Annotated in this window: 57 protein-coding genes and 6 tRNA genes (2 of these 63 running past the window's edge); 57 read left to right on the top strand and 6 right to left on the bottom strand. The window is 45.1% G+C overall.

What is annotated here, in order from left to right:
• Positions 1-240, top strand: partial view of a ribosome silencing factor gene (rsfS, locus tag SFC25_RS05565; protein ID WP_411214321.1) — the 3' portion only. 117 nt of this gene lie to the left of the window's left edge; 240 of the gene's 357 nt are visible here — the last part of the coding sequence; its start codon lies off the left edge, out of view; the stop codon is at positions 238-240.
• Positions 240-998, top strand: a complete 759-nt coding sequence (locus SFC25_RS05560) for a class I SAM-dependent DNA methyltransferase (RefSeq protein WP_411214320.1) — start codon at positions 240-242, stop codon at positions 996-998. The genes rsfS and SFC25_RS05560 overlap by 1 nt, the downstream gene beginning before the upstream one ends.
• 48 nt (positions 999-1046) lie before the next feature.
• Here SFC25_RS05560 and comER read toward each other — a convergent pair whose 3' ends face one another.
• Positions 1047-1871, bottom strand: a complete 825-nt coding sequence (gene comER / locus SFC25_RS05555; protein WP_411214319.1) for a late competence protein ComER — start codon at positions 1869-1871, stop codon at positions 1047-1049.
• A 93-nt stretch (positions 1872-1964) separates the two neighbouring features.
• Between comER and SFC25_RS05550 the strand changes: the two genes are divergently transcribed.
• The 4 genes from SFC25_RS05550 to holA all read left to right on the top strand — a co-directional run bounded on the left by SFC25_RS05550 (position 1965) and on the right by holA (position 6781).
• Positions 1965-2585, top strand: coding sequence for a helix-hairpin-helix domain-containing protein (locus tag SFC25_RS05550; RefSeq protein ID WP_411214318.1), 621 nt, complete (start codon positions 1965-1967; stop codon positions 2583-2585).
• A 66-nt stretch (positions 2586-2651) separates the two neighbouring features.
• Entirely contained in the window at positions 2652-3227 is a 576-nt protein-coding gene (locus SFC25_RS05545) for a ComE operon protein 2 (protein ID WP_411214317.1), read from the top strand.
• Positions 3224-5476: a DNA internalization-related competence protein ComEC/Rec2 gene (locus tag SFC25_RS05540; RefSeq protein ID WP_411214316.1), complete on the top strand. Its 2253-nt coding sequence runs from the start codon at positions 3224-3226 to the stop codon at positions 5474-5476. The genes SFC25_RS05545 and SFC25_RS05540 overlap by 4 nt, the downstream gene beginning before the upstream one ends.
• 267 nt (positions 5477-5743) lie before the next feature.
• Positions 5744-6781: a DNA polymerase III subunit delta gene (holA, locus tag SFC25_RS05535; protein ID WP_411214315.1), complete on the top strand. Its 1038-nt coding sequence runs from the start codon at positions 5744-5746 to the stop codon at positions 6779-6781.
• Positions 6782-6844: 63 nt separating this feature from the next.
• Here holA and rpsT read toward each other — a convergent pair whose 3' ends face one another.
• The gene (gene rpsT, locus SFC25_RS05530; RefSeq protein ID WP_411214314.1) at positions 6845-7111 is read right to left on the bottom strand and encodes a 30S ribosomal protein S20; all 267 of its coding nucleotides are present in this window, start codon (positions 7109-7111) and stop codon (positions 6845-6847) included.
• A gap of 164 nt (positions 7112-7275) precedes the next feature.
• Here rpsT and gpr point away from each other — a divergent pair, with 164 nt between their 5' ends.
• From gpr to SFC25_RS05345, 37 genes are all read left to right on the top strand, one after another.
• Complete coding sequence (gpr, locus tag SFC25_RS05525) at positions 7276-8361, top strand: GPR endopeptidase (protein WP_411214313.1); 1086 nt, start codon at positions 7276-7278, stop codon at positions 8359-8361.
• An 87-nt stretch (positions 8362-8448) separates the two neighbouring features.
• Complete coding sequence (gene spoIIP / locus SFC25_RS05520) at positions 8449-9678, top strand: stage II sporulation protein P (RefSeq protein WP_411214312.1); 1230 nt, start codon at positions 8449-8451, stop codon at positions 9676-9678.
• Positions 9675-9992, top strand: coding sequence for a hypothetical protein (locus SFC25_RS05515; RefSeq protein ID WP_411214311.1), 318 nt, complete (start codon positions 9675-9677; stop codon positions 9990-9992). Before spoIIP ends, SFC25_RS05515 begins: the two co-directional genes overlap by 4 nt.
• Before the next feature lie 115 nt (positions 9993-10107).
• On the top strand, positions 10108-11928 hold the full coding sequence (lepA, locus tag SFC25_RS05510) for a translation elongation factor 4 (protein ID WP_411214310.1): 1821 nt from the start codon (positions 10108-10110) through the stop codon (positions 11926-11928).
• 63 nt (positions 11929-11991) lie between these two features.
• Entirely contained in the window at positions 11992-13152 is a 1161-nt protein-coding gene (hemW, locus tag SFC25_RS05505) for a radical SAM family heme chaperone HemW (protein ID WP_411214309.1), read from the top strand.
• Between the two features lie 76 nt (positions 13153-13228).
• Positions 13229-14257 carry a heat-inducible transcriptional repressor HrcA gene (gene hrcA / locus SFC25_RS05500; protein ID WP_411214308.1) on the top strand — a complete coding sequence of 343 codons (1029 nt, stop codon included), beginning with the start codon at positions 13229-13231 and terminating at the stop codon, positions 14255-14257.
• Between the two features lie 65 nt (positions 14258-14322).
• On the top strand, positions 14323-14883 hold the full coding sequence (grpE, locus tag SFC25_RS05495) for a nucleotide exchange factor GrpE (RefSeq protein WP_411214307.1): 561 nt from the start codon (positions 14323-14325) through the stop codon (positions 14881-14883).
• 36 nt (positions 14884-14919) lie between these two features.
• Entirely contained in the window at positions 14920-16737 is a 1818-nt protein-coding gene (gene dnaK / locus SFC25_RS05490) for a molecular chaperone DnaK (RefSeq protein ID WP_411214306.1), read from the top strand.
• A 150-nt stretch (positions 16738-16887) separates the two neighbouring features.
• On the top strand, positions 16888-18012 hold the full coding sequence (gene dnaJ, locus SFC25_RS05485) for a molecular chaperone DnaJ (RefSeq protein WP_411214305.1): 1125 nt from the start codon (positions 16888-16890) through the stop codon (positions 18010-18012).
• A gap of 18 nt (positions 18013-18030) precedes the next feature.
• On the top strand, positions 18031-18969 hold the full coding sequence (gene prmA, locus SFC25_RS05480; protein ID WP_411214304.1) for a 50S ribosomal protein L11 methyltransferase: 939 nt from the start codon (positions 18031-18033) through the stop codon (positions 18967-18969).
• A gap of 15 nt (positions 18970-18984) precedes the next feature.
• A complete protein-coding gene (locus SFC25_RS05475; RefSeq protein WP_411214303.1) occupies positions 18985-19731 on the top strand; it encodes a 16S rRNA (uracil(1498)-N(3))-methyltransferase in 747 nt (248 codons plus the stop codon).
• 11 nt (positions 19732-19742) lie between these two features.
• Complete coding sequence (gene mtaB / locus SFC25_RS05470; protein ID WP_411214302.1) at positions 19743-21089, top strand: tRNA (N(6)-L-threonylcarbamoyladenosine(37)-C(2))-methylthiotransferase MtaB; 1347 nt, start codon at positions 19743-19745, stop codon at positions 21087-21089.
• Positions 21090-21114: 25 nt separating this feature from the next.
• Complete coding sequence (deoC, locus tag SFC25_RS05465) at positions 21115-21780, top strand: deoxyribose-phosphate aldolase (protein WP_411214301.1); 666 nt, start codon at positions 21115-21117, stop codon at positions 21778-21780.
• 138 nt (positions 21781-21918) lie between these two features.
• Entirely contained in the window at positions 21919-22092 is a 174-nt protein-coding gene (gene rpsU, locus SFC25_RS05460) for a 30S ribosomal protein S21 (protein WP_077308578.1), read from the top strand.
• 21 nt (positions 22093-22113) lie between these two features.
• A complete protein-coding gene (locus tag SFC25_RS05455; protein ID WP_095222480.1) occupies positions 22114-22560 on the top strand; it encodes a GatB/YqeY domain-containing protein in 447 nt (148 codons plus the stop codon).
• A gap of 167 nt (positions 22561-22727) precedes the next feature.
• Positions 22728-23429, top strand: coding sequence for an NfeD family protein (locus tag SFC25_RS05450; RefSeq protein WP_411214300.1), 702 nt, complete (start codon positions 22728-22730; stop codon positions 23427-23429).
• A complete protein-coding gene (gene floA, locus SFC25_RS05445; RefSeq protein WP_411214299.1) occupies positions 23426-24412 on the top strand; it encodes a flotillin-like protein FloA in 987 nt (328 codons plus the stop codon). The genes SFC25_RS05450 and floA overlap by 4 nt, the downstream gene beginning before the upstream one ends.
• Positions 24413-24434: 22 nt before the next feature.
• The gene (locus SFC25_RS05440; RefSeq protein WP_411214298.1) at positions 24435-24887 is read left to right on the top strand and encodes a hypothetical protein; all 453 of its coding nucleotides are present in this window, start codon (positions 24435-24437) and stop codon (positions 24885-24887) included.
• 80 nt (positions 24888-24967) lie between these two features.
• Positions 24968-25249 carry a sporulation protein YqfC gene (yqfC, locus tag SFC25_RS05435; protein WP_176465689.1) on the top strand — a complete coding sequence of 94 codons (282 nt, stop codon included), beginning with the start codon at positions 24968-24970 and terminating at the stop codon, positions 25247-25249.
• A gap of 24 nt (positions 25250-25273) precedes the next feature.
• Positions 25274-26512: a sporulation protein YqfD gene (gene yqfD, locus SFC25_RS05430; protein ID WP_411214297.1), complete on the top strand. Its 1239-nt coding sequence runs from the start codon at positions 25274-25276 to the stop codon at positions 26510-26512.
• Between the two features lie 2 nt (positions 26513-26514).
• Entirely contained in the window at positions 26515-27471 is a 957-nt protein-coding gene (locus SFC25_RS05425; RefSeq protein WP_411214296.1) for a PhoH family protein, read from the top strand.
• Positions 27472-27527: 56 nt separating this feature from the next.
• Positions 27528-29642: an HD family phosphohydrolase gene (locus SFC25_RS05420; protein WP_411214295.1), complete on the top strand. Its 2115-nt coding sequence runs from the start codon at positions 27528-27530 to the stop codon at positions 29640-29642.
• A complete protein-coding gene (ybeY, locus tag SFC25_RS05415) occupies positions 29642-30115 on the top strand; it encodes an rRNA maturation RNase YbeY (protein ID WP_411214294.1) in 474 nt (157 codons plus the stop codon). Before SFC25_RS05420 ends, ybeY begins: the two co-directional genes overlap by 1 nt.
• Positions 30084-30464: a diacylglycerol kinase family protein gene (locus SFC25_RS05410; RefSeq protein WP_411214293.1), complete on the top strand. Its 381-nt coding sequence runs from the start codon at positions 30084-30086 to the stop codon at positions 30462-30464. Before ybeY ends, SFC25_RS05410 begins: the two co-directional genes overlap by 32 nt.
• Before the next feature lie 448 nt (positions 30465-30912).
• Positions 30913-31821 (top strand): GTPase Era, encoded by a 909-nt coding sequence (gene era / locus SFC25_RS05405; RefSeq protein ID WP_411214292.1) that lies wholly within the window; start codon positions 30913-30915, stop codon positions 31819-31821.
• Between the two features lie 107 nt (positions 31822-31928).
• Positions 31929-32087 (top strand): YqzL family protein, encoded by a 159-nt coding sequence (locus SFC25_RS05400; RefSeq protein WP_411214291.1) that lies wholly within the window; start codon positions 31929-31931, stop codon positions 32085-32087.
• 23 nt (positions 32088-32110) lie between these two features.
• Positions 32111-32854 carry a DNA repair protein RecO gene (gene recO, locus SFC25_RS05395; protein WP_411214290.1) on the top strand — a complete coding sequence of 248 codons (744 nt, stop codon included), beginning with the start codon at positions 32111-32113 and terminating at the stop codon, positions 32852-32854.
• 296 nt (positions 32855-33150) lie between these two features.
• Positions 33151-34041, top strand: a complete 891-nt coding sequence (gene glyQ / locus SFC25_RS05390) for a glycine--tRNA ligase subunit alpha (protein ID WP_411214289.1) — start codon at positions 33151-33153, stop codon at positions 34039-34041.
• Positions 34031-36118 carry a glycine--tRNA ligase subunit beta gene (gene glyS / locus SFC25_RS05385; protein ID WP_411214288.1) on the top strand — a complete coding sequence of 696 codons (2088 nt, stop codon included), beginning with the start codon at positions 34031-34033 and terminating at the stop codon, positions 36116-36118. The genes glyQ and glyS overlap by 11 nt, the downstream gene beginning before the upstream one ends.
• Before the next feature lie 28 nt (positions 36119-36146).
• Positions 36147-36779, top strand: a complete 633-nt coding sequence (gene ccpN, locus SFC25_RS05380; RefSeq protein ID WP_411214287.1) for a transcriptional regulator CcpN — start codon at positions 36147-36149, stop codon at positions 36777-36779.
• A 21-nt stretch (positions 36780-36800) separates the two neighbouring features.
• On the top strand, positions 36801-37610 hold the full coding sequence (locus tag SFC25_RS05375; RefSeq protein ID WP_411214286.1) for a pyruvate, water dikinase regulatory protein: 810 nt from the start codon (positions 36801-36803) through the stop codon (positions 37608-37610).
• A 145-nt stretch (positions 37611-37755) separates the two neighbouring features.
• A complete protein-coding gene (locus tag SFC25_RS05370; protein ID WP_411214285.1) occupies positions 37756-38859 on the top strand; it encodes an acyltransferase in 1104 nt (367 codons plus the stop codon).
• A 170-nt stretch (positions 38860-39029) separates the two neighbouring features.
• A complete protein-coding gene (locus SFC25_RS05365; RefSeq protein ID WP_411214284.1) occupies positions 39030-39500 on the top strand; it encodes a YaiI/YqxD family protein in 471 nt (156 codons plus the stop codon).
• 23 nt (positions 39501-39523) lie between these two features.
• Entirely contained in the window at positions 39524-41350 is a 1827-nt protein-coding gene (gene dnaG / locus SFC25_RS05360) for a DNA primase (protein WP_411214283.1), read from the top strand.
• A gap of 37 nt (positions 41351-41387) precedes the next feature.
• Positions 41388-42509: an RNA polymerase sigma factor RpoD gene (gene rpoD / locus SFC25_RS05355; protein WP_038561388.1), complete on the top strand. Its 1122-nt coding sequence runs from the start codon at positions 41388-41390 to the stop codon at positions 42507-42509.
• A gap of 173 nt (positions 42510-42682) precedes the next feature.
• Positions 42683-43393, top strand: coding sequence for a tRNA (adenine(22)-N(1))-methyltransferase (locus tag SFC25_RS05350; protein WP_411214282.1), 711 nt, complete (start codon positions 42683-42685; stop codon positions 43391-43393).
• The gene (locus tag SFC25_RS05345; protein ID WP_411214281.1) at positions 43386-44495 is read left to right on the top strand and encodes a Nif3-like dinuclear metal center hexameric protein; all 1110 of its coding nucleotides are present in this window, start codon (positions 43386-43388) and stop codon (positions 44493-44495) included. Before SFC25_RS05350 ends, SFC25_RS05345 begins: the two co-directional genes overlap by 8 nt.
• A 31-nt stretch (positions 44496-44526) precedes the next feature.
• Here the strand turns inward: SFC25_RS05345 and SFC25_RS05340 are convergent, their stop codons facing one another.
• Positions 44527-45474, bottom strand: a complete 948-nt coding sequence (locus SFC25_RS05340) for a 4-hydroxy-3-methylbut-2-enyl diphosphate reductase (RefSeq protein WP_411214280.1) — start codon at positions 45472-45474, stop codon at positions 44527-44529.
• Between the two features lie 175 nt (positions 45475-45649).
• Here SFC25_RS05340 and SFC25_RS05335 point away from each other — a divergent pair, with 175 nt between their 5' ends.
• Both SFC25_RS05335 and SFC25_RS05330 read left to right on the top strand, forming a co-directional pair.
• Positions 45650-46966, top strand: coding sequence for a DEAD/DEAH box helicase (locus tag SFC25_RS05335; RefSeq protein ID WP_411214279.1), 1317 nt, complete (start codon positions 45650-45652; stop codon positions 46964-46966).
• A 15-nt stretch (positions 46967-46981) separates the two neighbouring features.
• On the top strand, positions 46982-47869 hold the full coding sequence (locus tag SFC25_RS05330; RefSeq protein ID WP_411214278.1) for a deoxyribonuclease IV: 888 nt from the start codon (positions 46982-46984) through the stop codon (positions 47867-47869).
• A 40-nt stretch (positions 47870-47909) separates the two neighbouring features.
• Here the strand turns inward: SFC25_RS05330 and SFC25_RS05325 are convergent, their stop codons facing one another.
• Positions 47910-48185: a DUF2624 domain-containing protein gene (locus SFC25_RS05325; protein WP_095222505.1), complete on the bottom strand. Its 276-nt coding sequence runs from the start codon at positions 48183-48185 to the stop codon at positions 47910-47912.
• A 119-nt stretch (positions 48186-48304) separates the two neighbouring features.
• On the opposite strand from SFC25_RS05325, the gene SFC25_RS05320 reads away from it, so the two are divergent.
• Complete coding sequence (locus tag SFC25_RS05320; protein ID WP_411214277.1) at positions 48305-48628, top strand: DUF4190 domain-containing protein; 324 nt, start codon at positions 48305-48307, stop codon at positions 48626-48628.
• A 32-nt stretch (positions 48629-48660) separates the two neighbouring features.
• Here the strand turns inward: SFC25_RS05320 and ispG are convergent, their stop codons facing one another.
• Together ispG and SFC25_RS05310 are read right to left on the bottom strand one after the other, a co-directional pair.
• A complete protein-coding gene (gene ispG / locus SFC25_RS05315) occupies positions 48661-49773 on the bottom strand; it encodes a flavodoxin-dependent (E)-4-hydroxy-3-methylbut-2-enyl-diphosphate synthase (protein ID WP_411214276.1) in 1113 nt (370 codons plus the stop codon).
• 116 nt (positions 49774-49889) lie between these two features.
• On the bottom strand, positions 49890-50234 hold the full coding sequence (locus tag SFC25_RS05310; protein ID WP_411214275.1) for a type IV pilus assembly protein FimV: 345 nt from the start codon (positions 50232-50234) through the stop codon (positions 49890-49892).
• A gap of 122 nt (positions 50235-50356) precedes the next feature.
• Between SFC25_RS05310 and SFC25_RS05305 the strand changes: the two genes are divergently transcribed.
• The 11 genes from SFC25_RS05305 to SFC25_RS05255 all read left to right on the top strand — a co-directional run.
• Positions 50357-50992, top strand: a complete 636-nt coding sequence (locus SFC25_RS05305) for an NfeD family protein (protein WP_411214274.1) — start codon at positions 50357-50359, stop codon at positions 50990-50992.
• Positions 50993-51102: 110 nt separating this feature from the next.
• Positions 51103-52725 carry a Na/Pi cotransporter family protein gene (locus SFC25_RS05300; RefSeq protein WP_411214273.1) on the top strand — a complete coding sequence of 541 codons (1623 nt, stop codon included), beginning with the start codon at positions 51103-51105 and terminating at the stop codon, positions 52723-52725.
• A 202-nt stretch (positions 52726-52927) separates the two neighbouring features.
• Positions 52928-53002 (top strand) — tRNA-Asn (locus tag SFC25_RS05295).
• Positions 53003-53005: 3 nt separating this feature from the next.
• A tRNA-Met gene (locus SFC25_RS05290) sits at positions 53006-53082 on the top strand.
• A 21-nt stretch (positions 53083-53103) separates the two neighbouring features.
• Positions 53104-53176 (top strand) — tRNA-His (locus tag SFC25_RS05285).
• 15 nt (positions 53177-53191) lie between these two features.
• A tRNA-Ile gene (locus SFC25_RS05280) sits at positions 53192-53268 on the top strand.
• Positions 53269-53295: 27 nt separating this feature from the next.
• A tRNA-Ser gene (locus SFC25_RS05275) sits at positions 53296-53388 on the top strand.
• A 6-nt stretch (positions 53389-53394) separates the two neighbouring features.
• A tRNA-Phe gene (locus SFC25_RS05270) sits at positions 53395-53467 on the top strand.
• A 173-nt stretch (positions 53468-53640) separates the two neighbouring features.
• Positions 53641-54252, top strand: a complete 612-nt coding sequence (locus SFC25_RS05265; RefSeq protein ID WP_411214272.1) for a superoxide dismutase — start codon at positions 53641-53643, stop codon at positions 54250-54252.
• A 99-nt stretch (positions 54253-54351) separates the two neighbouring features.
• Positions 54352-55614: an MFS transporter gene (locus tag SFC25_RS05260; protein ID WP_411214271.1), complete on the top strand. Its 1263-nt coding sequence runs from the start codon at positions 54352-54354 to the stop codon at positions 55612-55614.
• Positions 55615-55683: 69 nt separating this feature from the next.
• A protein-coding gene (locus SFC25_RS05255) for a peptidoglycan D,D-transpeptidase FtsI family protein (protein ID WP_411214270.1) crosses the window boundary here: on the top strand, positions 55684-57671 show its 5' portion. The gene runs 79 nt beyond the window's last position; the window shows 1988 of its 2067 coding nt (coding positions 1-1988); it begins with the start codon at positions 55684-55686; its stop codon lies beyond the right edge, outside the window.

Here is a 57671-nt window from a genome sequence, read left to right as displayed (position 1 = left end):
TGCCATGGAACAAGTGAACGTCAAGTACAGGCTATCGCCAGACGAATAAAAGAGAAAGCAGAAGAAGCTGGGGTGGAAGTAAAGCGCCTGGAAGGGTTGGAGCAGTCAAGATGGGTGCTTGTTGATCTTGGAGATGTTGTGTGCCATGTGTTCCACATCGATGAACGCAGATACTATAATTTAGAACGCCTGTGGGGAGATGCGCCGCAAGTGGAACCGGTATTCTCCCAAGAAAGCTGATGGCCGCATACGAGCGGCTTGCAGCCGTATATGAACGCCTGATGCAAGATGCGCCTTATGAGCCATGGAAGCAATTCATGCAGGAAGTATTTCATAAACATGCACAGATAGAAATTAAAGAAATAGCCGATTTAGGCTGTGGAACCGGATACGTCACCAGACAGCTTGCCAAGGCAGGCTATCACATGACCGGGATTGATCAATCTGAAAATATGCTTGCGTATGCCGCTTCCCGTGATACAAATCAGCAAGTGCGCTGGATACAGCAGGATCTGCGGGAACTGGAATCAGTCAAAGCGGATGCTGCAGTCAGTATGTTTGATGTAGTCAATTATATAACGTCACCAGAGGATGTGCAGCAAGCTTTCTCCCGAATATGGCAGATGCTTGCTCCTGGCGGTGTTTTCCTGTTCGATGTCCATAGTATTCGGCATATCGAACAGGATTTGGCTGGTGAAGTCTTTGCTGAAATACATGATGATCTTTCTTACACATGGTTCTGTGAATCCGGTGAAGAAAAGGGAGAAGTATATCATGACCTTACTTTCTTCACGAAAGAGACGGACTCGGATAAATACGATCGTTTTGACGAATATCATCATCAGCGTACATATTCCATCGATACGTATATCTCCTGGCTTGAAGAAGCGGGCTTCCGAGTAGCCGGGGTATACGGTGATTTTGATATAGAACGGACGGAGCAATTGGAAGAAGTAGACCGGCTATTCTTTGCTTGTTCAAAAAACCAGGAGGCGTAATGCTGCCTGGTTTTTTTGTGCAGGAAAAGCAGAGTATGTGTCGAATTACTAGTTGTACAATCCCTTCTTAATTGCTTCCTTTTCCTCATGGAATTTCCGATGAGTGGCTTGGAACAGCTGTGGAAATTGTTCCGCAGTTTGTTTCTCCAGTACTGCGATTCCTTCTCCCGTGATACCACCTTTGACACAGACCTTCTTAATCAGTTCATCCAATGTGTAATGACCGTTTGCCAATAAAGTCCCTAGTCCAATCAGCATCTCCGAAGTTAGATGAGTGGCTTGTTCTTTGCTGATTGCTGTTTCCGACACCGCTCCATCGATAAAGCGCTGTGCGAGATAGCTGAAGAAAGCTGGACCGCATGATACGATATCCGAGGCTACTCTCGTTATATCCTCTGGAATATAAAGCGGATTTGAATAGCTGCTTACTAAATCGATCAGCGCAGCTTTATTTCGATTTGAAAGACTTGTGCCGAATGTCAGCAACGTCGTACCTGCTGCGGCTCTATTTGTGATACTTGGGATTGCCCGAGCAACCTGGCATGGTACAAGAACTTCGAGATCTTCAATGGAATACGGACTAGTGATGCTGACTAGTACTTGATCCGGCTGCAATAGAGGGTGGAGCTCGTGACAGACACCAGGCAAATGAGGCGGTCGCACGCACAGAAACAAAATATCAGCATAATCGGCAATTTGACTGATAGAATCTGCTACTTGTATAGAAGGGAATTTTTTTTTCAGTTGAACTGCCTTTTCAGCAGATCGATTCAAAATCATGATATCTTCCTGTGAGATTGTTCCGGAGTTCACCCATGTCTCCAGCAACATGCCTCCCATATTGCCAACTCCGATTATTCCCCATTTCGTCATTCCAAACTCCTCCTCTGCGCATTATCTGTTTTTATCCCACTTACGCTGTTACCCATTTTATGATTAAAAGATATGGAATATGAAAGGAGGTTTATGGTGCACATAGTCAAACAGTATAGCTGGGCTATCATATTAGCTGCTGTAATAGGTGTGTTTTTTGTCATATGGATCAGGGAGCCTGAAGGTGATACTGTCGTGCAGCCGATGAATGAAGCTGGACAAAATCCTGAGAATCAGTTGCTTTCAGAGACAGGAACACCTGCAGAAAATGATGTCACATCGGGGAATGCAAAAGTTTTGGTGGATATAAAAGGCGAGGTGCAAAAGCCTGGAGTATATGAGCTTGCTCCTGACAGTCGGGTAGAGCAGGCGATACATGCAGCTGGAGGGCTGACAGAAAAAGCGGAGGGTCGAAGTGTCAATCTTGCTCAGCGTGTGGCAGATGAACAGGTCATTTATGTTGCGGCTATTGGAGAAGCGGAAGCTCCTGTTCAAACAGCAGGATCAAGTGCTTCTGATTCGGGGAAAATTAATATCAACCAAGCAGACAGCGAGGAATTGACAGAACTGAACGGCATAGGAGAAGCAAAAGCTCAGGCTATCATTGCCTTCAGGGAGGAAAATGGTCCCTTCACTTCGGTTGAACAGCTTACAGAAGTACCCGGCATCGGAGAGAAATCACTGGAGAATATGATGGATCAAATCAGCTTGTAGAGCCGGTTGACGGATGGGAAGGGGGATTGTACACTTACTCTAGAAAAGGAAAGGTGGCGAAGCGTCATGGAACGAATCGCATGGAATCAATACTTTATGGCGCAAAGCCATTTGCTGGCATTGCGCAGTACTTGCCAGAGGCTGATGGTCGGTGCGACTGTCGTCCGCGATAAACGAATCATCGCCGGCGGTTATAATGGCAGTGTCACAGGCAGTAAGCACTGCGTCGATGAGGGATGCTACGTAATCGATGGCCATTGTGTAAGGACTGTGCACGCAGAAATGAATGCTCTGCTGCAATGTGCGAAGTTCGGTGTACCAACAGAAGGAGCCGAGATTTATGTGACGCATTTTCCCTGCCTGCAGTGCTGCAAAGCTTTGATACAAGCGGGCATCAAGACAGTCTATTATGCTAATGATTACAAGAATCATCCGTATGCTGTAGAACTCTTTGCCGAAGCTGGTGTCAAAACGGAACAGGTAGAGCTAGATGCAGTCGTAGTGGATACGAAACCCCAAGAGACTCGCGGTCTGATGGAAAAAGTAGTGGACAAGCTCAAACAGCTGGACGATGCAGAAAGTCATCAGCTTGCTGAAGAAGCTGCTTCACGTTATCAGCTACCAAACAAAGAACGAATATGATCGGGAAATGGCATATTGTTGCGCTGGCAGCCCTTGGAGGGATGCTGGCGCATACCTTGCATTTTTCTGTGCTGCTAGTGGTACTTGTTTGGCTGGGCCTGCTGTTTCACACAAAGCGTATACGAATTCCGCTTCTGTTCCTTTCATCGATTGCTTCCCTATTGTTTTTTGGCAACAGTATCCTCGGGCAAAAACCTCCTCCTTCACTGCCGCTTGATGAGCCGATTCAGCTCACATCCTCCATATCCAATCTATCTGAAACAAAAGATCGGATTCAATTCAGTGCAAAAGATCCTTCTGGTTCCGCTTCTATCCAAGTGACATATTTCAAACAAGACAGCTCTGAAACAATACCTGGATTATCCAGAGGTGCCCAATGTGACATAAAAGGCAGAATCATCCTGCCTGATCCTGCCACTAACCCTGGACAATTTGATTATCAGCGCTATTTAAGGCAGCAAGGTATCTTTTACGAGATAGAACTTCAAAACCGGGAGGATATATCCTGTAGTGGAACAACACAATTCAATCACCTCGTAGATGTGCGTCATGCGTTTTTAGAAAAAGCGGATAAGACTCTTGATTCGCATACAGCAGCATGGGTGCAAGCAATGATTGCTGGGGAAGATAGCAATCTGGACGAGAAAACCGTGGAGCTGTTCAATCGCTGGAGTTTGTCCCATATCCTTGCGATCAGCGGCATGCATATCGCATTATTTTCTGCGATCCTCTTCTTTGTCTTTACAAAACTCCAGATCTTTACTATCGAGAAGACCTATTGGTTTTTATTTATGTTCCTAGCTGTTTATCCTGTATTTGGGGGCGGTGAGCCTTCTGTTTGGCGTTCGGCTTTGATGGTGATGCTCATCATGATTCTCATGCGGTTTCGTATTAAGCTGCCGATCATCGATAGTATCAGTATTGTTTTCTTGCTTTTACTCGTCCTCGACCCACATTATCTATATCATATTGGTTTTCAATTTTCTTTTCTGGTCAGCTTGGCACTGCTTTTATCAGCTCGGCTGTACACTGGTTCTTTCATCAGCGCACTGCTGGAAACAAGCCTATTAAGCCAGCTCGTCATCCTTCCGCTGCAGGTCTCCCAATTTTATTTTCTGAACCCATTGTCTGTTTTGATGAATCTTTTCGCCATACCGTTTTATACCTTTATTGCCATACCCCTTTTGCTTCTGATAAGTATTCTTCTGTATCCTCTTCCGCGATTTGCTGCTCTACTGGGTGAATTCTTCCGATTTCTGAATGAACTAGTTATTCTCTTTATACAATGGATAGATGATGCGGCTTTTTATCCTTGGGTAACTGGGCAGCTCCCGCTCGGTTTTTCATTGGTATATTTCTTGGTGCTTGTTTTATTTTGTGCAGCGTGGGAGAAAGGAAGGCGGAGCAAAGCTCTTTGGTATGGTGCTTTGCTTACCGCCATACCGCTTGCAGCAGCATTGCTGCCGTATGCTAGTGGTACAGGTTATGTCACGATGCTCGATATCGGACAAGGAGATGCATTTGTCATCGAATTGCCTTACCGAAGGGGTGTATATGTAATCGATGCTGCTGGCAGTGTCGGAAAGGATTTTAAGCCGACGGATAAGAATTTCAAACAAGTCATCCAGCCATATTTGTATGAGCGGGGAATTGTGAAAGTGGATGGTATCTTTGCTTCGCATGCTGATCATGACCATATAGGGAGTATCGGCATGCTGACAGAGGAATTTCATGTAGATTGGGTGCGTACTTCTGCCTATTTTGATCTTTCAAAAGCAAATTTATGGGATGCGGATACAGAAATAATTCCGTGGAAAGCTGGAGAGATACTCCGTCTCCCAGGCTGGGATATTCAGCTGCTGGCACCATTTCGTGACAAGAAGGATCCAAACCAGAACTCACTTGTGATGTACACAAAATTGGGCGGAAAGAGCTGGCTCTTTACCGGAGATATAGGGAAAGAGGAGGAAATGGAAATTACCCGACAATACCCGTCATTACGGGCAGATGTACTGAAAGTCGGTCATCATGGCAGCAATACTTCTACTGATCCAGCATTCCTTCAGCAGGTGAAGCCTGAGACAGCGTTCATATCGGCTGGCAGAAAAAACCGATACGGTCATCCGTCACCGGAGGTGGTGGAAAGCTTGTCACAACAAAACATCCGTATCTGGCGTACAGATACGGATGGGGCGGTCGTCTATGCCTTCTCAGGGAAGACAGGCACATTTAGCCCGTTCCTTCCATAAGATACGGTAGTTATAAATGAGGCAAATGAACTTACCACAGGCAGCAGGTACTTACCTCGATTAGCAAGAGTTGTCACCTATAACTTGCATGTTTAAGGATAACCTAGAGGTAAGAAAACACCGCTTCGCGTTACAGCCTCCGGAGCTGGCTAACAAGAGCGTTCATATAGATTGGAGGGGAACATCCAATTGTTCTCCTCTGTTCCACCTTGCGTTAATTCCTATTTGCCGATACGATAAACAATAGGATTACGTAGGAGTGAGAACATGTCGTATACTGACGCTTTAAAAGCAATCAAGAAAAAGGATTTTTCACCTATATACTTACTATATGGCACCGAGTCCTATTTCATGCAGGATATAAAGGAAAAAATAGAGAAACAATTCGCCCTTTCAGATGGGACAAATGTTTCTGTCTATGATTTGGAGGAAACTCCGATTCAGGAAGTCATCGCCGATGCAGAGGAATATCCTTTTTTCAGTGAACAAAAATTAATACTTGCTTATCATCCTTTCTTTTTGAAAGCAAAGCCTGATAAATCCGCTGTTGACCATCGTTTGGAAAGCCTGGAGCAGTATGTTGAAAATCCAGCTGCTTGGACAACGCTTGTGCTGTTAGCTCCCTATGAGAAGGTGGATGAGCGCAAGAAAATTATCAAGAGCATCAAGAAGACAGGACAAGCTGTCGCCTGTCTGCCGGTAAAAGAATGGGATTTATCGGATTGGATCGTAACGTTAAGCAAGGAACACCAAATCGTGCTGGAAGATGCAGTTGCGGATTTACTCATTCAGGAGGCTGGAACTGATCTTTCCATGCTGCGTGGAGAAATCGAAAAGCTTGCTCTTTATGCGGGTGAAGGCAGTACAATAACGTTGGAAATGGCTGAGTCACTTGTTTCCCATCAGCAGACAAGCTCTGGATTGAAGCTGGTTGACAGCCTGATGGCAGGGGACTTGGCAAAGGCGATTTACATCTTTCATGATCTGATCAAGCTGAAGGAAGAACCTATCGCTTTGATAGCGCTGCTTGCTTCCCAGTTCAGGACGATACTCCATGTAAAGCTTCTGAAGCATAAAGGATATAATCAAGCAAAGATGGCAGAAGTAACGAAGGTCCATCCATTCGTGATCAAGCTTGCATTGAAGCGGGAAGCAAACTTCTCTGAAGAAGAATTGAAACACATTCTTTTCTTGGCTGCCGAAACGGACGCGGATTTGAAGCAGGGACGTATGGAAAAGAACCTTGCTTTTGAACTTTTGCTTCAGCAGATAGTAGCAATACGAAAAAAAGCCCGGATGGTTTAACAACCATCGGGCTTTTTCCTATTAAAAAACGATTCCAGAATGGAATCGTTCTTCTAAAGCATATTATGCGCCAAGAGCGTTAACTTTTTTAGTCAAGTTAGACTTCTGACGGTTAGCTTTGTTGCGGTGGATTACACCACTTTGTGCAGCTTTATCAATTTTGCTTGAAGCTGTTAGAAGAGCTGTTTTAGCAGCTGCAGCATCGTTGTTGGAAACAGCAGTTTCCACGTATTTCACTGCAGTACGCAAGTCGCTTTTCAAAGCTTGGTTTCTTAGACGAGCATCGTTGTTTACACGAACGCGTTTAATCGCTGATTTAATATTTGCCATGTTTGATTCACCTCCGGCACAATTCATCTTACAACAAAAGCCATTGTACCAAAGCAGAGCGATGTTTTCAACAATTCTTTTCGCTGATAATGTCACTTTTCGTATGTTTTGCTGTCAATCTGCTTATGCTAATGCGGACATTTGTAATAATTGGAGGGATTGTTTTGATCAAGCAGCTGCAAGTACGGACGGATTTGGCTATCGAAGCAAAGGATCTTTATACATCGAGTGAGCAAAAGCAGGGGACGGCAGCAGGAATTTCTGTAACAGAGAAAAAAACAGAAGGTATAACTGTCAATTATGTACAAGTAAATGAAGAAGGCGCTAGACAAATCGGGAAGAAACCAGGCATTTATATTACGATTCATACCGAGGCAATCAAGAATCAGGACACAAAGCAGGAAGAAGAGACAGCACTTGTACTTGCCAAGGAACTGGAGCAAATGCTTTCTGAAAACAAAATTCCAACGGATGCGACGGGTTTAATCGTCGGACTGGGAAACTGGAATGTGACACCCGATGCTTTGGGACCGGAAGTTATAGAAAAAATCATGGTTACCAACCATTTATTCAAGCTTCAGCCGGAGTCAGTGGAGGAAGGCTACCGTCCTGTCAGCGCTGTATCACCAGGTGTGATGGGAACCACAGGTATTGAGACCAGCACCCTTATCCACGGGATTATTGAAAAAACGAAGCCAGACTTTGTCATAGCAGTTGATGCATTAGCGGCTCGTTCAGTCAGTCGAGTGAATAGTACAATTCAGTTATCCGACACAGGTATCCATCCAGGATCAGGTGTAGGGAATAAACGGAAAGAGCTGAGCAAAGAAACGCTTGGTATTCCTGTTTTCAGTATTGGTGTTCCGACAGTAGTTGATGCGGTGACGATTACGAGTGACACGATTGATTATCTCTTCAAACACTTTGGGAGAGAATGGAAAGAAAAAGACAAGCCGTCAAAAGCACTTGTTCCGGCAGGAATGCGCTTTGGCAAAAAAGAACTCACAGAAGAAGACTTGCCAAGTGAAGAACAGCGTCAGGCAATCTTCGGAATGGTTGGCGGCCTTACGGAAGGTGAAAAACGTCAGCTGATACACGAAGTGCTGACTCCTCTTGGGCACAACCTTATGGTGACACCAAAGGAAGTGGATGGTTTTATTGCCGATATGGCCCATGTCATTGCTGCCGGTATCAATGGCGCATTGCATGAAAAGGTCAATCCGGCGAATCTCTCGGATTACACACGCTGATTTCTCTTTCAGAGGTTCTACTTCAAGCTTCTCTCTCATAGATTCTAGTAGAGTTTAACTAGATTCAAAAAGAGAGGAGCTTCTTTCTTGGGAAAAAAGAAGAAGAGCTATAAGCGAAAACGTTCAGGCGTACTGTTCATATATAAGCGGACACTCATCCTTGTCGGCTCCATTCTTTTTCTAATGATCGGTATAGCAGCGTTGACTTCAGCTGGGCCGGCGTACCGGCTGTCCTCACAGGCCATTACAGATTGGACAAGACAGCTTGACAGCAGTATTTACTTGCATATTCTAGGCAACGAAAATAAGGTTTTCGAAAGTGTCAGACCAGAAGAAGCTCCATCAATACAACTATCTGCCATTCTCATGCAAATGCTGACAACAATTAAACCCGATGACCCAAGGACTTTGCTCGGTTCCGAGATACCAGGATTTTCTTTATATGAGAACCAGATTGTCATTGCTGGAGAAGGGACAAACTATACGAACCTTCCGATCGAGTCGGCACAGCCAAATCATGTGATTGAGGAAGAGCCGGCGGCACCAGAGAAGGAAGAAGAGGCAACGCCAGAAGAAGAACAAAAACCGAAGGATGATAGTCAGGAAGATAAGGACGATAGTCAGGAAGAGAAGGATAGAGAGCCTGCGCCTTCTACTGGGGAGAAAGATGTTGTGTATATCTACCATACACACAATCAAGAGTCTTACCTGCCTTCCCTGGATGCTGAACAGGAGGATAATGCTTATAACAAAAATGCCAATGTCACCGATGCTGGAGAAGCAATGGCGAAACGGCTGGAAGAGCTTGGTATCGGGACAATTGCCGATAAGACAGATATAGGAGCTATATTGAATGAAAATGGTATGGCTTATCATCAATCTTATGATGCTTCAAGAGGAGTGGTGGAAGCTGCAGTAGCAGAGAATAAAGATGTTTCCTTTGTTTTTGACATTCATCGGGACAGTTTGAAACGGAAAGACACAACGAAGGAAATTGACGGGAAAACATATGCAAAAGTTGTTTTTGTCGTCGGGGCGGAGAATAAAGAATTTGAAAAGAATCTGAAGCTGGCAACGGATTTGCACAAAAAGATTGAAGCGGAATACCCGGGCTTGAGCCGGGGTGTTATTACGAAACAAGGTGCAGGAGTCGACGGTGTTTATAATCAGGACGTATCTGACAAAGCTGCCCTCCTGGAAATAGGCGGAGCAGAAAATACCTTGGAGGAAGCAACGCTTACCGCGGAACTGTTTGCAGAGATATTTGCGGATTATTACTGGGAAGCAGAAAAAGTACAAGGAGGTCAAGCGGAATGAAATATGTAGTTGTTGTTCTCACCATGCTGACATTGTTCTTTGGCGGTATCTTGATCGGAATGGAAAAAGAAGATGTACAGCAGTCGGAGCAGCCGCCCGCTGCCGAACAGCAGGAAGGACAGCTTACTGCATCTGCCACCTTTGATAGCACAAAAGAAGTACCTGTGTATGAAAATACAGCACCTGTTTCGGATGAGGGTGCAGACAGCTCCATTGTGCAACAGCTTGCAAGCGGTCTTGGAAGTTTGTTCACAGGCATCTGTTCTGTCATCATCACAGCGATTGAACAGCTATCCATCGCTTTGTTCGGCTGAAGCAAAAGCGCTTAAAAACATTGAATAAACAGGGCGCAGTTGCTATAATCAATGCTAGTTATTGTTACGGCTGCTTCTTATGGGGCGGCTTCGGACAATTTAGGAGTGATTTTGATTGGTAGAGACAAACAGACGAAATCAGCAGCATGTGCGGAATTTCTCGATCATTGCACACATCGATCACGGGAAGTCTACACTGGCTGACCGTATTCTGGAGAAGACGAAAGCTCTTACTGCGCGTGAAATGAAGGCGCAGTATTTGGATGCCATGGATTTGGAAAGAGAGCGCGGCATCACAATCAAGCTGAATGCAGTGCAGCTTGAATACGAACGGGAGAACGGCGAAAAATATATATTCCATTTGATAGATACACCGGGACATGTCGATTTTACATATGAGGTATCCCGGAGTCTGGCAGCCTGTGAAGGTGCCATCCTTGTAGTGGATGCAGCTCAGGGTATCGAAGCGCAAACACTGGCCAATGTTTACTTGGCGATGGACAATGACTTGGAAATCATTCCTGTCATCAATAAAATCGACTTACCTAGTGCTGATCCAGAGCGGGTTAAACAAGAAATCGAAGATGTTATCGGTATCGATGCAAGTGACGCAATTCTTGCATCTGCCAAAGCGGGTATCGGTATAGAAGAGATATTAGAGGCTATCGTCGACCGGATCCCACCGCCGAAAGGTGATGAAGAAGCACCGCTAAAAGGGTTGATCTTCGACTCCTTATATGATTCCTATCGTGGTGTTGTTGCGTATACTTGTATCAAAGAGGGTTCAGTCAAAGTTGGCGATAAAATTCACATGATGGCTACCGGCAAGGAATTTGAAGTCAATGAGGTCGGTGTATTTAATCCTGCACCGGTTAAAAAGGACGAGCTGGTTGTTGGTGATGTCGGCTATTTGACAGCTTCTATTAAAAACGTAAGTGATACGCGCGTAGGGGACACTATTACTTTAGCTAATAATCCTGCCAGCGAGGCATTGCCCGGTTATCGCCGCTTGAATCCGATGGTTTATTGTGGATTATTCCCAGTGGACGCGAGCAATTACAATGACTTGCGTGAAGCATTGGAGCGACTCGAACTGAATGACAGTTCCTTACAATATGAAGCAGAAACATCCCAGGCACTCGGCTTTGGATTCCGCTGCGGTTTCCTTGGTCTTTTGCACATGGAAATCATCCAAGAACGTATCGAAAGAGAGTTCAACATTGATTTGATTACGACAGCACCGAGTGTTATCTACAATGTCGTCATGAATGACGGAAGCGAAGTGCGTGTCGACAATCCGGCGGCTTTACCAGATGCACAATCACGTACAGAAGTGCAGGAGCCATACGTAAAAGCTTCCATCATGGTACCAAATGATTACGTTGGTACAGTCATGGAGCTTTGCCAGAAGAAACGCGGTGATTTTCAGGACATGCAATACTTGGATGATGTCCGTGTGAACGTTGTTTACGAAATTCCACTTTCTGAAATCGTGTATGACTTCTTCGATCAGCTGAAATCCCAAACCAAGGGGTATGCTAGCTTCGATTATGAACTGGTAGGATACAAAGCATCCGACCTGCAGAAAATGGATATTCTTCTGAATGGCGATACGATCGATGCGTTATCCTTCATCGTACACCGTGATTTTGCGTTCGAACGCGGTAAAGCAATAGTAGAGAAGCTGAAGACGCTAATACCGCGTCAGCAGTTCGAAGTACCGGTACAGGCTGCAATCGGAAATAAGATTGTTGCTCGATCCAATATTAAAGCAATGCGTAAGAATGTTTTGTCCAAATGTTATGGCGGGGATATTTCCCGTAAACGTAAATTACTTGAAAAGCAAAAAGAAGGTAAGAAACGGATGAAGATGGTCGGTTCCGTGGAAGTTCCACAGGAAGCATTCATGGCCATCCTGCAAATGGACGATGAATAAAAAAACAGACAACCCTTGTCCTTAACCAGACAAGGGTTTGTCATTGCGGAAGGAGGCAGCATGATGAACGAAGTGAAATCCGCTTATATCCATATACCTTTCTGTGAACAGCTTTGTCACTACTGCGACTTCACGAAGTTTTTCTATCGGGAAGATAGTGCAGACGAATATGTTGAAGCATTGCGGAAAGAAATAGAACATTATGTTCCGAACAGGCAGCAAATGAATACGATTTTCGTAGGAGGCGGAACGCCGACTGCTTTGAATATGCAGCAGCTGGAGCATGTACTGAAAAGTGTGGACAGCGCATTTGATGTTCATGCGGCCAGGGAATATACATTCGAAGCAAACCCTGGGGACCTGACATTAGAGAAAGCGAAACTGCTTAAGCATTACGGGGTGGATCGAATCTCCCTTGGTGTTCAGGTATTTGACGACAAGCTGCTGGAGGCTATTGGCCGGGTCCACCGCGTCAAGCATGTATATGAAAGTCTTGATCTATTAAAACAAGCCGGCTTTGATAATATCAGTATCGACTTGATTTATGCTCTGCCGGGACAGACATTGGAGCAGTTTGGGCATACTGTGGAAGAAGCCCTGCAGTTTGATTTGCCGCATTATTCTTCTTACTCGCTTCAGATTGAACCCAAAACAGTCTTTTATCAGCGCTACAAAAAGGGTACATTGAAAAAGGCGCCGGAAGAATTGGAAGCTAGCATGTACAATCTGCTGCGTGATCAAATGAAGGCACATGGGAGAGAGCAGTATGAGGTAAGCAATTTCGCGCTTCCGGGCAAGGAGAGCCAGCATAATCTTGCATACTGGAATAACGATTTTTACTATGGACTAGGTGCAGGGGCGCATGGTTACTTGCCAGGTCGACGCGTTATCAATATCCGTCCTCTCCCAGCTTATTTGAAGCAAGCAAACGAAAACGGCATTCCTGTTCTGCATGAAGAGCCGATTGGACGTAAAGAGCGCATCGAGGAAGAGCTTTTCCTCGGACTGCGCAAGAAAAGCGGAGTGAACAAAGCAAGCTTCCGCGACAAATTCGGCATCGAGCTTACGGATGTTTACCGCAAGCCTCTGGATCTGCTGATCAGCAAAGGCTGGCTTATAGAAGATGCGGAACACGTCGCTATGACAGAAGACGGATTCTTGTTTGGAAATGATGTATTCCAAGAGTTCCTTCTGGATGAAGAACCGGCAAGCGTTTCGAATTGACAATTTTTCTAGGCTTTGTTACCTTATATGTATATTTAGCACTCCCTATAAACGAGTGCTAATCGAGGTGATGATCATGCTGACAGAAAGACAGCTGCGTATCCTTCAGGTCATAGTCGATGATTTCATTGAAACGGCGCAGCCGATCGGTTCGCGTGCTATCTCCAATAAGCAGGACGTTGCCTATAGTGCTGCAACGATTCGGAATGATATGGCTGAATTGGAGCAGCTTGGCCTGATCGAGAAGACGCATACCTCATCCGGAAGGATTCCATCCGAAAAAGGCTATCGCTTCTACGTGGATCATCTACTGACACCGTTTCATTTATCGCGTCAGGATACGTCAGCGATCAAACAGACATTTTCGACGAACATTCGACAAATGGAAGAAGTTGTACAGCAGTCCGCGGCTTTGCTTTCAGAGCTGACCAATTACACAAGCATCATCTTGGGTCCGGAAATGCTGGAGACGAAGCTCAAGCATATTCAGATTCTGACGTTGTCCGATTTTAGTGCTGTCATGATTCTCGTAACAGACACAGGGCATGTAGAACATAAATCTTTCCGGATACCAGATGGGATGGATCACGCTGAGTTGGAAAAGGTAGTGAATATCTTGAATGACCGATTGGCTGGTGTACCGCTTATGATGGTGCCAGGCAGATTGAAGTCAGAAGTACAGGAACTGCTGAAACAGCACACGGTTCATTTCGACACGATGTTTGCCTATTTGCGCTCGTTCATGGAAACGGAACAGCCGCTCAAACTTTATTTTGGCGGCAAAACAAACATTCTGATGCAGCCTGACTTTCAAGATCTGAATAAGCTGCGAAGCCTATATACGATGATTGAAGAAGAAGGCGAGACGATTGCGCGTCTTCTCAAAGGAGAACAGAATGGCTTGCATGTTTCCATCGGCACAGAGAACAAGCTGAGTGCGATGCAGGATTGCAGCTTTGTTACCGCTAGTTACACAGCGGATGGCATACACATGGGAACTGTTGCCTTGCTGGGTCCTACCAGAATGGAGTATTCCCGGGTTATGTCGTTGATGCATGTTTTAACGAACAAACTGACCAGCGCCTATCAGGACTGGCAGAAATGAGTTGAATATGGCTTGCCTCACAGCAAGCCTTTCATATAAGCAATGCTTTTCAGGAGGTGACCATCATGGCAAATGAAGAAAAAGAAAAAGTGAATGAAACCGAAGAGCAGGAAGCTGTTGAAGCAGAAGTGATTGATGCAGCCCCAGCTGAGGAATCCGAAACGAACAATGAAGGCAGCGAACGTCTAGCACAGCTCGAACAAGAAAAAAACGAGATGTACGACCGTCTGCTTCGCTTGCAGGCTGAGTATGATAACTTCCGCAAGCGTACACAGAAGGAAAAGGAAGCTGCCAGCAAATATAGATCTCAGGATTTGGCGGAAGCCTTGCTTCCAGTTGTAGACAACTTGGATCGCGCCCTTCAGACTGTCCAGGATGAAGAAGCGAACAAAGGTTTCGTCGATGGTATCCGCATGGTACATCGCCAGCTATTAGAAGCTTTCGACAAACAAGGTATCGAAACAATCGAAACTGTTGGACAGCCTTTCGATCCGCATTTGCACCAAGCAGTCATGCAGGTGGAAAATGACGAATATGAACCAAACACTGTCGTACAAGAATTACAAAAAGGCTATAAGCTGAAAGATCGTGTCATTCGACCGGCTATGGTACAAGTGAATCAATAAAGCATTACATATGCTGTAGAGGAGGAAAAATACAAAATGGGTAAAATCATTGGTATTGACTTAGGTACAACAAACTCTTGTGTGTCCGTAATGGAAGGCGGAGAAGCTCGCGTTATCCCGAACCCGGAAGGTAACCGCACAACTCCATCCGTTGTTGCATTCAAAAATGGAGAAAGACAAATCGGTGAAGTGGCGAAGCGTCAGGCTATCACTAACCCGAACACAATCCAATCCATCAAACGTCATATGGGTACGGATTATAAAGTAGAAATCGAAGGCAAGTCTTACACACCTCAAGAAATTTCTGCAATCATCTTGCAGTACATTAAATCTTTCGCTGAAGATTATTTAGGTGAAACAGTTGATAAAGCGGTTATCACAGTTCCTGCTTACTTCAACGATGCTGAGCGTCAAGCAACGAAAGATGCTGGTAAAATTGCTGGTCTTGAAGTTGAGCGTATCATCAACGAGCCAACTGCTGCAGCGCTTGCTTACGGTATCAATACAGAAGAAGATCAAACAATCCTTGTTTATGACCTTGGCGGCGGTACATTCGACGTTTCCATCCTTGATATCGGTGATGGTACTTTCGAAGTAGTTTCCACTGCAGGTGACAACCGTCTTGGCGGTGACGATTTCGACCAAGTGATCATCGATCATCTTGTAGCAGAATTCAAAAAAGAAAACGGCATTGACCTTTCCAAAGATAAAATGGCAATGCAGCGTTTGAAAGATGCAGCTGAAAAAGCGAAAAAAGATCTTTCTGGTGTTACGCAAACACAAATCTCACTTCCATTCATCACGGCTGGTGCAGAAGGTCCGCTTCACTTGGAGCTTTCTCTATCACGTGCGAAATTCGATGAGCTTTCAGCTGATTTGGTAGAACGTACTATGGGACCTACTCGTCAAGCACTTCGCGATGCTGATCTTTCTGCAAGCGAAATTGATAAAGTAATTCTAGTTGGTGGTTCTACTCGTATTCCAGCTGTTGTGGAAGCAATCAAAAAGGAAACTGGCAAAGAGCCTTCTAAAGGTGTTAACCCGGATGAAGTGGTTGCACTTGGTGCGGCAATCCAAGGTGGTGTACTTCAAGGTGATGTAAAAGACGTCGTGCTTCTTGACGTTACTCCACTTTCCCTAGGTATTGAAACAATGGGCGGCGTATTTACGAAATTGATCGAGCGCAACACGACAATTCCGACAAGCGCATCCCAAACATTCTCAACAGCAGCTGACAACCAGCCTTCTGTAGATATCCATGTACTTCAAGGTGAACGTGAGATGGCAGCTTATAACAAGACGCTTGGACGTTTCCAATTGTCCGATATCCCGCCAGCACCACGCGGTGTGCCGCAAATCGAAGTTACATTTGATATCGACTCAAACGGTATCGTTAATGTTCGTGCGAAAGATCTTGGCACAAACAAAGAACAATCCATTACAATCAAATCTTCTTCAGGTCTTTCTGATGAAGAAGTAGAAAAAATGGTGAAAGAAGCGGAAGAGAACGCAGAGGAAGATAAAAAACGCCGTGAAGAAGTAGATCTTCGCAACGAAGCGGATCAGCTAGTCTTCCAAACAGACAAAACGTTGAAAGATCTTGCTGAAAATGTTTCTGAAGAAGATAAACAAAAAGCAGAAGCAGCGAAAGATGAACTGAAGAAAGCTTTGGAAGGTACTGATATTGAAGATATCAGAACGAAGAAAGATGCGCTTTCCGAGCAGGTTCAAGCATTGTCTGTTAAATTATATGAGCAAGCAGCTCAGGCGCAGCAAGCACAAGGCGGCGAAAAAGCAGACGATGATGTCGTAGATGCTGACTTCTCAGAAGTAAATGACGACGACAAGAAATAAGAAACTGATCTATAGCTAGAAACATCCAACAAGTCAAAGCCGCACGCATGCAGGCTTTGACTTGTTACATGTTGAGAGCATTTGCCCCGTATAGGGCTCCATGTTATGATAAAATTTATGTATAAGAGAGAGTCGGGAGAGTGATTGTCAGTGAGTAAGCGGGATTACTACGATGTGCTTGGTGTCGGCAAAGATGCCTCAAAGGAAGAAATTAAAAAAGCATATCGCAAACTTGCGCGCCAATACCACCCAGATGTGAATAAGGCGGAAGACGCAGCCGATAAATTCAAAGAGGCAAAAGAAGCCTATGAAGTACTCGGCAATGAACAAAAACGTACACAGTATGATCAGTTTGGCCACGCCGGACCGCAGAGCCAAGGCTTCGGTGGAGCTGGAGCCCAGGACTTTGGCGGGTTCGGTGATATTTTCGATATGTTCTTTGGTGGCGGCGGACGCCGCAGTGATCCGAATGCACCGCGTCAAGGAGCGGATTTACAGTACACTATGACACTCAGCTTCGAGGAAGCAATTTTCGGAAAAGAAACCGATATTGAAATTCCAAAAGAAGAGGAATGTGATACATGTCACGGTTCTGGAGCCAAACCAGGCACCAAACCAAAAACTTGTACGCATTGTAACGGCAGCGGACAGCTTAATGTGGAACAAAACACACCATTCGGCCGTGTTGTGAACCGTCGTGTGTGTAATACATGTAATGGAACAGGTAAGATCATTCCGGATAAATGTAAAACATGCAGTGGTTCCGGGCGTGTACGCAAACGCAACAAAATCCATATCAAAGTCCCAGCAGGTATCGATGATGGACAGCAGATCCGTGTATCCGGTAAAGGAGAAGCTGGTGTCAACGGTGGACCTCCTGGAGATCTTTACGTTGTCATCCAAGTACGCAGCCATGAGTTCTTTGACCGCGAAGGCGACAATATTTATTGCGAAATGCCGATTACATTTGCCCAAGCAGCACTTGGTGATGAAATCGAAGTACCAACAGTTCATGGCGCAGTGAATCTTAAAATTCCTGCAGGTACGCAAACAGGACGTACATTCCGCCTGAAAGGCAAGGGTTCGCCGAATGTTCGCGGATATGGCCAAGGGGATCAGCATGTGAAAATCCGTGTTGTCACACCTACGAACTTATCTGACCGTCAAAAAGAGCTGTTGCGCGAACTCAATGACATCAGCGGTAATGACCCAACTGATGAACAGCATGACAATCTTTTCACACGTATGAGACGTGCGTTCAAAGGTGAGTCTTAATAAAAGGAGTGACGTATCGTGAAATGGGCGGAACTGTGTATCCATACTACGAATGACGCGATTGAGCCAATTTCAAATATCTTGCATGAAGCAGGTGCAAGCGGTGTTGTGATTCAGGATCCTGAGGATTTGGTCAAGGACCACAAAACAACTTTTGGTGAAATCTATGCGCTTGATCCGAATGATTACCCGGCAGAAGGTATCTTTGTGAAAGCATACTTGCCGCTTAACAGTTTTTTGAATGAATCGGTGAATGAAATCAAGTCTGCAATTACAAATTTGAGAGAATATCAGATTGACATTGGTGCAAATGAAGTATCAGTCAGTGAGGTAGATGAAGAAGATTGGTCTACAGCATGGAAGAAATATTATAAACCAGTGAAGATATCTGAAACGTTCACCATCATACCGACATGGGAGGAGTACACACCAGTAGCAAGCGATGAAGTGATCATGGAACTTGATCCCGGAATGGCTTTTGGTACAGGAACTCACCCGACGACGGTATTGAGTGTACAGGCGATTGAACGTTTTATAAATAAAGGCGACATTGTGATTGATGTTGGTTCCGGATCTGGTGTACTCAGCATCGCTGCGGTACTGCTCGGCGCTGAGCATGTCCATGCATTCGATCTCGATGATGTAGCGGTAAACAGTACGAAAATCAATGCCGAGCTGAATCAAGCTGCTGACCGCATTACGGCCAGTGCTAATAATTTGCTCGAAGGCGTTGAGGTGGAGGCAGACGTTATCGTATCGAATATCCTTGCCGAAATCATCCTGAAATTCACTGATGACGCATACAAATTGATCAAACCAGGCGGTCTGTTCATTACCAGCGGGATAATCAGCCAGAAAAAAGGCGACGTAAAAGAAGCCTTGATCACATCTGGTTTCGATATTGTTGAAGTCAATGAGATGGAAGATTGGGTCGCCATCATTGCAAAGAAGAATTAAGGCAGAGGTGAGCGTATGCAGCGCTATTTCGTAGAAGCTGCCAGTTGGCAGGATAATCGTATAACGTTGACTGGCCAAGATGCCCATCATATCAATCGTGTGATGCGCATGAAAACAGGTGACAAAATCGTCTGTGTCCATCCGGCGGGGCATGCAGCAAAATGTGAGATTGACGAATTGGCGTCAGATCAAGTTACTGTATCCGTATTGGAAGAAATCGACATGAACACGGAAATGCCCGTGGCTGTGACGATTGCCCAAGGACTCCCCAAGGGTGATAAACTGGAATGGATCGTACAAAAAGGAACAGAGCTGGGTGCAGCTGCATTTGTCCCTTTCCAAGCTGCCCGATCCGTTGTAAAATGGGACGAGAAAAAGAAGGACAAGAAACGGCAGAGGCTTGAGAAAATTGCCAAAGAAGCTGCTGAGCAGTCCAGCCGTATGATTATACCGGCAATCGGAGATGTGCAATCCTTTCAAAAGCTGCTTGATGGCAGCGATACATACAAGCACAAATTGTTCGCTTATGAAGAAGCGGCAAAAGGATTGAAGGCAGAGCCGCTGCGCTCTGTGTTCCAGCACATTTCACCTTCAGACAATGTACTTGTCGTAATTGGACCAGAGGGCGGGTTCAGTGAATCAGAAGCAGATGCGCTTCAAAATGCAGGTTTTGCACCTATCAGGCTCGGGCCTCGTATTTTACGCACGGAAACCGCTCCATTGTATATGTTGGCTAGTCTATCGTACCATTTTGAAGAATGAGGTGTTTTACCATGCCTACAGTGGCATTCCACACATTAGGTTGTAAAGTGAACCATTATGAGACAGAAGGTATTTGGCAGAAGTTCAAAGCACAAGGCTATGAACGGGTGGATTTTGATCATCAGTCTGACGTGTATGTTATAAACACATGCACGGTTACGAATACAGGCGATAAGAAGAGCCGCCAAGTCATCCGCCGCGCAGTACGCAAAAATCCTGAAGGTGTCATTTGTGTTACCGGATGTTATGCACAGACGTCACCTGGCGAAATCATGGAGATTCCTGGAGTGGACATCGTTGTAGGCACACAGGGCCGTGACAAGATGATCGAACACATCGAGGAATTCAAAGTGAAGAAAGAGCCAATCAACGGGGTTTCGAACATCATGAAAAACCGTGTCTTCGAGGAGATGGATGTACCTGCCTTCACCGACCGTACACGGGCATCGCTGAAAATCCAGGAAGGCTGCAATAACTTCTGTACCTTCTGTATCATACCGTGGTCCCGTGGATTGCTCCGTTCCCGTAACCCGGAGGATGTCATGAAGCAGGCACAGCAGCTTGTGGATGCTGGATACAAGGAAATCGTCCTTACTGGAATCCATACAGCAGGATACGGAGAGGATATGCAAGATTACAATTTCGCGAAATTACTGCGGGAATTGGAAAACAATGTACGAGGATTGAAAAGAATCCGTATTTCATCCATTGAAGCAAGTCAGATTACGGACGAAGTCATTCAAGTACTGGATGAATCTGAGAAGATCGTACGTCATTTGCATATACCGCTTCAGTCAGGATCTGATTCTGTTTTGAAACGCATGCGCCGTAAATACTCTTCAGACTTTTACCGCAGCAAAATTGATAAAGTGAAGAAAGCTTTACCTAACCTGGCTATTACGAGTGATGTGATTGTCGGATTCCCAGGTGAAACAGAAGAGGAATTCATGGAAACATATCGCTTCATCCAGGAAATCGGCTATAGCGAGCTTCACGTGTTCCCTTATTCCAAACGTACCGGAACACCTGCTGCGCGTATGGCGGACCAAGTGGATGATGACACAAAGAATGAGCGTGTCCATCGTCTCATTACACTATCCGATCAGCAAGCGAAGGAATATGCCTCCCAATTCGAGGATGAGGTGTTGGAAGTTATTCCAGAAGAGCTTTATGATGCAAACGAATCCGACTCATTATATGTCGGCTATACGGATAATTATCTGAAAGTGAAATTTGAGGCAACGCCGGATATGATCGGTAAAATTGTCCGAGTGAAGCTGACAAAAGCCGGGTATCCGTACAATGAAGGCCAATTTGTCCGTGTAATGGATGATGAGCAAGCAAGTGTAACTATCTAACTTGACTATAAAAGGAGTAATTCTCTTGGAAAATATCGCTGCATATATTGATCACACACTATTAAAGCCGGATGCCACAAAGGAACAAATCGATGTGATTGTCGAGGAAGCGGCAACGCATAAATTCGCTTCTGTTTGTGTTAACCCATATTGGGTATCCCATTGCGCCCAGCAGCTGAAGGGTACGGATGTGAAGGTTTGTACCGTTATCGGATTCCCTCTCGGCGCTTCAACCAGCACGGTTAAGGCACTTGAAACAAAGGATGCCATTGAAAAAGGTGCTGGTGAGATCGATATGGTCATTAACATCGGTGCTTTGAAATCAGGAGACTTAGTGACTGTTGAGTCTGACATCCGTGCGGTTGTGGAAGCAGCAGCAGGTGTACTCACTAAAGTGATCATCGAGACATCCTTGCTGACGGAGGAAGAAAAAGTAACAGCTTGTGAGCTTGCAGTGAAAGCCGGTGCTGATTTCGTCAAAACATCTACAGGTTTCTCCGGCGGCGGTGCAACAGTGGAAGATATTAAATTGATGCGTAATACTGTCGGTCCTGACATAGGTGTGAAGGCTTCCGGCGGCGTACGTGATCGCGAAGCTACGCTTGCTATGATCCAAGCAGGCGCTACTCGTATCGGTGCCAGCGCAGGTGTCCAGATCATCGCAGGTGAAGCTGGAAGCAGCGATTATTAAGATAAATTGCGAAATGTGCGTGATTCTGCACCTTTCTATTGACCAGGATTTAGCATTATATTATAATGAGCAAAGACATATGCAGCAGTGCATATGAGATAGCACATTGTTGTATGCTTCGGAGGGAGGGAAATTAGCATGTCAAACACTACTCGCGTTCGCAAAAACGAGTCTCTTGAAGATGCTCTTCGTCGCTTTAAGCGCACTGTTTCTAAAAGCGGTACTCTATCTGAATACCGTAAGCGTGAATTTTACGAAAAACCTAGTGTACGTCGCAAGAAAAAATCTGAGGCGGCTAGAAAGCGTAAGTAAGCAAAGAGGGTGCAAAGAGATATGTCATTAACAGAACGTCTGAACCAGGATATGAAGACTGCGATGAAAGCAAGGGATAAGGAAACGCTCAGCGTTATCCGCATGGTGAAAGCCGCCTTGCAGAATGAAGCAATTCGTACTGGAAATGACACGCTGTCAGAAGATGAAGAACTTACCGTTTTATCTCGTGAGGTAAAACAACGAAAAGATTCCCTCCAAGAATTCCAAGAAGCTGGACGCGATGATCTTGCCCAGAAGCTTGAAGCAGAGCTTCAAGTGCTGAAAGATTATATGCCCGAACAGCTTTCGGAAGAAGAACTTGAAGACATTATTAAACAGACCATCACGGAGGTAGGAGCTACTTCCAAGAAGGACATGGGCTCAGTCATGAGCGCTGTTATGCCGAAAGTCAAAGGCAAAACCGATGGTTCTTTAGTTAATAAAATCGTGAATAAGCACTTGTCTTAACTGATAGTAATATGAATATCTAAAAGGAAATCCCAATCATTGAATGATTGGGATTTCTGCATTTTACTAAAAAATCACCTATAAATGAAACCTTTTCATTATTTAAGCGTATAAGATACCGTACATAACAACTGTAACGAAACCAGTCAGGGGGCAGGAGGATTTCTATGCTGCAATATATAACGATTCCAAGCCTTCAAACAGCGATGCATAGCTTCAGTGAAACGATGCAGACGTGGATAACTTCCCCGGTCCTAGTGACGATATTGCTTTCCATAGCGTTTGCTGGCTTGGCTGTCGAAATGTTCACTCCCGGATTTGGGGCAGGCGGGATACTTGGAATCGCTGCCGGAGGAATCTTCCTATACGGGCACATTGCGGCGGGACTAGCGAGTCATACGGATATTCTGCTTTTGACTGCAGCCATCATTTTACTTGTCTTGGAAATATTCGTACCTGGAGGCATTATGGGCATACTTGGTATGATCGGATTACTCTGGGCGCTTTTTCGAATGGCAGTTGACAGCACCGATATGATGATCAGCGTCAGTATTGCATTCGTGGTCACCATTTTGGCTGTTGTATATGTCATTCGCATCGTCGGCTTCGAAAAAGGAATGTTCAAGCCGATGATACTCCAGGAAACGCTCAACCAGGATACACCTCCGAGTTTGACAGTCTTGATTGGTAAACAAGGTGTCGCAAAAACACCGATGCGCCCGTCAGGTGTTGCTGAGATAGAGGGCAAAGCAATGGACGTCATCACGGAGGGCAGGTATGTCGCTAAAGGATCGGTAATAGTTGTTATCCGTACAGAAGGCACGAAAATCATCGTCAGTCCGCTGACGAATAAGGAGGAAACAGAATGAACCAAGATATTTTAGTACCGATTATCATTGCTGCAGTCATTTTGATTGCTTTGATTATCTTATTTACTTTCGTTCCGGTCGCATTGTGGATCAGTGCCTTGGCAGCAGGTGTCCGCATCAGCATCTTTACCTTGGTTGGGATGCGTTTAAGACGTGTTATCCCATCACGCGTCATCAATCCATTGATCAAAGCCCATAAAGCAGGCTTGAAGGTCGATACAAACCAGCTCGAGAGCCATTATCTTGCAGGGGGTAATGTTGACCGCGTCGTCAATGCACTTATTGCGGCACACCGTGCGAATATCGAATTACCATTTGAACGCTCAGCAGCGATCGATCTTGCTGGCCGTGACGTTCTGGAAGCCGTTCAAATGAGTGTTAACCCAAAAGTGATCGAAACTCCTTTCATTTCGGGTGTTGCGATTGATGGTATCGAAGTAAAAGCAAAAGCGCGAATCACAGTTCGTGCCAATATCGACCGACTTGTCGGTGGTGCTGGTGAGGATACGATCATCGCGCGTGTAGGGGAAGGGATTGTCAGTACAATCGGTAGCTCTACGAACCATAAGAATGTATTGGAAAACCCAGATAAAATCTCACATAATGTCCTGGAACGCGGTTTGGACTCCGGTACGGCATTTGAAATCCTGTCCATCGATATCGCAGACATTGATATCGGTAAAAACATCGGGGCGATGCTTCAAACAGATCAGGCAGAGGCAGATAAGAATATCGCCCAGGCTAAAGCTGAGGAACGTCGTGCGATGGCCGTTGCACAGGAGCAGGAAAACCTAGCCCGCGTACAAGAAATGCGTGCGAAGGTAGTAGAAGCAGAAGCGGATGTTCCGCTTGCGCTTGCTGAAGCACTGCGTTCGGGCAACATGGGTGTAATGGATTATATGAACTACCAAAACATCAATGCAGATACAACAATGCGGGACAGCATTGGTGACTTGTCAGGAAATGACGAGGAAGAACGTTAAGTTTTAGAAAGGTGGCAGGTGCATGTTTGACATTTTGCAATTTCTCGTGCCGTTAGCAATTGCTGCCATTGCTTTCTTTTTCAACTCCGCAGGTAAAAAAGGAGATCAGGATAACGATCCCCGGCGCACGCAGCCTCCGGTCAAGAACTGGCAGGAAAAGCAGCCTCGTGCAATCAGGGAAAATCGTGAGCAGAAGCAGAAACAGAAGCCAGTTAAAGCACCAGAACTGATTCAAGCCGAGCAGAAAGCAGAGGAATATAGAAAGCAGACGACTGAGGCAATTCAGCAAGCTCTGGAAGTGCGTAGTGCCTCCTCTGTCCGTCGTCAGGATAATAAAGATCAACCTCTAGCTAAGCCAATCAAACTGAAACGGCTTACTAGCAGACAATTAGCAGAACAAGTTCTCTGGTCTGAAATACTCGGAGAACCACGTGCGAAAAAACCGCATCGCGCTTTCAACAAGCGAGTCCAATAATGGGCTCGCTTTTTTCGTTCTTCCGACTGTTCTTACTTGCCTATAAGCGACATAGAATGTGCAGAGGGGAGCTGATAAAAATGAAAAAATGGCAGCAGCGGATCGGAAATTGGTTCACCGAACATTTGGATATGCCAGCTGATGTGGTGCTTGAACTCCCTCGTATTACGACAATTGGCCATTTTCATGCCTATATCGAAAATCACAGAGGACTTGTGCTTTTTTCGGATAACGAGCTTAGGCTGCGGCTCAATACAGGCTTTCTCCGTATCACAGGGGAATCCTTTGTTCTGAAAGTCATGCTGCCGGAGGAAATCCTGCTCGAAGGCAAAATGAAGGAATTTAAATTCATTGAATCATAAGGCAAGCGGATCGGGGAGGTACGTATGAAGAAGCACACACAGGATATTTATTTTACTGGATATGTGACCGTACTGATAAAAGGGGACAGACCGGAGCTTTTTTTTAATCAGCTTGTGCAGGATAAAATCCTTGTCTGGGATATCATAAAAAAAGACAGCCAGACATGTGAAGCGAAGATCAGGAAACAGGATATAAGCAAGCTTCGCATGCAGCGAAGAGGGACAGGCTACAAAATACACTTCCGCAGCAAACACGGTTTTCCTTTCCTCTTCACTGCATTGCTGCATAAGAAACCGTTACTGCTTGGCATAGCCATCAGTATCCTGTCTATCTTCTTCCTGTCAAACACAGTTTGGAAAATCGAAGTAAAAGGCGTAAGCCCGGAATTGGAGCATCAAATCGAAACGCAGCTGGATGAATATGGCGTGCGCTTAGGTGCTTTCAAACTGACACTTGGTGCGCCAGTTGATATTCAGCAACGTCTATTACAGGATATTCCGGACCTCCTGTGGATAGGAGTGCAAGAGAAAGGGACAACCTATGCATTGGAAGGTGTGCCGAAAACGATCGTAAAAGAAGAAGAACAACCAGGACCTCGCCATCTTGTCGCAAAGAAAAAAGGTGTTATCGTCGACATGTTCGTGTCAGAAGGTGTACCGCAAGTTGGCGTACATGATTATGTAAAGCCTGGAGATATACTTGTTTCTGGTTTGATCGGCAATGAACCTCCTCCTGTCAAAAAGGATGAAAAGGATAAGCCAGAGCAGAAAGATACACGTAAGCATGTGGCTGCGACTGGCAATGTTATCGCCCGGACGTGGTATAATGTGTCTGCAGCAGTTCCGCTTGAAGAAACTTATACCGTTCTGAGCGGTAAACAGGAAAACAAATATGCCATTCAGTTCGGAGACAGTTTCAAATTGCCGATATGGGGGTTCGGTGAAACGGAGTTCAAGGATTCCCAGGAACAGACATCTGTGCGCCATCTTCGGTTTCTTCGCTGGGAGCTGCCGATCGGGATGAGCAAGACGACCGAATACGAGCGAGTCACCAAGCAGGTGAAGCGAACAAAAAAAGAAGCAAGTGAACAAGCTGAAAAATTGGCTAAACAGGATCTGCAGCTGCAAGTTGGCGCTGATGCTGACATTATTTCTCAAAAAATTTTACATGAGACAGTCGAGAATGGTAAAGTTAAATTAATCTTATACTTTCAAGTAAATGAAGATATCGCAACATCTCAACCTATATCTCAAGGAGATTGATTATGCCCGAAGACGTAAAACGTGTGAATTTGCAATTAAAAGATACCAATGAAACATTAGCTCTGTTCGGCACGGAGGATCGCCATCTAAAACAGATAGAAGAACATTTCCGTGTATCCATTGTCACGCGAGGGGAAGAAGTTCGCGTTACTGGACCTGAGGAAGAAGTCCGGACTACAGAGGAGCTGCTGCAAGCGTTGGCCGCTGTCATTCGGCGCGGCATTCCTATTGGAGAACGCGATGTGGTATACGCCATTGAATTAGCTAAGAAAGATAAGTTGGATCAATTCGAAACATTATTCGATGATGAAATAACAAAAAATGCAAAAGGCAAATCAATCCGAGTCAAAACACTCGGGCAGCGGAACTATATCAATGGCATCAAGTCGAATGATTTAGTTTTCGGTATAGGACCTGCCGGTACCGGTAAAACCTATCTGGCGGTTGTAATGGCCGTTAATGCTTTGAAAAAAGGTATCGTCAAGCGTATTATCCTGACACGGCCCGCAGTGGAAGCTGGAGAAAGCCTCGGATTCCTTCCAGGTGATTTGAAGGAGAAAGTAGATCCGTATTTGCGGCCGTTATATGATGCCCTGCATGATGTGCTCGGCTTAGAGCAGACGACCAGATTGATTGAGCGTGGTACGATTGAGATTGCTCCGCTTGCTTATATGCGCGGCCGCACCCTGGATGATGCGTTCGTTATCCTGGATGAAGCACAGAACACGACAAACGCACAGATGAAGATGTTCCTTACCAGGCTTGGTTTTGGATCCAAGATGGTCATCACCGGCGATTTGACTCAAATCGATTTGCCAAAAGGTGCTCTATCCGGTTTGCGGTCCATTGAAACAAAGCTAAGTAATGTAAAAGGTATCTACTTCTCCTACTTAAAACAAACAGACGTAGTGCGCCACCCGCTTGTGCAGCGGATTATCGAAGCTTACGAATCAGAATAAAAAGGAAAAGGCCCGGCTTCGGGTCTTTTTGGTTTAAGCGGATAGGAGGGCAGAGTGTGGGTAGAAAGAAGTTCAGGGACCTGTTTGGAAGGAATTCAAGAGCTGGCGAACGCGCATTTATTTTGATAGGAGCCGTATTGCTAGGATGCTTCTTCTTCATTACAACAGCTTCCAATGTGACGACGAAGAATTATGACGTGCAGATTTATGATGCAGCGAATGAAACGATCCGCTCGCCGATCACAATCGAAAATGAAGCCCAGACGGAAAGACAAAGGCAGGAAGCCAGCCAGCAGATAGATGACCGTTACACCGTATCCACTGAAATTACAGATTCAAAAACGGATGCGGTAGAAGAAATCTTCTCTGCAATCAGCCAAGCAGATGATGCTGGACAGCCTATCGATGAAAGAGTCGATTCTGTAAAGAACCTGCTTTCTGAATCCGTTAAAGAAGACTTGACGGACAGACAGCTGGAACAGCTGCTCCAAATACCATCAGACGAAAGGGAAATCAGTGAAAAAGTATTCCTTGATACAATGACTGGATTCCTGGAAGATGGCGTAAAACGTGATGAAGTACAGCAGACACAAGAAGAGATGGGAGAGAGGATCGGCTATGCGGATGTATCCAGCGGGGCTAAGCAGGCACTCCGTTCGCTGACTAGCTTTGCCATTGTCCAAAATGCATCCTTCGACGCACAAGACACAGCTACAGCTAGAGCAGAAGCTCAGCAAAACGTAGCACCTGTCATGATTCGTGCAGGTCAGATCATCGTCCAGGAAGGCCAGACGATTACGAACGATGTGTATGAAGAACTGAAGCTTGTAGGTTTACTAAACAATACAAGAAACGTGCTGCCGCTTATCGGCCTGGTGCTGTTCATGGCTCTTTTAACCGGTATCTTGACTAATGAGTCACTACATACATTAAAAAAACAGAATAGACCAAGTAAGTCTGTCCTTCTGTTTTCCTTTTTACTTATTTGTATGTCTGTCCTGTTATTGAAGCTGATCAGCGTTCTTGGAACAACAGATCAACATTATTATCTGCTGCTGCCTGCTGCATTTGCAGCGGTTATATTCCGTCATTTGCTAAGCGAGCGGTTCGCTATCGGATATGCAATCGTGTACAGTATATTAGCGGGAATAATCTTGAATGATGAAATTCCTGGATCTTTGAATATGGAGGCAACACTTTACTTCCTGTTCGCTCAGCTGGCGGCTGTCTATTCGATTCGGAATGTAAAGGATAAGATTGCGATGGCAAAAGCACTTCTATTGCTGGCTAGTGTGCAAATAGTTAGTGTATTGTTATTCTTATTCTTCGCCTTCGAGAAATATGCCTGGGAAGCGGTAATCCTTTATGTAGGATTCGCTGTCTTGTCTGCCATATTGACAGTCATACTTGTAGCCGGTATTTTGCCGTTTGTCGAAGCTGGATTCGGTGTTCTTTCCGAAACGAAGCTCTTGGAATTATCGAAACCGAACCACCCACTGCTGAAAAAAATCCTTACTGATGCACCTGGGACATATCATCACAGCATCATGGTAGCCAATTTGTGTGAAGCAGCTTGCGAAGCCATCGGGGCAGATGGCTTGCTAGCCAGAGTCGGTGCGTATTACCACGATCTTGGCAAAACCAGGCAGCCGCAGCTTTTCATTGAAAACCAAATGGGGCGAAAGAATCCGCATGATAAACTATCGCCGAGGCAAAGTGCGGAGATCATCATCCGTCATCCATATGACGGCGCACAAATGCTGCAAAACAATCATTTTCCCAAGGAAATTGTCGATATGGCCAAACAGCATCATGGCACATCATTATTGAAGTTTTTTTACTACAAGGAAAAGGAATATAATAAAGACGTGAAGGAAGAAACATATCGCTATCCTGGTCCAAAACCGTCTACGAAAGAAACAGCTGTCTTATCGATTTGTGATTCTGTTGAAGCAGCGGTTCGTTCCATGAAAGAGCCGACTCAGGAGAAGATCAGCAGCTTGGTGGACAACATCATCAAGGATAAGCTGATGGATGGCCAGCTGGATTGTGCACCGCTGACCCTGCAGGATTTGCAAGTGATCAAAGAAGCGATTTGTCAGGCCCTTACGGGAATATTCCATTCCAGGATCGAATATCCGGATGAAGAAAAAGTGAAGGAGGCAAACTAATGCATATTGATTTTCACGATAAAACAAATAGCGTGACAGCAGATTATGTTGATCTGATTGATCGATTGATCCAATACGCAGCAGATGCAGAGGAAATAACAGAGGAAGCGGAGATGTCCATCACATTTGTGGACAATGCTGAAATACAGGTGATCAACCGTAATTACCGTCAAAAGGATGTACCGACAGATGTCATATCCTTTGCTATGCAAGAAGAAGGGGAAGGCGAACAGCAAATAATCGGAGAAGAAATCCCGATTGTTTACGGTGATATCATCATCTCTGTCGACAAAGCAAAAGAACAGGCAGAAGAGTATGGACACAGTGTAGAGAGGGAACTTGGTTTTCTCGCTTTACATGGCTTCCTGCATCTTTTAGGATATGATCATATGAATGAGGCGGATGAGAAGAAGATGTTCGGTCGACAAGAGGAGATTTTGAATGGCTTCGGACTCAAACGGGAAGAAAACTAAATCTGGTATCGGATTTCGCTATGCGTGGAATGGGATTCGTTGGACATTCCTCGAGGAGAGGAATTTCCGTATCCACACAATTGCAGCGATCATTGCTCTGATAGCGGGCATAATTTTCCGAATTGGCACCCCAGAATGGGCGGCTATTCTTTTAAGCATCGGTTTTGTCATTGTGACGGAAATGATTAATACAGTCGTCGAGCTTATGATGGACCATTTATCGCCTGAGCATAGTGAGGCAGCAGGCCTTATCAAAGACATTGCAGCAGGTGCTGTGCTCATTGCGGCTATAACTGCTATCTGTGTCGGCCTGGTCGTTTTTGTTCCGGAAATCATTTCAGTAATGTGAGGAAAACCGTCCATGCAGATGGACGGTTTTTTTTCACTTAGGTCTGGCGGCTACTTGGTTTGTTAGCTGTTGGTGGCCGTCTGGCTCCGAAGACCAGAAACTGCGTTGTAAGCGATAAGTCCCTGCGGAAGGAAAGTTCACCTTTCTCCGGGCCTTCTCACTTACCACTTCGTTTCTAACCGGTCTTCTCCGCTTTTGGTTTTTCGTCTAGCTCCGAAGACCAGAAACTGCGTTGTAAGCGATAAGTCCCTGCGGAAGGAAAGTTCACCTTTCTCCGGGCCTTCTCACTTACCACTTCGTTTCTAACCGGTCTTCTCCGCTTTTGGTTTTTTTTAACCCCTTTTGTCGAATGGGTGAAGTGGCAGGGGATTTGTAGTAAGATAGAGGTACAACATTTTTATAGTACTTGAGGTTTTTGTCGTACTAGTACTTGGAGGAATATAACAGCATGCAGAAAGAATTTCGTTCAGGTTTCATATCCATCATCGGGCGACCGAATGTTGGGAAATCAACTTTATTAAATCGTTTTGTCGGGCAGAAGATCTCTATTATGAGTGATAAGCCGCAGACGACGCGCAACCGGATACAAGGTGTACTTACTCAGGATGATGCACAGTTCATCTTCATTGACACACCTGGTATCCACAAACCGAAGCATAAGCTCGGAGATTTTATGGTGAAGACTGCAGAGAATACAATGAATGAAGTGGACGCTGTCATGTTCATGGTCAATGCCGAGGAGGGCTACGGCAGAGGGGATCAATTTATCCTTGAACGTCTGCAAAAAGTCAACAACCCGGTTTTCCTTGTAGTCAATAAAATTGATAAGATCCATCCAGATAAGCTGCTCGAACTCATCGAGCTGTACAAGGACAAGTTAGACTTCACGGAAATTGTCCCAATTAGTGCACTAGAAGGCAATAATACAGCACATTTACTTGAAACGTTAAAAGGTTATCTGCCAGAGGGGCCGCAATATTACCCGGAAGACCAAGTGACGGATCACCCAGAGCGCTTCGTTATTAGTGAGCTCATTCGTGAGAAGGTACTGCATTTGACACGTGAGGAAATACCGCATTCAATCGCTGTCGTCATTGAAGCTATCGAAAATCGCCATAGTTCGACGGAGAAGGTATTTATCCAGGCGACTATTGTTACAGAACGAAAATCCCAAAAAGGGATCATTATCGGCAAACAGGGCAGTATGCTCAAACAAGTCGGGAAGCTGGCGCGTAGAGATATAGAGATGCTGCTTGGCAGCAAGGTGTTTCTCGAGCTTTGGGTTAAAGTGCAGCCTGATTGGCGGAATAAGCAAGCACAGCTCAATGATTACGGTTTCAGCCGCGACGAATATTGATTACTGGTAATATTTGAAGCACATGGATTGAGGAGAAGGTGTCATCCTAACTAGGAGAATGTTTTGTATGTTCATTTCTTAAAAAAACATAGAAAGGTGGACTTCCTGTGATTGATTTCCATTGGCAAATCTTCAGCAAGACCGGGAGTATCGAAACCTACTTATTGATGAAAGAAATCGAAACAATGTACAATTCACTATTACCTCCGGAGCAAGATAACATCATTGAGCTCCCAACTTATAATCGGCTTCAATCTAAAATGTAAGCAACAGGAGTGGGGAGAGAGCGTTGCTCCAAAATGTAGAAGGAATCATCCTGCGCACACAGGATTATGGGGAAACACATAAAATCATTACAATTTTCACAGAAGACCGGGGTAAGATTGCCGTGATGGCCAGAGGCGCAAAGAAACCGAAAAGCAGGATGGCTGCCATTGCGCAGCCATTCATCTTTGGGTCATTCCTCGTACAGCTAGGTACGGGTATGGGAGCCATGCAGCAAGGAGAACCTCTCCAAAGCTTCCGGGCTATCCGTGAAGATATCGTCAAAACAGCTTATGCGTCTTATATAGCGGAAATGACAGACAAGCTGACAGATAATAATAAGCCTGATCCGGATTTATTCCGCCAGCTGCTGCAGGTGATGGAATGGATCAATGACGGGAAAGATGCCGATGTATTGCGGATCATCTATGAATTAAAGATGTTCCGCCGCGGTGGTTTTGCACCGACAGTGCATCAATGCGTTAATTGCGGAAATACGGAGCTTCCTTTCCGGTTTTCTGTACCAGAAGGCGGTATGCTTTGCAGACGCTGCATGCATCTGGATCCAGATGCATATGCATTATCAGAAAAAGTCGCCAAGCTCCTGCAGCTATTTTCGAGTATTGATATTTCACGGATCGGGAATATCTCGGTAAAGCCTGAAACTAAACGGCTGCTGAACGAAATGCTTGATACGTATTACGATCGTTACGGTGGTTATTTCCTGAAAAGTAAAAAGTTCCTCGCCCAATTGGATAAACTTCAATAAAGGTTTGTTGACAATTAGTGTGGCATTTTAGTATGATAATATCAAAATCGACGGCTTGCGTTGAAGAAGAGTAGTATCCGTCCGGTCCTTTGCATAGCGAATCTGGGATAGTGGGAGCCAGAACAAAGGCAGACGGAGAAGGCGCTTTGGAGCAAAAGGAAAAAAGAGTGGCTTCCATGTGGGAGCAATTAGGGTGGAACCGCGGTAATCCCGTCCCTATGCTGTTTATGCAGCATAGGGACGGGATTTTTCTTTGTCCATCCTGACGTTGATGAAAAGAAGATGGAGGGAATCCGATGAATATCCAAAATATGATTTTGACATTACAGAAGCATTGGTCAGACCAAGGCTGTCTATTGATGCAAGCGTATGACGTAGAAAAAGGGGCAGGTACAATGAGCCCTATGACTTTATTGCGCAGTCTTGGTCCTGAGCCGTGGAACGTGGCTTATGTGGAGCCATCCCGACGCCCAGCCGATGGCCGTTACGGGGAAAACCCAAACCGCTTATATCAGCATCATCAATTCCAGGTGATCATGAAACCTTCACCAGACAATATCCAGGAACTATACTTGGACTCACTTCGCAAGCTTGGCATCGATCCACTGAAGCATGATATCCGCTTTGTAGAGGATAACTGGGAGAACCCGACCCTGGGTGCTGCTGGGCTTGGCTGGGAGGTATGGCTTGATGGTATGGAAATCACACAGTTCACCTATTTCCAGCAAATCGGCGGCTTGGAAGCAAAGCCTGTTTCAGTAGAAATTACATATGGTCTGGAAAGACTTGCTTCCTACATTCAAGATAAAGAAAATGTTTTTGAACTTGAATGGACAGATGGCGTAACTGTAGCAGATATCTTCAAGCAGCCGGAGTTTGAGCATAGCACATATACTTTTAAAGAATCTGATACAGACATGCTGTTCCAGCTGTTTGATATGTATGAAAAAGAAGCGAAACGCATCATGGATCAAGGGCTAGTCTTCCCTGCGTATGATTACGTACTGAAATGTTCCCACACATTCAACCTGCTGGATGCCAAAGGGGCTATTTCAGTTACAGAGCGGACTGGTTATATCGGGAGAGTCCGTAATTTGGCTAGATCGATTGCGAAGAGCTATGTAGCAGAGAGGGAACGTCTTGGCTTCCCAATGCTGAAAGAAGGAGCGGATGAGCATGCAGAATAAGGATGTACTTTTCGAAATCGGCTTAGAGGAAATGCCGGCGCGGTTTTTGCCTGGCACAATTGAACAGTTAGAAACAAAAACGACAGCGTGGTTGAACGAGCTTGGCCTCTCCTTTGAAAAGGTTCTTGTACAAGCTACTCCGAGGCGTGTGGCTGTTACAATTCTTGCACTTTCAGACAAACAGCCAGATCTTGAAGAAGAAGTAAAAGGTCCCGCACTTCGGATCGCGAAAGATGAAGCTGGTCAATGGTCGAAGGCCGCCCAAGGTTTCACGCGCGGTCAAGGTGCTTCTGTTGAGGATATCTACACGAAAGATGTGGATGGAGCAGAATATATTTTTGTGAAAAAATTTGTTAAGGGACAGCATGCAGCTGATTTACTGCCATCATTCAAAGATGTGCTGCTCAGCCTTCATTTTCCGAAGAATATGCGATGGGGTTCAGGAAGCTTGCGTTATGCACGCCCAATTCGCTGGATCGTAGCATTGTACGGTGATGCTGTCATTCCAATGGAGATAGCGGGAACAGAATCTTCAAATCTTACGTATGGTCACCGATTCCTTGGTGAAACAGCGACAATCGATAATCCAGCTGCGTATGCTTCTGTACTGGAAGAGCAATTTGTCATCGTGGACCAGAAAAAACGCCAACAAATGATCATCGATGGAATTCGTCAGTTGGAAACAGCGAATGGCTGGCAAATTCCAATCGATGAAGATCTTTTGGAGGAAGTGCTGTATCTGGTGGAATACCCGACTGTATTCCATGGTGATTTTGCTGCCAGCTTCCTTGATCTGCCGCAGGAAGTACTGATAACGAGCATGAAGGAACATCAGCGTTATTTCCCGGTAACAGATGCTTCTGGTCAGCTGCTGGCACATTTCATCGGTGTACGTAACGGTAACAGTGATCACTTGGAAAACGTTGCCCGCGGTAACGAAAAAGTGCTTCGTGCCAGACTTCAGGATGCGGAATTCTTCTATGCGGAGGATAAAGCGCAGCCGATAGAGAAAAGCATGGAAAGATTGTCTAAAATGGTTTATCAAGTGGAACTTGGTACCTTGCAGGATAAAGTGGACCGTGTGACGAAAATTGCGAAGATGATCAGTGAAGCTGCAGCTATTGATAAGGAAACAGCAGCTCGGGCAGAGCGTGCTGCAAGTATCGCTAAATTCGACCTTGTAACGAATATGGTGAACGAATTCACGGAACTGCAAGGTATTATGGGCGAGAAATATGCACGTCACTTCGGTGAAGCTGATCGTGTTGCCCAAGCAATCCGTGAGCAGTATATGCCGCTTTCCTCCCATGGAGCACTTCCGGAATCTGTGGAAGGTACAATTGTCAGCATTGCCGACAAACTGGATACAATCGTTGGAAGTATGGTCATCGGAAACGTTCCGACTGGTTCCCAGGATCCGTACGGTTTGCGTCGTCAGGCAATCGGTATCATCCAGATGCTCTTGAAAACTGATTGGCAGATCACGGTAGAGGAGCTTGTGGAGCGTACTGTGGAATTGTTTGAGCAGCAAGGTTTGCCGACAGTCGAAAAGGATACGTATACAGAAGATATTCGTAATTTCTTCTACCAGCGCGCTTCTCAGCTGCTGAAAGAAGAAGGCATCTCCCACGATGTCGTCGAAGCAGTTCTTTCTGTACAAATCGGTAATTATCCATATACACTTGCTAAAGCGAAAACATTGCAAGTATTGCGTCAAGATGAGAACTTCAAGCCAGTACAGGAAGCATTGGGACGCGTGATCAACCTTGCTAGAAAAGGCGCGGATCACGGGGTAGAGGAAGCATTATTCGCAAACGAATATGAAAAGCAGCTCTACAGCTTGCTCAATCAAAACAAAACAGCTTATATGGAGGCTGCAAGCAACCGAAAAGCGAAAGAAGCTTTGGATACATTGGCAGCATTCGCTGACACCATCCATGCATTCTTCGACCATACAATGGTCATGGCAGAGGATGAAAAATTAAAAACGAACCGCTTATCATTATTGAACCAGCTGGCTGCACTGATTCTCAGCTATGCTGATGTGACAAAAGTACAGTGGAAGCAGGTCCAATGAGGGCAGTTCTTGGATAGAGGTGATGAACATGGATTTGTCTAAAAGACAGCAGCAGATTATCGCGATTGTGAAAGAAGCGGGTCCGATAACAGGAGAACAGATCGCGGAGCGGCTTAATCTGACCCGGGCGACTTTGCGGCCGGATCTGGCAATCCTGACAATGGTAGGTTTCCTGGATGCAAGACCGCGTGTTGGTTACTTCTATACAGGTAAGACAGGTTCAGAGATCATTACAGAGAAGTTGATGAAATATAAAGTAGAGACCTTCCAATCGATGCCGATTGTCGTCAAAGAAGATGATTCTGCTTATGATGCGATCAGCGCCATGTTCCTCAGTGATGTCGGAACACTCTTCGCAGTCGATCAAGACAGTAATCTGGTTGGAGTCGTTTCTCGTAAGGATCTTTTGCGGGCAAGTATCGGCAATCAGGGGCTGCAGGATATTCCAGTTCACATCATCATGACGAGGATGCCGAACGTAGCCGTTTGCTATCCGGATGAATTACTGGTAGAAGCGGCCAATCGGTTGATCGATAAACAAATCGACAGTCTGCCGGTAATAGAAAGATCACATGAGGCTGGTGCAAAAGTAGTCGGTCGAATTACGAAGACAACGATTACGAAGGCTTTCGTGGAACTTGCTCGAAATGAACTTATGTGAATATATCCAGGAGGGGAACCGATGGAGAAACCAATCGTCTATGTTGTATCAGATTCTGTAGGGGAAACAGCAGAGCTAGTTGTAAAAGCAGCATTAAGTCAATTCAATTTGGAAGAGCCGTTTGCTTTGCAGCGAGTTCCCTACGTAGAGAACACGTCTATATTGGAAGAAACGCTGAAGCAAGCAAGCGAACGTCCATCAATCATCGCTTTCACGATGGTCAATCCGGATTTCCGGGCGTTCCTGACAAGTGAAGCACATAAGCACGGTATACCTTGCATCGATCTGATGGGACCACTTATGGATGCAATGGCAGATATGTTCCATCAAAAACCGAAGCTCCAGCCAGGCCTTGTCCATCGTCTGGATGAAGATTATTTCCGTAGAATCGAAGCAATTGAATTTGCGGTCCGCTATGACGACGGTCGTGATCCACGCGGTATTGCACGGGCTGATATTGTACTCATTGGTGTATCGCGGACATCCAAAACACCATTATCTCAGTATTTGGCGCACAAACGCCTTAAAGTCGCCAATGTGCCGATTGTCCCGGAAGTAGATCCTCCTCGGGAACTTTTCCAGGTGGATCCATCCAAATGCATCGGTCTTCGCATCAGTCCAGAGAAGCTGAATGATATCCGTAAGGAACGTCTGAAAGCGCTCGGTCTTGGAGATCAAGCGAGCTATGCGAATATCGACCGAATCAATCACGAACTGGAGCATTTTGATAAGATTGCCGAACGAATCGGCTGTCGAGTGATTGATGTTTCCAATAAAGCAGTTGAAGAAACTGCCAATAGTATATTGACTGTCCGCAACAAACAGAATTAAGTTAATACAAAGTTAGTGTTAAGATTTTGTTTATCATGTTGACGGTCCTCCAGTTGGAACTTTACGATAAAAAAAGAAGAGGTGACGGCAGACAATCTGTTGTTGCCTCTTCTGTTTCGTAAATGTCGTTACAAGGAGACCAAACATGAAAAAACAACAGCAGATCCAATCAATTTATCTGATGCGGCTCTTGGCAATGTCACTTGTAGTGCTCGTCCATGTGACAGGCGCGTATGCAACGGTTCTTCCATTTGGGGGCGATGCGTATGAGAAATATCATTTCCTGAACAGGATCATCCGGATAGAAGCAGGGTTGTTTATCGCTATTACCGGTCTGGTTTTCTTTTATCAGTACAAGCACAAAAAACTGCCAATGTCCTTATGGAAAGATTATTACAAGAAGCGAGTCAGTTTTATCCTGATTCCTTACATCATCTGGGCACTTGTGTACGAGCTGCATAAAGCCATTCTCGGTTTTGGAGATCTCCAGCCAGCAGCTATTGCAAAACGGATTTTCTTTGGAGAAAGCTATTATCAGCTGCACTTTATATTTCTTATTGTTCAAATATACTTCATTCTGCCTTTGCTGATTTGGCTGGATCACAAAGCTGCTATCTTTAGGAAATACATGTTTGTTTTCGGGGGCTTGCTGCAGCTAGGCTACATTGTCCTGCAGACCTATATGCCGCTAAGCCCGTTTCCGCTATTCCTGCAATTAATGGGCACATTACTGCTCGGCGGATGGATAGGGATACATTATGAGAGGGAAAAAGCAAAAAGCAAACGGTGGTCAACCTGGGGATGGCTGCTATTCAGTTTAATCGCTGGATCAGCTATAGCAGTTTATTATTATCTTTCAGGAACTCTCGGTGCATTTGAGTGGAACAATATCCTTTATGAGAGCGTGAACTATGTTTTCCTGGTAACAGGCTGTTACAGTATTTTTCGGCTTGCTGAGTCAGCTGCAGTTAAGCTTTCGGCATCGACACTAGCCAGACTGCAGCAAATAGCGAGCTATTCCTTTGGTTATTACCTGCTGCATCCGCTCATTCTGGATTATGTTACTAGGACTATCCCTGCATACAGCAACTATTTATTTCATTTCCAGATCATGCTTCGATATTTGGTTGTAATGGGAGTTTGTTTTTTAATTATTTATCTTTGTCATCGATATGTGCCTTTTGCATCGTTATTTTTTGGTAAATTACCGAAAGAGAGCGGTCTGCTGAAACAATTCAGGGCATCCTGAGTATCAGTTAAAATAATGGCTTTTTTAAATACTTTGTATTATAATTAGTTTTTGTGAAAAAATGTTGTTAGTATGAAATATGTGTAATTGGTAACCCTTGAGGTAAAAAGCTTTATAAAAATTTTACGAAAAAGGAAGGATTCCGCATTTTATTGTAGAATTAGTGAGACATGAAATCACAAAACCCTATTGTCTATGTGGATGCAGATAGCTGTCCTGTCAAACAGGAGATTGTTACTGTATGTGCAGCCTATCACGTTCCTGTCCAATTCGTAACCACAATCAATCATCTGAGCAGGGATTCGGATGCCTCCTGGGTTGTGCTTGATCCTGTGGATCAGGCGGTGGATTGGTATATACTGAATCATATTTTCCCCGGATCTTGTGTTGTTACACAAGACTTGGCATTGGCTACGCTGCTCACAGCCAAAGACGTAACAGTCATCACACCTCGCGGAGAGCTGATTACGGAAGAAGATGCCGATGAGATACTTCTCAGGAAGCACATGAGAATCCAAAATCAACGACAGGGCAAACGAATTAAGGGACCTTCCAAGCTGACAGCTGCCGACAAAAGAAGATTCCTTACTATTTTTTCGTCTTATTGTCGAAAAATGCAGGAATTAGACGGAAGTTGTTGAATTATATAGGTTGGTGATGTGGAATGGCTGGTGCAATACCAGAAGAAATAGTCGAAGAAGTCCGCAAATCAAATGATATCGTAGATGTGGTGGGCGAACATGTTCAATTAAAGAAACAAGGCCGTAACTACTTCGGACTTTGCCCTTTCCATGGTGAAAAATCGCCGTCATTTTCCGTGACACAGGAAAAGCAGATATTTCATTGCTTTGGCTGCGGAAAGGGAGGAAATGTATTTACCTTCCTTATGGAATTGGAGGGCCTTTCCTTCTCTCAGGCTGTTCAAAAGCTCGCAGAAAGAAGCGGCACCGAGGTACCTGCTTCGGTGGCAGAACAGCAAGAACGCGGGCAATCCAGGGAAGAGCAGACTGCACTTGAGGCGAACGAGTGGGTCGTCAAGCTCTACCATAACTTACTGCGCAATACGAAAGAAGGCAAGACAGGGTATGGATATCTTCTTGGCCGCGGTTTGACGGATGAGACGATTGATACCTTCCAGCTGGGCTTCGCGCCAAACAGCAGAGATTTTACCGTGAAATTTCTTGAAGGAAAAGGATACAACCCGCAAGAGCTGCTTCATACAGGTCTATTTTCAACCGATAAAGAAAATAAACCTCAGGATCGTTTCCGCGGACGGGTGATCTTCCCGATACGGAATCATCTTGGTAAGACTGTCGGCTTCGGCGGGCGTACACTAGGCGGAGGTCAGGAACCGAAATACCTGAATAGTTCCGAAAGTGAGCTTTTCCAAAAAGGAAGAATGCTGTTCAACTTTGATTTGGCGAGAGGTGAAATTCGTAAGTCTGGCCAGGTAGTTGTATTCGAGGGATACAATGATGTGATCGCTGCGCATCAAGCCGGTGTCAAAAACGGAGTTGCGACGCTCGGAACATCTCTGACAGAGACCCAGGCCAGACTTTTGAAGCGCTATGCAGAACAGGTTGTCATTTGTTACGACGGTGACAAAGCGGGATTTGAAGCAACTTATCGGGCTTTGCAAATCCTGCAGAAAACTGGCAACCATGTACGTGTTGCCATGCTCCGGGATGGTCTGGATCCAGATGACTATATCCGGGAGCACGGAGCAGAGAAGTTCAAACGATCCATCATCGATGCTGCATTGACAGCTATGTCCTTCATGATGCATTACTTGAAGCAGGACTTCAACCTTTCACTTGAAGGAGATCGACTGCAGTATGTAGAAAAAGTATTGGATGAGATTGCGCAGATTGAAAGCTCTGTAGAACGGGAACACTATCTGCGGGAGCTGTCGAGCGCAATGGATCTTTCTTTGGATACGCTTGTCTCCGATCTCGAGCCCAGACTCCGCAAACGGGAAAGCAAGAGAGGAGTCAGCAATTCGGTTAAAGCACCGGCTCCAAAGCAGCAATCCCGCCGTAATTATGAAAAAAAAATGCCAACTGCTTTTCAGACGGCAGAAAAACAGCTGCTGGCGCATATGCTTAGAACAGCGGCAATTGCGGATAAAGTACAGGAAGAGTTAGGGGCTTCATTCATAACCGATCAGGTCCAGGTAATCGCCACCCATCTGTATGCTTTTTATGAAGAAGGCAATGATGCAGATGTAAGTCAATTTGTATCAACGCTGGAGGATCCTTCCTTGCAGCAGCTGGTTATCCAGACAGCCATGCTGCCGGTAGTCGAAGATATCAGCGATCAGGAGATCAGTGATTATATCCGTACCATTAAACGCGAACAAGTGAATAAGACGGATATCAGCCAGCTGCAGGCCGAACAAAGGCAAGCCGAACAGGAAAATGATCCGATACGGGCAGCGCAGATAGCCATGAAGATCATGGAAATACGAAGAACTTTAAAAAGTTCTCTGTAACAATAGATAGCTTGATGTTTTGGAAGGAGGAGGACTTATGGCAGAGAATAAGCCAGCAGGTTCTAAAGTGAATGAGACTGAAATGACATTGGAGCAAGCAAAAGAACTCCTTGTTGAAATGGGTAAAAAGCGCGGAGTCCTCGCTTATGAAGAGGTAAGTGAGCGTCTTGCAAGCTTTGAATTGGATTCCGATCAGATGGACGAAATCTACGAGCACTTGAACGAACAAAATGTTGAAGTGATTGGTGAATCCGACCAGGACCCGAATATGAAACAAATTGCGAAAGAGGAAGAATTTGATCTGAATGACCTAAGTGTACCACTTGGCATCAAGATCAATGACCCTGTACGCATGTACTTGAAAGAAATTGGCCGCGTCGATCTATTGTCAGCCAAAGAGGAAATTGCGTTGGCTGAACGTATCGAAGCTGGAGATGAAGTGGCAAAACGCCGATTAGCGGAAGCGAACTTACGACTTGTAGTAAGTATTGCAAAACGTTATGTAGGACGCGGCATGCTGTTCTTGGATTTGATCCAGGAAGGTAACATGGGACTCATTAAAGCAGTTGAAAAATTTGATTATCGTAAAGGTTTCAAATTTAGTACGTATGCTACTTGGTGGATCCGTCAGGCTATCACGCGTGCAATCGCTGACCAAGCGCGTACAATCCGTATTCCTGTGCATATGGTGGAAACGATCAATAAATTGATCCGTGTACAGCGTCAGCTCCTGCAAGATCTAGGGCGTGAGCCGTCTCCAGAAGAGATTGGTGAAGAAATGGAACTTACACCGGAAAAAGTACGTGAAATCCTGAAGATCGCCCAAGAACCTGTATCCCTTGAAACACCAATTGGTGAGGAAGATGACTCCCATCTTGGAGACTTTATCGAGGATCAGGAAGCAACTTCTCCTTCTGATCATGCAGCATACGAATTGCTGAAAGAACAGTTGGAAGATGTACTGGATACATTGACTGACCGGGAAGAGAATGTGCTTCGTCTGCGTTTCGGACTTGATGACGGAAGAACAAGAACACTGGAAGAAGTCGGCCGGGTATTCGGCGTAACCAGAGAGCGTATCCGTCAGATTGAAGCAAAAGCATTGCGTAAGCTTCGTCATCCAAGCCGCAGCAAGCGCTTGAAAGATTTCTTAGAATAAGAAGGGTTCGCTCAGCTATCATGTGTTTATCCGCATGTGGCTGGGCTTTCTTATTGCCCTAAGGAATACATACATTTTACAAAAATTGAAAGCCGAATGCAAATTCTCTCAGCAAAAAGTGTGGGAGGATATTTTACAAAAAACACGTATATTTGACAAAGGAGTTGGATATAATGAACGTTTTATCATTGTCAGAGCGGCTTTCAGCAGTCGCTGCCCACTTGCCGGAATCTGCGCATTTTGTCGATGTCGGATCAGATCATGCCTACCTGCCTTGCTATGTATGTTTACAGGACCCTACCAGCAAAGCGGTAGCGGGAGAAATTAATGAAGGGCCTTTCCGCAGTGCTCAGAAACAGGTGAAGCTGCAAGGTTTAACTGACAGAATAGATGTACGAAAAGGGGATGGATTGGCAGTCGTTGAAGCAGACGAAGTGAAACAAGTGGTCGTCGCAGGTATGGGAGGTCCTTTGATTGCATCGATTTTGGAGCAAGGTAAAGATAAGCTTGGTCGTGTAGAGCAGCTTATTGTCCAGCCTAATATAGATGCAAGAGCACTTCGTAAATGGTTCCTGAAAAATGGATTCGTTCTTCAAAAGGAACAAATCCTGGAAGAAGCTGGGCATATTTATGAGGTGTTAGTAGCTGTGCGTGGGGGAAATAGTATTTATCATGAGGATGCAGCCGTACGTGAAAAAGAGCTTTTGTTCGGTCCTATCTTGTTGAAGGAGAAAAACGAAGCTTTTCGGGTAAAGTGGCTTGACTATAAACGGAAGCTGGAGCGCAACGTTGCGAATATGCAGCATGCCCAGCAAGTTGATGAAGCGAAGCTGTCATCCTTCAAAACAGAGCTTACGTGGCTTGAGGAGGAATTAAATGGCTGATAAGCAGATGCATATAGCAGATGTGATTGCATATTTTGAATCATGGTGTCCGCCATCGCTTGCAGAGAAATGGGATAATGTCGGACTGCAGGTCGGGACGCTCGATCAAACAGTTTCAGGTGTGCTGACTACATTGGACGTAACCGAAGCGGTTGTAGATGAAGCTATCTTGTATAATGCCAATCTCATCATTGCGCATCATCCATTATTATTTGCGCCCCCAAAGAAACTTGATACTGCTGCGCCTAAGGGGCGCGTCATCCAGAAGCTTCTGAAGCATGATATAACCGTATATGCAGCGCACACGAATCTCGACATCGTCGAAGGCGGTGTCAATGATTTGATGGCCGATGCACTTGGACTGGAACAAAAGCGTATATTCCTTCCAGTCGGACATCAAACTTTCAAAAAGTTGATCGTCTTTGTTCCTAAAACACATGAACAACACGTCAAAGATGCATTGCACTCGAATGGCGCCGGAAATATGGGTAACTATGAGAAAGTCAGTTTTGTATCCGAAGGCAGCGGATATTTTCAGCCTAATGCCGATGCTCAGCCATTCATTGGTCAAGCAGGAGAGGTAGAGCGAGTAGAAGAGGTTCGTATCGAAGTACTGGTGCCGGAAGAGAATGTAAAAAAGGCGGTAGCTGCAATGATTGCAGCCCATCCGTATGAGGAAGCAGCTTATGATGTTTACCCTGTTGAAATGAAAGGGAAAGCGTACGGATTAGGCCGTACTGGAAAATTGCCTGCTCCAATGACTTTGCATGAATTAGCTCGAATGGTAAAAGAGCGGTATGATGTCCAGCAAGTACGATTCACGGGTGAGGCGTCTGCTTCAGTTGAAACGGTCGCTGTACTCGGAGGAAGCGGACGGGATTATATTGACCAGGCAACGCACCAGGCCGATGTGTATATTACAGGTGATCTTACTTTTCATGAGACGCAAGATGCAATGCTGGCAGGTCTTTGTCTGATTGATCCAGGTCATTATGCAGAAAAGATCATGAAGCAAAAAGTGGCAGATTATCTGCAAACTGGATTTGCAGATGTGCCAATACGTGTGTCACAAGTAAATACGGATCCATTTCGTACTATATAAAAAAACCGAGTCCAATAAGGACTCGGTTTTCTTATGCTTTCTTAACTTTGACTTTCGGAAGGATCTTCTTCGGATCAACATTGAATTCCAGTTTCACATCTTCCATATTCGCTGGGTCAAATTTCTCGATGAAGTTGATAACTTCCTTTGTCACAGGAGTAGGAGTGGAGGCACCAGCAGTAATAGCAACTGTTTCGACACCTTCAAGCCATTCCAGTTTTAACTGGGACAGATCCTCGATGCGGTATGCTTTCGTACCGGCAATCTCTTGAGATACCTGTGCGAGGCGGTTGGAGTTGTTGCTTCGCGGATCGCCGACAACTAGAGTCAAATCAGCATCTTTTGCTTGTTCCGCAACTGCTTCCTGACGCACCTGTGTTGCCATGCAGATCTCTTGGATCATCTCTGTTTGCGGGAATTTCTCTTTAACAAGCTGCATGACATCGTAGACATCCCATTGGCTCATTGTCGTCTGGTTTGTGACAATCAGCTTCGGAGCGTCCAATTCAAGTGCTTGTACGTCTTCTTCGGTCTGGACAAGATGAACTTTGCCAGGAGCGACACCTATCGCACCCTCAGGCTCCGGATGTCCTTTTTTACCGATATAGACGACTTCATAGCCTTCTGCTACTTTTTCACGGATCAAGTCGTGTGTACGCGTAACATCCGGGCAAGTAGCATCAAGGACAGTAAGCCCTTTTTCATGTGCACGCTGTTTCACTTCAGGAGATACTCCATGAGCAGTGAATACAACCGTACCGCTGTCTATTTGTTCTAAAAGCTCCATTCGGTCCGAACCATCAAGTGTGATGACACCTTCCGTTTCAAATGCATTGGTCACATGGGCATTATGCACGATCATGCCGAGAATGTAGATCGGCCGGGGAAGATTTTCATCCCGTACGGCATTCTGCGCTATCACCATGGCATCCACCACACCGTAGCAGTAACCTCGCGGCGCTATTTTAATTACGTTCATTCGCTGTGTTTCCCCCTTCTCCGTTTACACGGGATATCTATTTCTGGGTCTTCTCCATTATAAAGGCTAATAAAGAATATGACAAAGATTGTTTATTATCCTCGTGTAATCGTGCAAAATATGACAAAGTCCTCTATAATATATAAAGGAACAGAATGACCAAAAGGAGTTATACATGAAAAATCATCAATTTAAACAATACGCGCTTCAGCCAACTGTCAACGAAGCGATTGATAAACTAGGCTTTGCAAAACCAACACCGATTCAGGAGAAAGTCATCCCGGCAGTCCTCCGGGGGGAAAGTGTCATTGGCCAATCCCATACTGGATCTGGTAAGACACATTCTTATTTGCTTCCATTGTTCAGTAAACTGAAGGAAGATGAGCAGCATGCGCAATTCGTTGTCACAGCACCAACGCGTGAACTTGCTATCCAGATTTATGACGAAGCCCGTCATTTCATCAAGCTTGCAGGTAAAGAGAACGACTGGCATGCAAAGCTTTTCATTGGAGGAACAGACAAGAAAAGATCAATTGAAAAATTAAAGACACAGCCGCAAATCATCATCGGTACACCAGGAAGAATTTTGGATCTGATGGAAGAGCAGGCATTGGATTTATATCCAGCTACAAGCTTTGTCCTGGATGAAGCAGATTTGATGCTGGATCTTGGCTTTATCAAAGAAGTCGACCAGATTCTGTCCCGTATGCGGCAGGACGTTCAGCTGCTAGTCTTTTCTGCGACAATACCAGAGCGATTGCAGCCGTTCTTGAAAAAGTATCTGGAAAATCCGAAGCACTTTGAAATTGGCGGACATTTGTCTCCGGAAACGATGGAACACCGATTAGTTCCGATGCGCCACCGTGATGAAGCAGAAATGATCATGAAAATAGCGAGTGTCATCCAGCCTTACATGGCCATCATTTTCGTGAATGGAAAGGACGCGGCCAATGTCTTGGCAGCAGAGCTGACAGACAAAGGCTTGCAGGTAGGTCTTCTGCACGGAGGACTTACACCAAGGGAAAGAAAACGTGTACTGCGCGACATCCAGGAACTTCGTTTCCAGTATCTTGTTGCGACAGACTTGGCAGCGCGCGGTATCGACATCAAAGGCGTCAGCCACGTTATTAACGCCCAGCTTCCAAAAGAAGAACCATTCTATGTACACCGTGTGGGCAGAACTGCACGTGCTGGTATGGAAGGGACTGCTATCAGCTTATACAACGATTATGACTTAGAGCTGATTCAGAAATTGGATAAGAAGGGTCTTGAATTTACGACCTATGATATTGCCAATGGAGAATGGAAAGAACTGAAGGCGTGGAACGAACGGGTAACACGAAAGAAAACAGAATCTGATAATGAATCCCAAGCTTGGAAGCAAGTACGTAAACCGAAGAAAGTTAAACCGGGCTACAAGCGGAAAATGCAGTATCAGAAAAATAAAATCAAGAAGAAGCTGGACCGACAAGATCGTTTTAAGCGAAAGTAAGGAGAAAGTGGATTTATGATAATCGGATCACATGTTAGTATGAGCGGTAAGAAAATGCTATTGGGATCAAGTGAAGAAGCGTATTCCTACGGCGCCAACGCTATGATGATTTACACAGGAGCTCCGCAGAACACGAGGAGAAAAGCCATTGAGGAGCTGAATATCGAAGCTGGCCGGGCACATATGAAAGAGCATGGCATTACAGATATTGTTGTACACGCTCCTTATATCATTAATGTCGGCAACTCAATCAAGCCGGAGACGTTCGAACTAGGTGTTAACTTCCTTCGCAGTGAAATCGAGCGGACAGAAGCTATTGGAGCGAAGCAGATAGTGCTTCATCCTGGGGCGCATGTAGGCGAAGGAGTGGCTGCGGGTATCCAAAAGATCATTGAAGGACTGAATGAAGTGCTGGTGAAGGACCAGAATGTTCAGATTGCCTTGGAAACAATGGCTGGAAAAGGATCCGAAGTAGGATCAAACTTTGAGGAACTGGCACGTATCATCGATGGTGTCACGCATAATGACAAGCTTTCAATTTGTTTTGATACTTGCCATACCCATGATGCAGGTTATGATATCGTCAATGACTTTGATGGTGTATTGGACCAATTTGACAGAGTGATTGGTCTGGACAGGCTGAAAGTAATCCATGTCAACGATAGTAAAAACGAACGCGGAGCAAGAAAAGACCGGCACGAGAATATCGGATTCGGTCATATCGGCTACGATGCGCTGCGGTATATCGTTCATCACGACCAGCTGCAGCAGCTGCCGAAAATACTGGAGACGCCATTCGTTGGAGAAGATAAAAAGAATAAGAAAGCTCCATATGCGCATGAAATCGATATGCTCATGAACAACAGCTTCAATCCGAACTTAAAAGAAAATATTATGGCTTAAAAAAACACCCCGAGGCAGTCTAAGCTGCTTCGGGGTGTTTTTACAATTTGATGCCGTGTTCTTTTGCCAGTTGTAAGAAAATCTGATGGGTTTTTTGGGCTGTCTGCGTATCGGTTATCTGTGCAAGTGCCTTTAGCATTTGCAGCCGATCAGATTCCTTAAACGGATCTAACTTGTTCTGCCGCAGAAATTGGACAATCTGGGACGCCTGCAGGGGTGTAAGAGGCACTTGGTATTCTTGGCTTTGCTCCAGGATTTCGTCAACAGTCAGATTTCGCAGCTTATTCAGCACAAGTTTATGAACAATGAAATTCATTAGAAACCTCCAGCTCTAAGATGTGGATGTAGCACTCTGATTCCTTTATCTACCTGGTAAGTTTATGCCGAAACCACACACACTAGAACCATACCTTACCCCAGATAAGGAGGTTTCACATGGATAAGGAACAATTTGATCAGGATGTAACCAATAAACGCGATGTTGAGACGGCTGCAGAGATTTCTCCTTCCGAAGACCGTTATAGACGTTCTGAAAAAGAAGGCGGACAGCAGACGACTGATTCAGGTAAGCTGTTCGGCTATATCGCCTTGATCCTATCTATCGCTGCTTTCTTCTTTGCGCCGATCCTTGTCGGGGCAGCTGGTATTGTCTTCGGTGTACTGGCGAAGAGAAAAGGCGCAGATGTATTAGGTAATATCGCCTTAATCATAAGTATTTTAGCAATTGTCATTTCTCTATTTACAGCTCCGTACGTATAAAAAAAGCTGACTCCAGGCGGAGTCAGCTTTTCTTATGCTTCAGCTGCTTCTTTTTCTTTCGCTGCTTGTTCAGCGAAATATTCTTCAGCAAGCTTATCGATTTCGATTTTTAATTCATCTACCATTGTTTCCTCAGGTACTTTACGGATGATTTCACCGTGGCGGAACAGGAGACCCTCTCCGCGAGCACCAGCAATACCGATATCCGCTTCACGAGCCTCACCAGGGCCGTTTACCGCACATCCGAGTACAGCTACTTTGATTGGTGCTTTGATTGTACTGATATACTCTTCGACTTCATTCGCAATACTGATCAAGTCGATTTCGATACGTCCGCAAGTAGGGCAGGAAATAAGTGTAGCTGCATTGGAAGACAAGTTGAATATTTTCAGGAGCTCACGAGCTACTTTTACTTCTTCAACAGGATCTGCACTTAAAGAGATGCGCATCGTGCTTCCGATACCTTTACTCAAGATAGCTCCTAAACCGGCAGCACTTTTCACCGTACCGGCAAACAGTGTTCCTGATTCTGTAATACCAAGGTGCAGCGGGTAAGGAATTACCTCTGCTGCTTTTTCGTATGCTTCGATAGCTAGTGATACATCGGATGCCTTAAGGGAAACGATGATATCATGGAAATCAAGCTCTTCAAGAATCTTGATGTGATGCAAAGCACTTTCTACCATACCATCTGCAGTAGGGTAGCCGTATTTTTCTAAAATATGACGCTCAAGGGAACCAGCGTTGACACCGATTCGAATCGGGATACCTTTAGCTTTGGCTGCGTTTACGACAGCTTCGACTTTTTCCCGTTTGCCAATGTTACCAGGGTTGATCCGGATTTTGTCCGCTCCGCCCTCAATTGCTGCTAGAGCCAATTTATAGTTGAAATGGATATCTACAACTAGCGGGATATTAATGCGTTTCTTGATTTCGGGAATTGCATCAGCTGCACGCTGATCTGGACATGCTACTCGCACTACTTGGCAGCCTGCTTCCTCAAGACGCAGTATTTCCGCTACAGTAGCTTCCACATCATGCGTTTTAGTTGTTGTCATAGACTGGATGACAACCTCGTTTTTACCGCCGATCGTAATATTGCCAACTTTGACCTGACGGGTGTCTTGTCTGTGTATTAATGCCATTTATATATCGCTCCTTTGATTATCGCGAGGAAAACAGGGATATATCCTTATATTTTCCCATTATAATGCTAATACTGCTAAATTAGAAGTAACTAGGCTCAACTTTAATAAAATCTTCATCTAGGATAATGGGGGAAATAATAAGCTGATCCTGCATCCAGTGCATACGGATCCTTCCCGGGGTTCAATTCCTCGAAATCCACGATCACCTGTTCCATCGTAACGCGCAAGTCATGATTGTTCAACTCATTTGCTACAGAAAGTAGTGTGTCTCCTTGTTTTACCTGCAGGAGGACAGGCTGAAACGTCTCTTGAGTCATTTTCTCAGATTCATCTGCTGACGATTCTTCCGTTTTCCTTTCTGCAGGTGTGGCGGGAACTGGGCTCCCTATCGTCAGATCCTTCCATATACTCATAAATAACGCGCAGAAAAACAAAAAAATACCGATTCGTTTCCACATAGATTCTCCTCCGCTCTTCGTTCTTGTAAGTTAAGTATTAGGCATGGGAAGGAAAATACCTTTATGATGAAACAAAAAGCATTTTGACTCGTATATAAATAGTAGGAGAAAGGAGTATGTGCATGCTGGATTATAATTGGCTGCCAGTCTTCATGACTGGACTAGGGACGATGTTTCTTATAGGCGAGATTTTAGTAAAAACAAAAGGAATCCTCTTCTTGTTAGGGGCTGGCTTCATCAGTACATTTTTTATCAGTTATCTGGATCCTTCTGCTATATGGTACATGCTTCCGTTGTATTTCGTGGGGATGCTATTGATCGTCATCGATGGAAAGCTTTTGAATGATGGCACCCTCAGCGTGATCGGATTACTGACCATGCTTTTAACTGTCGGATTCACAGCTCCGAATTGGACAGCTGGTATCTATGCAATTATCGGAGTCATAGTCGGAGCAGTGGCTTCTTTCGTTTTCCTAAAAGCATTTCCAAAACGGGATATGTGGGGGAAAATAGCTTTGCTTGATACACTGAGTTCCGAAAAAGGATATAACTCGATGAATGAGACGTACGCTGCCCTTGTAGGACAAGAGGGAGAAGCGATAACCCCGATGCGCCCATCAGGCACAGTGCGTGTGGACGGCCGGGAGTTTAGTGCTGTCACGGATGGAAAGTGGCTTGATAGAGGAAGCAGAATCAAAGTAACAAATGTGAGCGGAGCGAGAATCATGGTAGAGAAAGTAGAAGATGATACGAAATAATTTACAAAAAGAGCTAAATAAATTGTAAATTTCCATACAAGACCTTTACAAGCCTTCTGACAAATTCAATAATTGATTAGGAAACAATGTGAAGGGAAGGAAGGCTTGCTTTGTCTAATTGGGAATTTATCATCTTTGAATTTATCGGCGGTTTGGGCTTGTTCCTTTTTTCTATCCGTTATCTTGGGGATGGGCTGCAGCGGGCTTATGGCAAACAGCTGCAGCTAGCCATGCACAGATTTACTGTCCATCCGCTTGTGGGCGTGCTGTCAGGTCTTGTCGTGACAGTTCTTATCCAAAGCAGCACTGCAACTAGCATACTTGTTGTCGGGCTGGTCAACGCCGGTTATCTCACATTGAGACAGGCTGTTTCTGTCCTGATGGGAGCGAATATCGGAACGACTTTGACGGCGTTTTTTATCGGAATCGATTTGATTAAATTCGGCCTGCCGATCATGGCGCTTGGAGCGTTCATGATTTATTTCTTTGTCAATCAGCGTACCCAGCAAATTGGGAAAGTGTTATTTGGAGCCGGGGGTATATTCTACGGACTGACTTTGATAGGCGAGGGCCTGCATCCTGTTCTGGATATGGAAGCATTCCAGTCGTTAGCTGCAAGTATGCACTCAAATCCGATAACCGGAGTCGCGATCGGGACATTCACAACCATTGTAGTGCAAAGCAGTGGCGCAACAGTTGCGATCCTGCAGGAGCTTTATGCACAGAATGGAATCGATTTGAAGGGAGCTATGCCTGTTCTCCTCGGAGATAATCTGGGGACGACTCTAACGGCTATGCTTGCAGCGATTGGTGCCACAGTTCAGGCAAAACGGGCTGCGCTCAGTCATGTTATGTTCAATGCCATTGGTATGGTTATTTTTCTCTTGATTTTGCCTTTATTTGTCGATATTGTAGCGTGGATGCAGCAGGCATTCGAACTGAATGATAAGTTGACAATCGCGAGCGCGCATGGATTCTATAACGTTGCAAGCACATTGCTTTTGCTCCCGTTCCTCGGTTCATTTGTATGGCTTATCACCAAAATAATCCCCGGCGAAGAAGAAAAGCCTATGGCGTTGACCAACCATCTCGATCCGTTGTTCATCCAGCAGTCCCCGGTTCTTGCCTTGGAGCAAGCGAAGCTGGAGGTGCTGCATATGGGAAGGCTTGCGGTAGATGGATTGGAACAAGCTAGTACATATGCCAACAACCATGAAAGGCAATTTGCTGATTTGGCTATGCAGCTGGAGAAGGAAGTGAATCGAAAGGATAGGGAGATCACCGATTACCTTTCCAAGATTTCTACTAATACGTTATCCGAAGAAGAAAGTATCATGCATGCAGCTCTTTTGGATGCGATCCGGGATATCGAGCGGATCGGTGACCATTTCGAGAATGTTGTCGAGTTTGTCGACTTTCAGATTTCGAGCAACATCAAGCTGACGAGGGAAGCGCAGCAGGAACTTAACAGTATGTTTGATTTGACAATCATGACGGTGAAACAAGCCCTGGAGGCATTGGACAAGCAGGATAGGGAAACAGCATTGGCGGTCCTCCAGAAGGAAGATAAAATCGATAAGATGGAACGCGCTTACCGAAAGTCACATCTTATTCGTCTGAATGAAGGGAAATGTGCCGGCTCTGCCGGAATAGTTTTCGTAGATATCATCAGCAATCTCGAGCGGATCGGCGATCACGCCGTGAATATTGCACAGTTGATTTTGGGTGAGTAGACAGGAGAAATAATCTCCTGTCTTTATTTTTTGCTTGCATTAATGTAAACAGACATGCTATAGTATTCCTGTCAGTTAACAAGAATAAAAAAACATAATAAAAAATTATGAAAAAGTGATTGACAAGAGTTTAAATGCATGATAAATTATATAACGTCGCTAATACATAACGTAGTTGCGGATACATAACTTATCACATTATTCCACAGTAGCTCAGTGGTAGAGCTATCGGCTGTTAACCGATCGGTCGCAGGTTCGAATCCTGCCTGTGGAGCCATATGGCGGTGTAGCTCAGCTGGCTAGAGCGTACGGTTCATACCCGTGAGGTCGGGGGTTCGATCCCCTCCGCCGCTACCAAATTAGTTCATTTAAGCCATGGCGGTTGTGGCGAAGTGGTTAACGCACCGGATTGTGGCTCCGGCATTCGTGGGTTCGATTCCCATCAATCGCCCTTTATACAAATACCGGACCCTTAGCTCAGTTGGTTAGAGCTATCGGCTCATAACCGATCGGTCGCAGGTTCGAGTCCTGCAGGGTCCACCATTTGAAGAATTTCATATGATACATCGCGGAGGAATACCCAAGTTTGGCTGAAGGGATCGGTCTTGAAAACCGACAGGGGCTTAACGGCTCGCGGGGGGTCGAATCCCTCTTCCTCCGCCATATCTTGGCTCGGTAGCTCAGTCGGTAGAGCAACGGACTGAAAATCCGTGTGTCGGCGGTTCGATTCCGTCCCGAGCCACTCCTAAGCAGCTGTTCAGATGAACGGCTGTTTTTTAATGTGTTAAAAACAATAGGCTGGGAAGAATATACAAGTCTTAAAGCAAAATGCTTGCCGTTTCAGACAAGCTTTGGTACGCTTTACGAAAAGGTAACCACCTTTCTAATTACATATCATTTAAGGAGGAAATAATCATGGCTAAATTTGAACTACCAGAATTGCCTTACGCATACGATGCACTTGAGCCTCATATCGATAAGGAAACAATGAACATCCACCACACAAAACATCACAACACATATGTGACTAAGCTAAACGACGCAATCGCAGGAAAAGCTGACTTAGAAGGCAAATCCCTTGAAGAGCTTGTTGCAGGTGTAAACGAACTTCCTTCTGACGTACAGACAGCTGTACGCAACAATGGCGGCGGTCACTACAACCACAGCCTATTCTGGAAGCTTCTTTCTCCGAATGGCGGCGGTGAGCCAACTGGCGAAGTAGCTAGTGCCATTGCTAACAAATACGGTACACTAGATAAATTCAAAGAAGAATTCGCAGCTGCAGCAGCAGGCCGTTTCGGTTCTGGCTGGGCTTGGCTGATCGTAGAGAACGGTGAAGTTGATATCGTATCCACTCCAAACCAAGACAACCCTGTCATGGAAGGCAAGACACCAATTCTTGGCCTTGATGTTTGGGAGCACGCGTACTACTTGAAATACCAAAACAAACGTCCTGATTACATCAGTGCTTTCTGGAACGTTGTAAACTGGGATGAAGTAGAACGTCTTTACAGAGAAGCAAAATAAGACAGTATATAAAAGGCACCAGCTTTCAGCTGGTGCCTTTTTTTTGCATATCTCTTTTCGGTTGGCAGATACTAAGTAGCAGTAAAAGGAGATGGCATTATGAAGCCGAACTTATTTACCGCGGATTCTGCCAGGAAAGAGCTGCATGTGCTGCTTATTATCGGGGCCCTTTACTCCCTCGGTATCTTTCTGTCGAATACGTTTGTCAATATTTACTTATGGAAACAGACGAATGATCTGATCAATATCGCGATCTACAATTTAGCTATTTACGTTGCTCAAACAATTCTCTTCACGTTGTCTGGAAGCTGGGCAAAACGAATCGATCGAGTCATCATACTTCGCATCGGCGTATTTTTCCTGAGTGTGTTTTTCCTTCTTGTCTTATTCACGGGGGAAAAAGCAGCTTCTTACAACCTGCTGCTTGGAGCAGTTCTTGGAATAGGCTATGGAATGTACTGGCTGGCTTATTCTGTACTTACATTTGAAGTGACCGAACCAGAAACAAGAGACTTTTTCAATGGAGTATCCGGCCTTTTGCAATCGTTGACAGGTATGATTGGTCCGTTTGTCGCCGGATATATCATAACCAGAATGAACAATTCTCATGGCTATACACTGATTTTCGCGGTATCATTCTTTTTGTTCCTTTTGGCTGTCATCTGTACAGCAGGCATCAAAAGAAGAGGGGCAGAAGGGAAATTTGGACTGATGCAGGCTTGGAAGGAAGTGAAACACGATAAGGCATGGCGCAATACAGTGCTTGCGCATGTGTTCCAAGGTGTGAGGGAAGGTATCTACACCTTCATCATATCTGTCTGGGTCTTTATCGTAACGAATAGTGAGCTTTCGCTTGGTACGTTTAATCTCGTCTATTCCGCTTGCTCGTTTATCTTCTATTATATAGCGACCCGTTTTATTAAAAGCCGCCAGCGAAAGAAGGCAATCTTTCTTAGCGGTGTGGCACTATCCTTAAGTGTGGTGCTGCTTTTGATCGAGCTCAATTTTTCTACTTTGCTGATTTATGCTGCTATAATCGGGGTCTTTTATCCAATCCTTTATGTTCCTTATTTGTCCCTTTCCTATGATGTGATCGGCAAGGCAAGGGATGCTGCGAAGCTTCGTGTGGAATATATCGTCCTGAGCGATGCAGCTACAAATATAGGAAGGATTGTATCTGTTGTACTATTGCTTATCGGAGTCGGTATATGGGCGGACGCCTCCATTCCGTATCTGATGTTTATCCTTGGAACGGGTCCATTTTTCATCTATTTCTTCACCAGACATATCACAAGCTTCGCACCAGCTGCTTCAGTTAAGAAGCTTCCGAAAAATGAAATCGCAGGAGACGACAATCGCTGACAGTCTATAGTAGAAGCGGACCGTGTATGATGATATAATGGGACCAGTATGTAAGAATGGGGGAACATTATGTCTAAAAAAAGGAAGAAGAAGCGTGCACTGCTTCCTTTCCGTCTCAATGTCTTGTTTGCGATTGTTTTCCTGCTGTTCTCTGCCTTGGTCCTGCAGCTTGGAGTAGTGCAGATCATCAATGGCGAAGAACACCAGGCAGTACTGGAAGAGACGACAAATGATATCGCAGAAATTTCTGTTCCGCGCGGGATGATTTATGATAGTGAAGGAAATGTGATTGTCGGGAATGAGCCAATCTATTCCATCACATATACTCCGCCTAAAAACGGTGACTCCTCGGAAAAACGTTTGGAGATTGCCACTAAGCTTGCGGATATCATCAAGATGGATGATAAGGCAATCGATAAAATAACCGAGCGTGAGTACAAAGAGTATTGGTATGTAATGAACTCAGACGAAGCAAACGGCAGGATCACTGCTTCAGAAAAAGAGACCCTTGATGACTCAGAAGTTTACGATCTTACTTTAGATCGGATAACGGAGGATGACTATAAGGAACTTGAGAGTGATGATCATGCCAAACAAATTATCGCTATCAAACGTGAAATCGACAGCGCTACAGAGCTTGTGCCGCATGTAATAAAAAATAAAAATGTCACCGAAGAGGAATATGCGACGATTGCGGAAAATATGGGCGAATTGTCCGGCATCAATGTTGCGACCGATTGGGAGCGTTATTATCCGTATGATGGTTCCCTAAGCGGTATCCTTGGCGGGATCAAGACCGGTATCCCAGAAGGAGAAGAGGATTATTACAAGTCACGCAATTACCAGCTTAATGACCGGATTGGTACGAGCGGACTTGAGAAGGAATACGAAAGCCTTCTGAAAGGTGACAAGAAACGCGTCCGCTACGTAACGGATAACAGCAACAACATCGTGTCCCAGGAGGTAATCTCTGAAGGACAGCGCGGCCAGGACCTTCAATTGTCCATCAATATGGACTTCCAGAAAGAACTGGACAAAATCGTGCGTGATGAACTGAAAAGTGCCATCAATAAGCATCCAGGTGCAAACCGCTACTTGGAAGATGCAATGGCAGTCATGCTTAATCCGAACACTGGTGAAATCTACGCAGCCAGCGGACAGCATTATGACCGGGAAGATAATAAGTATGAATCGGCGGATATGAATACAGTTTTCAGCGCTAATGCCGTCGGCTCCACCGTTAAGGGAGCGACATTGCTTGCTGGGTACCAAGAGGATGTTGTTAAAATGGGGCAACAATTCTTTGATACTCCTATGAAAATCAAAGATACCCCTGAGAAATCTTCATATAAGAATATGGGCTGGATAAACGATTTGCAGGCATTGCAAATGTCATCCAACGTATACATGTTTAATGTAGCTTTGCGCATTGGTGGTGAGTACGATCAAAAAAATGGGGAAAGTGTCTCATTCGATCAAGATGCATTCCGGAAACTGCGTAATTATTATAATCAAGTTGGCTTAGGTGTAGAAACAGGAGTGGATTTACCATCGGAGTCTGTAGGTTATATTGGAACTACCGGACAGGCAGGTAACCTGCTTGACTTCTCAATTGGGCAGTTCGACACATATACGACGATGCAGCTGGCTCAATACGTATCTACCATTGCAAATGGAGGATATCGGATAAAACCGCATTTTGTAAGTGAAATCCATGAACCATCGAATGAGAAGGATAAGCTTGGACCGCTTGCGGAAACAAAGTCTCCAGAAGTACTAAATAAGATTACTGCAACGGACGAACAGATAAATCGTGTTAAACAAGGCTTTGAAATGGTATTCCAAACACAAAAGGGAACTGCATACAGCCACTTGAGTGCAAAAGCGAAAACTTACAACATTGCTGGCAAAACAGGAACAGCACAAACTCAAATTGGTCAAACAAAGCTTGAGAACTGGACTTTGATTGGCTATGCCGATGACGAAAATCCGGATATCGCATTTGCTGTCATGGTGCCGAACTTAGGTATCATAAGCGGCGGAACGCAGTATCCTAT

Source organism: Terribacillus saccharophilus (assembly GCF_046592595.1).
In the GTDB taxonomy this organism is placed as follows: domain Bacteria; phylum Bacillota; class Bacilli; order Bacillales; family Amphibacillaceae; genus Terribacillus; species Terribacillus saccharophilus_C.
The sequence above is the reverse complement of the archived record's forward strand: the minus strand, read 5'-3'. Positions and strand labels throughout refer to the sequence as shown.

Coding starts and splice junctions, on each gene's coding strand:
- SFC25_RS05560 (WP_411214320.1), top strand. CDS start 240: ATGGCCGCATACGAGCGGCTTGCAGCCGTATATGAACGCCTGATGCAA.
- comER (WP_411214319.1), bottom strand. CDS start 1,871: ATGACGAAATGGGGAATAATCGGAGTTGGCAATATGGGAGGCATGTTG.
- SFC25_RS05550 (WP_411214318.1), top strand. CDS start 1,965: ATGGTGCACATAGTCAAACAGTATAGCTGGGCTATCATATTAGCTGCT.
- SFC25_RS05545 (WP_411214317.1), top strand. CDS start 2,652: ATGGAACGAATCGCATGGAATCAATACTTTATGGCGCAAAGCCATTTG.
- SFC25_RS05540 (WP_411214316.1), top strand. CDS start 3,224: ATGATCGGGAAATGGCATATTGTTGCGCTGGCAGCCCTTGGAGGGATG.
- holA (WP_411214315.1), top strand. CDS start 5,744: ATGTCGTATACTGACGCTTTAAAAGCAATCAAGAAAAAGGATTTTTCA.
- rpsT (WP_411214314.1), bottom strand. CDS start 7,111: ATGGCAAATATTAAATCAGCGATTAAACGCGTTCGTGTAAACAACGAT.
- SFC25_RS05515 (WP_411214311.1), top strand. CDS start 9,675: ATGAAATATGTAGTTGTTGTTCTCACCATGCTGACATTGTTCTTTGGC.
- hemW (WP_411214309.1), top strand. CDS start 11,992: ATGAACGAAGTGAAATCCGCTTATATCCATATACCTTTCTGTGAACAG.
- hrcA (WP_411214308.1), top strand. CDS start 13,229: ATGCTGACAGAAAGACAGCTGCGTATCCTTCAGGTCATAGTCGATGAT.
- grpE (WP_411214307.1), top strand. CDS start 14,323: ATGGCAAATGAAGAAAAAGAAAAAGTGAATGAAACCGAAGAGCAGGAA.
- dnaK (WP_411214306.1), top strand. CDS start 14,920: ATGGGTAAAATCATTGGTATTGACTTAGGTACAACAAACTCTTGTGTG.
- SFC25_RS05475 (WP_411214303.1), top strand. CDS start 18,985: ATGCAGCGCTATTTCGTAGAAGCTGCCAGTTGGCAGGATAATCGTATA.
- mtaB (WP_411214302.1), top strand. CDS start 19,743: ATGCCTACAGTGGCATTCCACACATTAGGTTGTAAAGTGAACCATTAT.
- rpsU (WP_077308578.1), top strand. CDS start 21,919: ATGTCAAACACTACTCGCGTTCGCAAAAACGAGTCTCTTGAAGATGCT.
- SFC25_RS05455 (WP_095222480.1), top strand. CDS start 22,114: ATGTCATTAACAGAACGTCTGAACCAGGATATGAAGACTGCGATGAAA.
- SFC25_RS05450 (WP_411214300.1), top strand. CDS start 22,728: ATGCTGCAATATATAACGATTCCAAGCCTTCAAACAGCGATGCATAGC.
- floA (WP_411214299.1), top strand. CDS start 23,426: ATGAACCAAGATATTTTAGTACCGATTATCATTGCTGCAGTCATTTTG.
- SFC25_RS05440 (WP_411214298.1), top strand. CDS start 24,435: ATGTTTGACATTTTGCAATTTCTCGTGCCGTTAGCAATTGCTGCCATT.
- yqfC (WP_176465689.1), top strand. CDS start 24,968: ATGAAAAAATGGCAGCAGCGGATCGGAAATTGGTTCACCGAACATTTG.
- yqfD (WP_411214297.1), top strand. CDS start 25,274: ATGAAGAAGCACACACAGGATATTTATTTTACTGGATATGTGACCGTA.
- SFC25_RS05425 (WP_411214296.1), top strand. CDS start 26,515: ATGCCCGAAGACGTAAAACGTGTGAATTTGCAATTAAAAGATACCAAT.
- ybeY (WP_411214294.1), top strand. CDS start 29,642: ATGCATATTGATTTTCACGATAAAACAAATAGCGTGACAGCAGATTAT.
- SFC25_RS05410 (WP_411214293.1), top strand. CDS start 30,084: ATGGCTTCGGACTCAAACGGGAAGAAAACTAAATCTGGTATCGGATTT.
- era (WP_411214292.1), top strand. CDS start 30,913: ATGCAGAAAGAATTTCGTTCAGGTTTCATATCCATCATCGGGCGACCG.
- glyQ (WP_411214289.1), top strand. CDS start 33,151: ATGAATATCCAAAATATGATTTTGACATTACAGAAGCATTGGTCAGAC.
- glyS (WP_411214288.1), top strand. CDS start 34,031: ATGCAGAATAAGGATGTACTTTTCGAAATCGGCTTAGAGGAAATGCCG.
- ccpN (WP_411214287.1), top strand. CDS start 36,147: ATGGATTTGTCTAAAAGACAGCAGCAGATTATCGCGATTGTGAAAGAA.
- SFC25_RS05375 (WP_411214286.1), top strand. CDS start 36,801: ATGGAGAAACCAATCGTCTATGTTGTATCAGATTCTGTAGGGGAAACA.
- SFC25_RS05370 (WP_411214285.1), top strand. CDS start 37,756: ATGAAAAAACAACAGCAGATCCAATCAATTTATCTGATGCGGCTCTTG.
- SFC25_RS05365 (WP_411214284.1), top strand. CDS start 39,030: ATGAAATCACAAAACCCTATTGTCTATGTGGATGCAGATAGCTGTCCT.
- dnaG (WP_411214283.1), top strand. CDS start 39,524: ATGGCTGGTGCAATACCAGAAGAAATAGTCGAAGAAGTCCGCAAATCA.
- rpoD (WP_038561388.1), top strand. CDS start 41,388: ATGGCAGAGAATAAGCCAGCAGGTTCTAAAGTGAATGAGACTGAAATG.
- SFC25_RS05350 (WP_411214282.1), top strand. CDS start 42,683: ATGAACGTTTTATCATTGTCAGAGCGGCTTTCAGCAGTCGCTGCCCAC.
- SFC25_RS05345 (WP_411214281.1), top strand. CDS start 43,386: ATGGCTGATAAGCAGATGCATATAGCAGATGTGATTGCATATTTTGAA.
- SFC25_RS05340 (WP_411214280.1), bottom strand. CDS start 45,474: ATGAACGTAATTAAAATAGCGCCGCGAGGTTACTGCTACGGTGTGGTG.
- SFC25_RS05335 (WP_411214279.1), top strand. CDS start 45,650: ATGAAAAATCATCAATTTAAACAATACGCGCTTCAGCCAACTGTCAAC.
- SFC25_RS05330 (WP_411214278.1), top strand. CDS start 46,982: ATGATAATCGGATCACATGTTAGTATGAGCGGTAAGAAAATGCTATTG.
- SFC25_RS05325 (WP_095222505.1), bottom strand. CDS start 48,185: ATGAATTTCATTGTTCATAAACTTGTGCTGAATAAGCTGCGAAATCTG.
- SFC25_RS05320 (WP_411214277.1), top strand. CDS start 48,305: ATGGATAAGGAACAATTTGATCAGGATGTAACCAATAAACGCGATGTT.
- ispG (WP_411214276.1), bottom strand. CDS start 49,773: ATGGCATTAATACACAGACAAGACACCCGTCAGGTCAAAGTTGGCAAT.
- SFC25_RS05310 (WP_411214275.1), bottom strand. CDS start 50,234: ATGTGGAAACGAATCGGTATTTTTTTGTTTTTCTGCGCGTTATTTATG.
- SFC25_RS05305 (WP_411214274.1), top strand. CDS start 50,357: ATGCTGGATTATAATTGGCTGCCAGTCTTCATGACTGGACTAGGGACG.
- SFC25_RS05265 (WP_411214272.1), top strand. CDS start 53,641: ATGGCTAAATTTGAACTACCAGAATTGCCTTACGCATACGATGCACTT.
- SFC25_RS05260 (WP_411214271.1), top strand. CDS start 54,352: ATGAAGCCGAACTTATTTACCGCGGATTCTGCCAGGAAAGAGCTGCAT.